The organism is Sphingobacterium sp. LRF_L2, from assembly GCF_965644235.1.
In the GTDB taxonomy this organism is placed as follows: Bacteria; Bacteroidota; Bacteroidia; order Sphingobacteriales; family Sphingobacteriaceae; genus Sphingobacterium.
On sequence record NZ_CBFFRI010000004.1, the window covers coordinates 209,386 to 267,056 of the forward strand.

A 57,671-nucleotide genomic window follows, 5' to 3' on the forward strand; every position below is an offset into this window, starting at 1 on the left:
TTGCACAGGGGAAAGCAATGTTATATTCTTTTCAAGTTCCTCAGGGGTGAGCCTGTAGGACCACTCTCGATAAAGTACGTAGCTTGTTACGATATTGTCCGGATATTTCCCGATAAACTCAGAAATATCGGTAACCCGTTCTTTGCGGTATTCTGTAAATATATCCTGGCTGGGCGACCCGGTCACTAGGGTGCCGGCCCCTCTACCTTCGGTGTCGAACACAATTTTATTGTCCCCCTTATCTAGAAACAGATAGTAAGGCGCCTCTTGTCTATCCACAGAGAATCCGTAAAGATCAGGAAGGATCAGTTTTGTTTTAAAACTGAATTTTCCATTACTGATCTTAGCTGAATCGATAACCGTAAAAATTTTATTTTCGAAACTATGTAAATATGCCCAATGCGATTCGCTGTTCTTAACCTCTCCTTTAAAATTAACAGCTTGCTGCTGTCCCATTAAAGTTGAAGATCCTAGCAAGAGACCACATATGGTAAATAACGTTGGTTTTTTCATGTTTTTTTAGAACTTAATTAAACAATTTATTCGTTGTCAACTCCGTACTGGGAGAAGGAAAAATATAATTTTCAGCGTTTACAGAAACGGATGAAGTTTGGATATTTGAATCTCCTTTTGCCGGAAGATCCTGTAATTTTCTTAAAAGATCAAATCCACGGAATCCTTCGCCCAACAGTTCAATCCGGCGTTCCTTAGCTATTGCTTCCAAGAGATTTGATTCATTTCCCGTTATCGAAGCAGCAAAGGAATAATTCGGATCGGAACGCTGATGAACTGCCTCTAGCAAATTGGCAGCGAGGCTCAGATTTCGACCACCGGTAGCAAGGGCTTCCGCATAATTGAGAAGTACTTCCGCATATCTAATGACAGGAATATAATCTACAAATGGAGATGCTTTAGCATACTTTTTAAGAAATTGCTTTCCAGAGTTTGTATAGAGAAGACTTCTACGTACATCATCTGCCCCCCATTGGGCATCGTTCAATATACCGTTAGGATTAAGATAATATTCTCTGTTCACGTTATAGATATATCCAATCGATGATTGTCCAGATAGCGCATCGTTGGTAGTCATTGGCATACTTAATATGGATTCTTTAGTCACATAACTTGTTCCGAATATTGTCAGTATACTCGCTTGTAAAGCATGGTTAACCCCCTGTTCCGCAGAAAAAGGTGCGACATTCTGCGGAATTAATTTGACAGCTTCTTCGATGACACTATCTAATTCACCGATTGTTAAATATACGCGTGTTTTTAGAGCTCTGGCTGTATTTTTATGCGCCCGAGTGGTATTTAGCAGATCAGTACTATATGTTTCAGGCAAACCCGTTTCTGCATCGTCAAGGTCGGTTAAAATCTGCGCGTACACTTCTGAAACCGTGCTACGTGCGAGATCATTATTATTGGCATCGGTTTCGGCCTGCAGGCGCAGAGGCAATCCAGGAGATAGTCCCCCATTTTTAACATAGGGCTGTGCAAAGACATTAACAAGACTAAAGTAGGAAAGCGCTCGCAAAAATTTAGCTTCTGCAATATAATTCTGTTTCTTTTCCTCGGTTATCTTACCATCTCCCTTTCCTGTGTTCAACCCGTCAATTAAGATATTAGCACGATTAATAGTGGCATAAGCGGCCGACCAGAGGTTATTTACATCGTTAGACCCACTGCTATAGGAATTATTCCAACTTTCGTATGCCGTATAACTGTTCGCTGTGATATTCAAAAAGTCCTCGCCCCGTACATCCTGATAGAGCAGATATCTGCCCCCGTAAAGACTCGCAGACTTTAAACTTTTATACACACCATTCGCCAGCCCTTCTATACGATCCGCCGTATCAAAAACATTTTCGTCTGAGATCTGGGTCGTCGGTACTAAGTTAAGTCCATCTTCCGTACTACATCCACTTGCAAGTAGCAGTCCGGCCATAGCAACTGTACTTATATATTTTTTTCTAAAAGGAAAATTTAATCTGAAGATCATCACTACAAATATTAAAATGAGAAATTAAGTCCTGCGCTCCATGTTCTGCCCTGACCGAGTGAATTTTTTTCGATACCGATCGATGTATTTGAACTACCGTTGGCAGAAGATTCTGGATCTGTCCCGCTGTAACCGGTCAACAGAAATAGATTTGATACCTGGGCATACACTCTAATCGATGAAAAACCTTTAGCGTTTAAGAAGTTATTCCGGAATGTATAACCGAGCACCAATTGCTGCAAACGGAGAAAATCCGCTTTTTCAGCATTCTGATCAATAGCAAACCCATTGGAACCATTAGAAATGACGTCGTTATAAACCAACCGAGGGATATCGGTATTTTGACCGACAGAGGTCCATCGGTCCAATACCTCAACTGAATTGTTGTAGAACCGTTGGTCAAGTAACGTTCCTCTTGTCGCGTTGAAAACTTTGTTTCCGCCAGAAAATGTAAAATTGACTGTACCGTCGAAATTCTTGTAGCGAAAGTTGTTGCTAAATCCGCCGTACCAGACCGGTAACGCATTTCCTAAAATCTGATAATCGTTAACCGAGATCGCAGCAGCCGGTGTACCATCAAGATAGGTCCAATTGTTTCCTGTGGATGTAGCCGCTGTATATTGCACGCGTTCACCATCTTTATTAATAAAAATACGCTGACCATTTTCAGGATTTACGCCATCTGTTATTGCTCCATAAAGGCTTCCAGTAGAATAGCCAACCCTAGTAATATTGTTTGCTTCGGTTGTGGTGTGGGTATAACCTATTATATCTAAATCTCCTGTTGAAAGGGCTGTTACTCTGTTCTTCACATGAGAAATATTGAAAGAGGCATTCCATGTAAAATTTCCATTGTGGATAAGCTCCGAATTTAAGCTTAGCTCTAACCCCTGATTGTACATGCTACCGATATTTGTGGTAATACTGCTCCCTGGAATTCCTTTAGATGGAGATTGTGGTGTATCGAGGATCAGTCCATTTACGTTATTTCTGAAGTAATCGAAATCAACATTGATCTTTCTGTGAAATAAGCTGAAGCTGATGCCTAAGTTTGTCTGTTGCGAGGTTTCCCATGCCAAATCGGCATTTCCGGCCTGCGATATTGCCCAAGTGGGGACGTCACCGTACAGCGACGAACTGTAAAGATTCAGCGATTCATACGCCGACAATGCGCCATTACCAACTTTCCCCCAACTACCTCGGAACTTAAGATCATCGACAACATCCGGCAAAGATGAATTCTTATAAAACGACTCTTCAAATACAGACCAACCTAAAGAAACGCCTCCGAAATCCCCATATTTAGAATTAACTCCCAAAGCAGAGTTTCCATCACGTCTGAAGTTCGCAGTAAGCATATACCGTCGATCATAATTATATGAAGCTCTGAAAAATGAAGAACGGATCAGACGTTCACTTATACTACCTCCGGGAGTAGATGTCTGTGTCCAACTTCCCTGAAAGTTTTCAAAAAATGGATCCGATACATTGGATTGCGAAGCACTCCAACTTTCATTATTGTATTTCTGCATATCGTAACCAGCCAAAAGTGACAATTCATGCTTGGCATTAAATTTTTGATCAAATTGCAGGGTGTTGGTAAATACCCAACTATTGCGGATGTTGTTGGATTTGCTGACGGATCCTTTACTGGAGTATCCGGACGAACCTAGTTTCGGACTAAGAAAGGAATCCGCAGTAGTTTGGTTACGGTCCAAGGAATAGGTAGTATTGAATCTTAGGTTTTTAAGCAACTGAATACTGGCTCCAATATTACCGAGTATATGGTCACTGAAATTTGTGTATTTGGAGTACTCAAAGAGCGCTTCCGGATTATACAACGTATTGGTAAAAAGGTTTGCTCCTGACCCCAATAACCCGGTACTATTGAGATTATAACTACCATCTTCGTTATAAGGAGATACATTCGGAGGCAAAACAAGAGCTAGACGTGCTCCGTTAATAAGCAGCAGCTGACTGCTGGGCAACGATCCCGAGTTCTTTGAATCGTTGAAGGTATGGTTATAGCTGACACCACTATTCACCGTAAACCAGTCGGTCACCTGATGTTCTACTCTGTAGCGAACTCCTTTTCTTTCAAATTTATTCTTGGCAAAGAAACCTTCCTGATCGGAAAAATTTCCAGAGAAGAAGTATTTCGTCTTTGCAGTCCCCCCACTGACTGAGAAATTATGATTGTGACTATATCCGGTCTGATATACATGATCATACCAATTCGTCTCAACCAGATTTCCGTTATCATCATATTGGGGAAAAAACAGTTCACTTGCAACGCCGGAGTTATTTTCATTCCCTGACAGGATTTTACTGTTAAGCACCGCTTCGTTCTTGATTGCAATATACTGTTCAGCATTAAGCAGCTTCGGCAGTCGGGTAACATTCTGTGCAGATCCCCATACCTCGTAGGATACCTTTGGACGGCCTTCTTTACCGTTTTTAGTGGTGATAAGTAAAACTCCATTTGAACCACGCGAACCGTAAATTGCGGTCGATGCAGCATCCTTAAGAACATCGATAGACTCTATATCCGATGGATTGATGTCCGCTAATGGATTATTCGGTACATTTGAACTTCCGATATTGCCTGTTGTTACAGGAATGCCGTCAATCACAATAAGGGGCGATGAGCTGAGTGAAATGGAATTGAGTCCACGCAGACGAATTACCGGAGGATTGTTCAAAAGTCCATTGGGTATAGATACGTTGACCCCTGCAGCCTTGCCCACAAGTGCCTGTTCAAAGCTTTGGATCGGAATATCTTTGAGTGTCGCACTGCTGATCTTTGAAGCTGCCCCTGTAAAATCAGATCTTTTTTGGGTACCATATCCAACGACCACCACCTGGTCCAGTTCGTTTGAACTACTCTGTAACCGTATAGAATCTCCTTGAACTTTGACAATGGCAGTTTGCGAATCATATCCCACATATGAAACCACCACACGCGAAGGAAGGTTCTGTCCCGTGACAAAAGTAAAAACACCTTTCCTGTCGGTATTTACGGCATGTGTCACACCAAACAACTGCACGGTCGCCCCTTCGATGGGCTCTAACGTCTTCGCGTCTACCACAACTCCACTGAAGGACGCATTTACAATAGTCCTGGGGTTCTCCTGGGCAAAAATTCCTGTATGTGGTAACAGCGCTAAGCTGTATCCCACCAAAATGTACTTAAGTAGTCCTGTTTTCATAAATGCTGTTAATCATGATGTTTTATTTATAGTTGTTGTTTAGATTTCATTCAATTAAAAACCCTATTCATTGGAGAGGGATCATTCCTGTGAATATCCAGGATTCTGAACTATAGCACCACTATGTGAATAAGTGATTTCTGTTGCGGGAAGCGGCCAGATAAAACGGTAATCTTCATAGGGTATAGCCGTCAAACCTTTCGTTATGCTTCCATAAGCTGCTTTTCCACTGTATAGCGTACTAAAATTAGAGGTGGATATATTTGAAGCTAAAACTTTTGCTGGAATACCACCGGTAATAGAGCTTGTGCCAACCAACGCATAATTATTGAAATCGGGATCTAGTGCAAGTCTATGGATATCGCCCCATCTTTTGCCCTCCGCAACAAATTCAATCCTGCGTTCTGCCAGAACAGCTTTTATAAAGCTTTTATAATCTGAAAAAGAGCCCAACGTATACTGTTTGTCGACTGTGGTAACCGCTCGGTTTCTGACAGCATTCAGGTAAGAAAGAGCTGTCTGATCCACATCTTGTTTGTTCCTGACGTAAGCTTCTGCAATATTTAAGAGAACTTCCGCATAACGGATCTGCGGGGCATCGTCTCCCCACGAGGGATCATAATATTTTGTCGTGAAAAGCATCGGCTTTTTCCCGGAAGGAGCTTTAGAGGGGTCATTATCGGTAAAATTAGCGGTCACCATGGATCGTCTTAAATCCGTCTCGTCCCATTCGGTGAGATTCCAAAGTATAGGACTAATACCGATCAGACCTCTGGCTCCCACTGTTGCACCGTTGCTTCCGAACATACTTTGCAGTGCTCCACTGACACTGGCTTGGTCAGAAGGCGTATTTTCGATCGAGAAAATATTTTCCAATGAAGTATTGTTGCTAAAAGGGCCATCGGGAGTGGAAGTCAATGTCCAGCCACCAATAGGACTGGTGAAAGAACTTCCTGCGGATTGAACTATTTTTGCTCCCTCAGTTAAAACTTCGGACCATTTGTTCTGATGCAGAAATACCCTAACTTTTAGTGCAATAGCGGCTGCTTTCGTTGCGCGATAATTTGGGTTGTTGGTCAGCGTTTCAGGGAGATAGGTTTCCGCGTAATTGAGGTCATTTTCTATGAATTCGTAACAGTCAGAAACAGAACTTCTTGCCGTAGCATTAGCCTTTTCAATCGTTTCATCATCTTTTATCGCAAAATCACGTATTACAACTCCGAGTTGTCCTCCCTGGCCGTCAGCGTACGGACGGGCAAAACCAATCAGAAGCTGATGCATGGTCAGCGCCCGTAAAAAGCGACACTCAGCAATATAAACACGTCCTTTTTCTTCGGTAATCACGGCATTTTGAATTGCTTCATTCACACCTTCTTCAACGAGATTCGCTTTGTTTATCAACGAATAACAGGTATTCCACATATTGTAGCAGTTCGGTGAAGTGGATGCATATGTCGAATTGTAGGTGATCTGGTAAAATGATTCCATATTGATCACGTCCTCTCCACGCAGATCATCTTGCTGTAAATTGGCTGCACCAAAAGGATATCCCCGAGGAGCTAGTCCCCCCTGGTAGAACCCCGTCTGCGCAGCGTCATAAACACCAATTACGGCCAATTCAACTCTATCTGCATCTGTAAAGATGGTTTCCTCCGTCAACGAAGTATACGGTACGATATCCAGAACGTTACTACAGGAAGTTAGATGAAGGGTGGATGCGAGCAACAGTATATATTTGATTGTTTTATTCATTGTATTTCAACTTAGAAAATGTTAAAAGCTTAAATTAAGACCTAGAGAGAAAGAGCGTATTGTCGGGCTGGATGTGCCAGCGCTGCCTGATTCGGACGCGGTATCAGGATCTACGCCCTTGAAGCTGGTTATCGTAAAAATATTCTGTCCCTGTAAATAAACACGAGCCGACGAAAGAAATTCGCCTAGAGGGCCACGGAAATCACCTTTAGAAAAAGTGTAGGATAAAGTTGCTGTCTGCAGTCGAAAATAATCTCCAGAAGTTATCCAACGGTTACTCGGAGAAAGGTTGATAAAGGACTCCTTTCCATACCATAGCTTTGGCACATCTGTATCTATATTTGTAGGTGTCCATCTATCCAATATTTCGACTCCGTTATTTTTAAACTTTTGGTTCAACAGAGAGCGAGCCTGACTGTCACTGATTTTATTTCCTCCTGAAAAACGGAAGAAAGTCTCTAAGCTCAAACGTCCATAGGAAAACGTATTGTTAAATCCTCCGTACCATGTCGGCGAAGGGTTTCCAAAGATGATTTTATCCTCATCTGTTAATGTCGTCTTCTCGCCCAATGTACCATCCTCTTTAGAAACTGCATAGTAATAGAGCTGATCTTCAATATTTCCCTGTATCAACCGGCCATCTGCCTTGTAGTACATAGGATTTCCGGTTACTTTATTTACGCCAGCATAGTCATAACCGATCATCATATTGAGAGGAAGCCCCACCTGGACTAAGGATGAAGTCCCGCCTAAGTCCTCATCACCATAGAGTTTGGTAACTTCGTTTTTAACTTTGGAAAAATTGGCATTTATATTCCATCGAAAACGGGCGTGTTGAATAATATCTGCAGCGACAGTAAATTCTACGCCTTTATTAAACATGGCACCGACATTTCGGGAAACAGAATTCCCTGGAATACCATAGGAATTGGGATAGGTCACACTCATCACCATATTATCGATTTCGTTGCGAAACCAATCAAAACCAAGAGAAATTCTGTTATTTAATATCCCCGCATCCAGTCCGACATCCAATTTCTTGCTTGTTTCCCATTGCAGCGATGGATTTCCTACACTGGAGACCGAAATTCCGTTTAAAGAACCATAAGGAGCTGCACCGTATGTACTTAGATATGGGAAGCCTGACAATGCATTGCCCACCTTTCCATAACTTGCCCTTAGCTTTAGACTTGGTAATGCACTGGATATTCCGAACTTCGACCAGAATTTTTCATCAGAGACCCTCCAACCTGCAGAAACACCGGGAAATACGCCAAACCTGTTCTCTTCCGCCAGGGAAGAAAGACCATCTTTGCGAATTGTTAAGCCGAAAATATACTTTCCCTGAAAATCATAGTTCAGCCGTGCAAAATAAGATAAGAAAGCGCTTTCTGAATAGCTTCCACTTGAGGTTTGATTGGTATAAGTGCCATTTATTAGGTTCTTTTCCTGAAAAAATGCATTTGAAAAATCGGTGCCTCCAGCTTCAGCACTACTTCGCTTTGTACGCTGTATTTCGTTACCAGCGGTGATAACTATGTTATGTCCAGCAAAGCCACGGCTGTAGGTCAAATAGTTCTGAAAGTTGAGTAAGCTTTGACGAATAAATGTATTTTGAACTAATCCATTATAACTAAATCCATCACCATGGCGCGCATCCAGGGAATAAAAGTCATAACCTAAGTTAATATCTGCACTTACCTGAGAGCGGTATTTTAAACCCGGTAGTATCTGAAAATCTCCAAAGGTGTTATTTAGGATACGATAACTATTTACTTCATATTTATCGTTATTCATGGTGAATAAAATATTTGCAAACGCATCATCAATTGTCTGCAAATTGGAACCTGCTCCCAAAGATTTTCCATCACCTGATAAATTATACCCCGTCTCAGACGTTTGGTCGTAGGGACTGACATTAGGAAGTGCAACCAGGGCTACAGCATTAATCGAAGACAGGCCTGATCCAGTATTAAATCCAATATTTTCAACATTCGAGACTGAGGTATTGGTTCCAATCTTTATATACTTATTAATCTGATGATCGATGTTTGCCCTAAAATTATATCTTGTTGATCTATTTTTCTTAACTACGCCATATTGTTTCAAATAATTTAAAGAGGTATAGTAAGTTGTTTTCTCATTACCTCCGCTCAAATTCAAGGAATGATTCTGGGAAAAGGCATTACTATTGTATACTAATGCTAGCCAATCGGTGTCAGTACCTGCATCATCAAGTCTAGCAGGATCTTCCTCTACACCTGAATTTCTATATTTCTCGTTTGCAATTTCGACAAATTGCTCTGCATTCAACAACTTAGGCAACTTCGTAGGATTGGATATCGTATAATAGCTGTTATAGTTTACACGCGCGGCACTTTTCTCTCCTCGTTTTGTTGTAATTAGTATGACTCCATTTGCTGCTCTCGAACCATATATGGCGGTTGCTGCACCATCTTTTAATACATCAATGGATAGAATATCATCGGGATTGATATCTGCCAGTGCATTTGTTGATGTGCTGGCACCGACATCAGAAGTAGAAATAGGCACTCCATCGACAACCCAAAGTGGGTTTCTGGAATTATTTATCGAATTAATACCTCGTATACGTACGCGTGGTGAAGCATTGGTATTTCCGCTACCAAGAGTGACCTGCACTCCCGCGGCACGCCCCGCGAGCTGTTGATCAAAACTTGTCGTGGAAAGATTTGCTATTGATTCTCCGGTAATTTTGGCGATAGAACCGGTTACTGTTCTTGCTGCCTGGGTACCGTATCCAACGACCAGTACCTCTTCCAAATCGTGGACATTTGACGCAAGATGAACTACTATATCTTGTTCTCCGTTCAATTCAACCGACTTCAACGAAAATCCGACATGAGAAAATAGGATTTCTATTCCATCCAGAGAAGATACAAGCAGATCAAAATTTCCATGGTCATCGGTAATTACTTTCTGATCATTGTCTTGTACCTGTACCAATACGCCATTTAAAGGTTGCTGTGATTGCTGATCAAGTACTTTTCCTCTGAGAACTATTCCATTTGGAGATGAAGTATTTTTAGCTTTCAAAACCTTAACTGGATGTATAACCGCCATATTTTCAATTATGGTAAATTCAAGATTATATGGCTCCAAAATTTTTTTTATGATTACATGGATCCTTTCATTGGCAGCCTTCAAATTTACTTTCTGTTTCGTTTTATTTGCATCAAACTGATAAGCAAATTTTATATCGGTTTGCTTCGATAACTTCTCTAATGCGGCGCCCAATGTGCCATCTTTTATTTCAAAAGTTATCTTTTCTTCCAGGTGTTGATTAATTTTATTCGTTCTTTCTTGTTGTCCGTAAACGGTAAAGAATGTTGAAAATGTAAGAACGGCGATACTCAGCAGTCTAAGTATGCCGGAAACAGGATCTTTATGCATTAAGGTTAACTTCATTTTAAGCGGTTAAATATTTGTTTTTTTTGTTTGTTAAAACTACTGGCTACCACCATAGTTCAAATTAGGGGTCTTATAAGGACGGAGCATACAAGCCATATTCCTCTTTCCCCTTTGTAGAGGTTTTCTTTCATCTTTTTAATATTAATAAAATCTATAGTTTAAGTCGACTTTTATATTAAGACGCAAGAAATACCATTATCCCCCAAAAAAAAATAAAATTTATTCTGCTGTGAATTCGTAGTACCCTTCATGCAACGTAAGTTGCGCAGGAGCCAGCATGGATAAGACTTTCATTATCGTTTCTACAGATTTTTGCTCAAAATCTGCATAGATCTTTTTTTCATATAGAGTAGGGTCTACTTTAATCCTTACATTGAAGCGACGCTGCAACGTATTTGCGACATCCAATAACGAGACATTTTGGAAACTTAATTTTCCTTCCTTCCATGAAGTTATATTTTGGAGGTCTACAGATTGGTCACGTGTTATTTTCTTTATTCCCTTATGATAAATTATTCTATCGGATTTACCTAATATCTCTGTGAATTCAACTTGTCGATCTATATTCTTGGAGACCTGTACTGAGCCACTTATTACAGCGACTGTCGATTCTTCATCTGATGAGTACTCCCGAACAATAAATTGAGTTCCGAGAACTCTTGTTTTAAAATTTTCTGTAGTAATCACAAATGGGCGATTCTCATCACGATAAACATCAAAATATCCTTCTCCACTAAGTGTAACGTTTCTATTCTTCTTCCCGAATTCCAAAGGAAACGTCAAACTGCTCTCATTGTTTAGCCACACCAGGCTACCATCTGGCAAACTAACTTTTCTAATCTCCCCTTTTTTCGTAGTAATTGTATTGGTTTCAGCGGCTGCTTCTATTTTGGGATTCTCAAATAAATAATAAGCCATTGCGCTCAGACATAGGCAACATATAAAAAACGCCGCAATTTGGACAATAGTTCTCATTCGTAAACTGGAGGCAACGTCTTGTTCGTAATTTTCTATGGAGCTATCGATACGTTGCCAGACTTCTCTCTTATTGAAGTGGGGTACATCCTGTTCAGATGCTTGTTGATCACTATTGTCCTCTAATTTTTTTGCTCTAAAAATTTCACCTAATTTATCCGCATTCCCCGATACCGATCGGCGGAAAAAACGTCTTAGAAAGGTAGAAAATTCACCCATAATTCAGAATTAAAATATAAAATTAAACATAAAGATTTCTTAACACAAGCGAGATCCTTTAGGTTAGATTCTGTAAAGCATTCCGGATTTTCCTCAAAGCAATAGTAATCTGATTTTCCACAGTCTTCACGGTAATATTTAAACGGGTTGCAATCTCTTTATGTGGTAGTTGCTCTTCACGACTAAGTATAAAAATTTCCTGACATTTTGGGGGAAGTAGTTTGACATTTCTATTAACGATTGTATTGATTTCATGGACATCAAACATTTTGTCTATGGAAGAACTTTCGACTAGGACCTCTTCCACCTCCTCTATATCTGCAAAATTATAGGACTTTCGCAATACCGAAAGAGCCTGGTTTCTCGCGGAAATCGTCAGATATCCTTCCAATGATTTAATTATCAACTTATTTCTCGATATCCATAAGCGAACAAATATTTCATGTACGATATCTTCGCACAGCTGCTTTTCTGCGATCAGCATATATGCAGTACGGTACATTTTCTCGGAATATCTATTATAAATTAACCCCAGAGCATTTCGATTGCCTGATTTTAATTCGAACAATAATCTTTCGTCAGACACATCTTCTGTAACTTTCACATTCACTAGAAACCTTGTTTATTAATAAAGAAAGAGTTTTATTTAGTACTGAGAGTTGCTTCTATAAAGCAAGTTGGGGAAAACCTTGGCTTTCCCCAGCTATTATTGAGAGAGAAGATCTTTACCACACATTCGATAAGACGAGCTGGCTAGTACAATTCGTAACGGACAATTGTGCAAAACTGAGCTATCTTGAATAAATGTATTTTCCATTATTTTGTTTTTACTAGCTTGGGTTAATTCAAATTATAGAACAATCTAACGACTGTATTGCAAATTTAATAATAATCTACTAATATGGTATACTTTTTTACAAAAACTTATTGATTTAAATTGTTAAACTTATTCTACTGATAGAATATAAAAAAAGAATTAATAGCTAATCACCTATTAACATGTTATACGTATGGAAAAAATCATTCATTATCGTGTACCTGTGTTAAAAACAGATAGCTTAAAGCTAACCTAGAATAACATAAAACATTTGATATACAAAAGTATTATCCTGCCAGAAAATATAAAAGAGAAATAGGTAACATATAGAATAGACCACATGCCCTCAGTGAGACCAAAACCCAAATCTACAATCTTTTTCACCACAAATTTATTTCTAAATTTTACTATAAAATATTTGTATTTTATATATTAAAAAATGTCTGCAAAGAACAATAAAATGATCTGAATGCAACTCTAAGCTCTTGGAAGTCTTAAAAAGAGGAGGCTACGACCCCTCCCCCTTATTAACTAAACTAAACAAAAAATTCAATAACGATCTTGATCAACGCGCACTCTTAAAGGTGTACACTTCGCTAAATTTGCCCCGTCGACCACTTGCTTGCACCAGATAATATGTGACGTGAATTGTCTTTGTATCCGGATCATAGTAGTTGTCTACTGAGCTATCTATTTCACCATACCGCCCACTAGTATTAGTTCCCTGTCCATAATAGTTGGTGACTGCCGTTACTTTATTTGTACTTGAGTCGAAGGTAAAAATCGGGCTCCAATTCCCAAAATATGAAGTAGACCCACCTGCGTTAAAGAAATAGTAATGAGGATAATTTCCGCTGTAAAAACTAACGTAATTCACCTCGCTGGTGCTACCTGTCAACGTTACAAGATTAATTATCTGTGGATAGATCCCCGAGAATGCTGCGTTTACGTAATCCGAGTATGTGCCGTTAACCTCATAAACACCATCATATTTATTCTTGATAGAGACCGCAAAAACGCCCTCTGCATAGTTACCGCTTATTGTACCTTTACTTGAACTTTCTATAGCAACACCTAGAGCGTATGCTTTTGTAAAATCCTCAGCAGAGAATTGAGGTGGATAAATATGGATGTTCAATACAGCTTCATTTTCGCCTTTAGGAATTGTGACTTCGTAACTATCTATCGCATATAATCTATCTGGTAAAACTTCGTAGGCAGACTGCCAGGAATCATTGTACCTATCTAAAATTTCGGCATCGATCTTCAATTTCACTGTAATATCTTCCGAAGCTGCTTCCACACCAGTTAAATGAACCCTAACGGGGAGTGTGATAACGTCCTCCGCTTCAAAAACAGAACTTTTCGCACGAGCAACTGCTGAACTACTAGTTCTTGCTGGCAGATCGAGTTCTACAATTCCAAAATTGCCATTGTCGGCAAATATCCCCTCCTCTTTTACACAGCCACATAAAGTTAGTGTTGCTGCCAGCAGGGTGCTTAATATTAAATTCTTATCTATTTTCATTCTCTATTTAACTATTATAGGGTTAACGATCAATTTAAGTCCCAGAAAATCGGATCCGAGAATGCATTTGTCAGTTTGGGAACATTAGAATTCAGGTTCACTTCCGTTTGGGGGTAAAGATTTCTTACAGGCAACTTATCCGCCCTGGAAGATCCAGATTGGATCGAGACAAAAGTTTCTGTAGCGAGAGTGGATCCATTCACAATAGACGGATAAGCAGTTCTTCTGAATTCGTTCCAAGCTTCATGTCCATGAAAGAAGTTTAGCGCTATATACTTTTGTGTAATGATGGCTTCTAGATGTTGTGCTACATTCTCACCTTTATCGAAGTTCACAAGATAATTCTCTGCATTTTCGTCCTGGTAATCTTGGAGATCAGATTCGGGATCCTGTCCTGATGCAAGTGCATTTGATGCATTTTTTTCCAAGTAGGTAAAGGAAGCCAGAATGCCTTTATTAAAATTCTGCTTTGCAGTGCCATCCAACTCGTGTCCATAAAGCGCTGCTTCCGCTAGAAGAAAATGGGTCTCTGCTGCTAAAAAGATTGGAAATCCGGCGGTTCGTCCTTTCAGTACCCCCAACGCATCTGCACTGCCAGTACCTATGTACCATACATAATCGTCCGAATTCGGGTTGTTTGTTTCATCAGCAAGCTGACCAACCGATGTATTAGGATAATTTTTAAAGGTCAAACTCCCCCTTTTTATGTCGGATATCTTTGTTCCATTATAGAATGAAAACAGATACTTTGATGGAATATAATAGTTTGCCGCTGTCGTAATCGATCCGGCTGTACTACTGTGAAATGCTCCAAACAGGGGATTCTGACTGGCCGTAGCTTGATATCCGGGATCGACCAGTACATCATCCAATAGAAAACCATCATCACTAAACGTGCCAAACGCTGTCTGAACAAAACTGTCAATTGACGTACCACGAGCCCGAACAAGTAATCTTAATTTAATATTATTAGCAAATTTGATCCAATTTTCAAGATCCCCTGCAAAGACAGGATCGGTATCTTCAGACAACGTTTTGTAGGAAACATCATCTATATATGACCTGATATCTGAAATGGCCACGTCGATCTCTGTTACCAGAGCCTCATAAACCGCAGCATCATCGTCAAATGCTGGCGTAAGATTATTATCACCCTGAAGCGCCTCTTTATAAGGCACATCACCATATGCATCTACCAACAACTGATAATTGAATACCTTCAGAATTCGAGCTATATCGCCATAGAATTTAAATTGGGGATCCGAATCCGTGTAATCGATGATAAACTGAAAATCACGGAGATTGCTAAACACGTTATTCCATAAAGAAGTGTTTGTACTTGAGGTAAAGTTATAAGTGTAGGTATCACCATATCCAGAAATTCCACTTCCTGGTAACTGATAGCCTACCAAGAACGCACCATAAGAATGATAAGTCACTACATTACTAGCCGTTGTTGCAATAGCCTGTGTTAAAACGAGATCTGGAGTGATTGTGGATGCTGTTGCAGAATTTGGATTTTCGTTGATATCAAGTTTCGTACAGGACCAAATCATCAACGGGAGAGCTGCCCCGACTAAAGTTTTTATTATAGATATTACTTTCATACTTTCAATTTCTTTAAAATGTTAAGGATACTGTTGCTCCAAAATAACGTGTCGGAGGTGTCTGAGCGGTGGTCGAAACACCTATTGCATTGTTGTCATTGGCACTATAGTCAGGATCCGTGTATTCATTTGATTTCGGCACAAGAAGCAATAGATTTCTTCCCTGCACACTTACAGAAGCTCCTTTCACCCCTCGTAAACGTTCTAAAACATGAGTAGGCAATCGATAGGATAAAGAAGCTTCTCTCCATTTCCAGTAATTCCCAGACACAACATAATTACTGTACACGCCTCTATTGTATGTGCTAGAGGTCCAAAATCCTGAACCTCCGTCAGAAACTGTTATGTCCTTATTAGCTACATATTCACCGGTATTCTCATCGTAGTATGAGGAATTCGGAAAAACAAAACGTTCTCTGTTATAATATGCACTCCGTGCCGAAGCACCACTAAAGTCGAGATTACTACCTAGGCTAATTGCTGCATATTTAAAGCCTCCCCTGTATTCGAACAAAGTAGAGAATGTAAAATCTTTCCATCGCAAGTTTAAGTCAAGCCCCAAACGATGTCTCGGTGTCGTATTACCGATAATTTTGCTTTCGGAAGCTACCGAAGGATATCCCGTATTTACATCTACAATAACTCTCCCCTGATCATCCCGTGCGTAATCCGTTACAATGATCTGATTCAATTCCTTTCCTACCTGCGCATAGATTACACTACTTCCATTGATTGAAACTCGATCTAGCCCCGGATAAAGTTCCTTCAAGAGATTTCGGTTATGGGTATAGTTCCCCCCAAGGGTCAATTCCCAATCGTTAGTTCTTATCGGTGTAACATGTAACGCAGTTTCAATCCCCTTATTAGTTACCAATCCTGTATTAACAAGATAGGTGGAGTATCCCGAAGAAACAGCTATTCCTGCGGGAATCGCTTGTCCTTTTGTACGTGTATAATAAGAGGTAACCGTACCATCTATACGATTATCCCATAGTCTGAAATCAGCACCAAACTCGCTCCCGGTTGTAATCTCCGGCTTAATATCTGTTGAAACCAATTGACTACCTTGTGAAAAATAGGTGCCGTTTCCGTAACCTGTTACAGAAGAAAATGTAGCTTCCAATGAATAGGGGTCAAGATTAACATAACCGATACGCGACACCCCTCCTCTGATCTTTAAAAAGTTGAGCACACTATTATCTTTCAATCCTTCAAAAGCATCTGTGACGATAAAAGAAAGGTCTGCAGACGGATAAAAATAAGAACGGTTTTCTTTCCTAAGCACGGAGGTCCAATCATTACGGCCTGTCAAATGAAGAAATAAATAATTTTTATAACCGGCAAGGAGATCTCCCCAGAAAGCATAGGTCCGCGTAAGTGTATTTATTTCGCTAGCGCCAGCCTCACCAATCCTATTTGAAACATTGTAAAGACCAGGGATTTCTAAACCTGTGGCTGAAACATAAACATTTTTATACCTATTGCTGATTGCAGTTCCTGTTAGTGTTAGGTTAAAAGAGAAGTCATTTAGATCTTTCTTAAGCCCAATCTGCAAATCATGATTGACACGTGATTTACTGTATTCTTCGTCACTTACGCCGCCGACTAAGTTTGTACGACCAATCGTTTCCAGTGAATAATCAGAATAAGTCTGCTTTGGAGATTTGGATTTATTATCATACCAACGGTTTGAAATAGAAGGACGGTAAGTCAACTGTAACCATTCAAATGGCGTATATTTCAGTTCTATTTTAGCGGTAAGGTAGCTATTTTTCGTATCCGAACGATAGTTATCAGCTGTCCAATAAGGATTTAGATACCAAGGATTGTACCACCCGTCAGGTGTTGCAAATGGATTATTTACCCAATCCTTGTAACTCAAGAGTGGAATATTGGCAGGGGTCTGCGTTAACTGCGTATATATAGAACTCGTTGCGGACGTAATATCATACTGGTTTTCCACATAACTTGTTGCGTAATCCAGCGTGAGGTTCGGGTAGAACTTTCTGCTACCGTTAAGCCGGAATGAAACACGATTATATTTATCTCCTGGCGTAGTGCCCGTACCCGTTAAATATTGACCTGCAACATATTGTGAGGAGTTTTCATTTGCCGTAGATAACGAAATATCAGTCTGGTTATTACGACCTACATTCCAAAAGTCATAACGATCATTTAGCGCAGAATATGTTCCATATTGCTGGTCTCCGTTCTCTAACGGAAGCCCAATAGCTACTGTTGATCCATCGAAAGCTGGTCCGAACTGCTGATTTTCTTCAGGACTATAAATCTGAGCATCGGCGGTTGATCCTGCGCCGAACCTATCCTGCAATTTTGGAAAGAAACTGATGTCTTCCAATGTAAATGTATTAGATGCATTGATTACTGTCCTTCCCGGAGCTCCCTTTTTACTTGTAATCAGCAGTACGCCATTTGAACCTTCTGCACCATATGCTGCCGCTCCCGCGGCACCATTGAGTATCTGAACATTTTCAATATCTGCAGGATTTATATTATTCAGGAGATCACTGCTGACAACAGCATTATCCAGTACGATAAGTGCCGTGTTATCTCCTAGAACAGATCGATTGCCACGAAGTACCAGACGATAGTTTGGATTGACACCCGAAGTCGTTTGATTAATCTGAAGCCCCGGGACTTTTCCTTGCAATCCGCCAGCAATAGTCGGAGATTTACCCCTCGTAAGATTTTCTGCACCGATCTGAGTTGTTGCGTACCCCTGTTCCCGTGTTGATCGAAGAATCCCTCCGGCTGAAACAACGACCTCTTCAATAGCCGACTCATCCCTTACTAACGTAACATCAATAGACGACCTGCCTTTAATATCAACAGTTTGCTGGATATAACCTATATAATTAAAGGTCAATTTCCCACCATCTTTTGAATAGATGTTGTATTTTCCATTCTGATCAGTTTGCGTTGCAATAGTATTACCTACTAACCTTACGGATACACCAGACAGTGGAGCTCCATCATTGGCATACACTGTACCGGTAATTTCCTGCTGTGTTTGTCCATTTGCTCTCCAGACAAGTAATGCGGTAAATAAAAAACAAAAAACTATATACTTCATTTTAAACATGAAATTTAGAAGATGAAAGATATATCAACAGAGGCATTAAGCATGGGTATCCCCTTCGACAGACAAAATGCCCTACCGACGATATTTATTAATTAAAATAACATTTTAGTATCCTGCAGTTAACACAAAGAGTTGACTGTATTGAAAGATTGTGAAGTATAATATTGGCACATTCGTCTGATTAAAATCGAATTTTTATCGCTTAAAAACAACACAAATCGCTTTAAATACAGAATAATTAATTTTGACTGCTCAGTTTCTATGAGCTGAAGGTCTGGTACAAGTTCTCGTTTCATATATAATATAGTTTAATCTGATTTTCTATCTAGTCAACAAATTAATCCAGAAAAATAAAATCAAGAGGAAATTAATCTAGTTAACAAGTAGTCTTTAGCAAAAGTAAGCTGCTAAATATTCATTTAAAAGCATTAGGTAGCAAATCGTCGCTAAAATAAATTCCATGAGAAGATTTAATACTTACTTTATCAGTGAGAGAGATTTCAGAATTGACCTCAAAAAAAATTCACTGACTTCTGATGTAAGAACTATAGAATTCTGCTAGACAGATACGACTAAATATTAAGCACACTAATGCAACTACATAAAATATCGTTTTAGTAGAAATGATTCACAGATAGAAATGAGAAATATGCTCATTATTTAGAATCGTAAAGATCAACACGACGCATTGTAACTTTTTTTTTCCTATAGACAAGAATAAAAATATAAAAAAAATAAAATCTATAAAATTACTAGACTTTATTTTTTTTATCTATACATTTGTAAAAACCAAACAATTTCTCTAAAGTTAATATAAGTTACACTAAACAACAATATGAAGCAATTAAGATTTCCCCACATCATCGCGCGCATCAGAGAGCGGCGAAGAGAATTGAAGATTTCGCAAACAGATATTGCCAATCAACTTCACATATCTCTTAAGGCGTATCAAAATCTAGAAAAAGGCAATACAAAAATCGACCTCTATAGATTAGAACAGATCTCTATTATTTTGAAGTCTGATATCGAATTTTTCCTATCGAGTACAAATACAGATATTTACTATCTCAAAATAATAGAAGAGAAGGAAGCGTATATCACACATCTAGAGGAAAATATCAAATACTTTAAAAGAATTATAAGGGAGCATAATTTACTGTAAACACACTTTGTTGACTTTTTTCTAGATTAATGAAGATCAAAAAAGACTTATCGCTATAGGCCTTTGAACAAAGAAATTTACCTTCTTGAAAAAATAGGTAAAATTTAATTTTGAACGACAAATGTGAGCGAAGGACAACACGAAGCCAGTAAAAGAGAGAACAAGTATAATTATTCTCTATTTTGCTGGTTTATACAGCTCTTAATTATCGATACAGACTTTAAAACTCATGCTCTTTGTCGGGTTTGAATTCGATTTGGATTCATTTACTTTGGGTAGTGGCGCTGTAAACTGGCAAATAGATTTGACTCAGAATATGAGTCGATCTGCTGATTCTCTGTGGTATTTGAGATACAAGCTAATTCGACCAAACCACTTGTGGAAATCGTATTCAGGTAGTACAGATTAATTTTCCAAAGGTAATCACACAGCCCAAAACACAGTTATGCGGTTACTACATCACTTGGAGCATTGACGATATTTGCTATACTGAACAAAGTAGAATTTCTTTCCCATCGGCATAGGTTTTACCCCAATCACATAGTTTTTCTAATATAGGAACTAAATCAGCCTCCTTACTTGTAAGGATATATTCGATACCGGCTGGAACAGTTTCAGGAATTTCTCTTTTAACAAGTATTGCATGAGTTTCCAATTCTTTAAGCTGTCTGCCTAAAACCTGTTCCGAAATATTAATCAATTCACTTCTCAACAAATGGAAACGGTTATTCCCCTTAGAAATAGAATAAACAATTTGAGATTTCCAACGTCCGCTAATCATTGCAATCGCTGAATTAAGTTCACAAACCTGAAACAAAAATTGTTCATTGATTGCATTAGTAGAATTTTCTTTTCGCATAACTATCATTTTAAAGGCTAACAAATTTGTTCGTTATTGCAAACAACAAATTGCTTGCTGAATTTTGTACAAAATTACAAAATATGAGCAAGACAATATTTATAATAATTGGCTTATTGACAACATGCCTTTCATTGCGGCCACAGGAAAAATGGATCTTAAAATCGGATTATTTAACGGAACCTGACACTGTTTTGATATTTAAGCCAGACTATTACAGTAGAAATCAAAAATTTCCTTTAGTGTATCTGTTTCACGGTTATAGTGAAAACTATAATCAATGGTCGCACACCATAGATTTACAAAAACTTTCCAATCAATATGGCTTTATCATTGTTACACCTGATGGTTTTACGTCCTACTACATCAACAGTCCGATAAACAAAGGTTCACAGTATGAAGATTTTTTCTTTAAAGAATTAGTTCCAAAAGTGCATCAGTCTTTTGGTATTAACGAAGAGAATATTTTCATAAGTGGGTTGAGTATGGGTGGTTATGGCGCATTGCGGTATTTTATTTTAAAGTCCGACTACTTTAATACAGCAGGTTCTACAAGCGGCGCTTTGGAAATTGATTATCCGAATTTTCAGAAAGTAAGCCAACGGTTTTGGCGGACAGATAGAATGACGAATGATTTAATAAAGAATCTTGGAAATCCAAAAACTGAAAATTGGAATAATTACAGCATATCAACACTTCTAAAACAAAACCCCTGCTTTAAGAAAGCGTTTATCTTTGATTGTGGAAAAGAAGATATTTTATATTCAAACTCTGAAAACTTAAAGATGCTGACTGACAAATTAGAAATTCCAATAACTTTTATAAGTCAACCAGGAGACCATAATACAGAGTATTGGAAAAAGTCTATTGAACACCATTTCATCTATTTTCAACAACGTATTAAGTGATTAAAATTGGGAGTCTTTTTATCCTCCGGTAATTACAGGTTCAGTTTTAACACAGGCCACTCCCTACTTGATCGATTTAAGTGCATAAAATTTTCCTTTATCCTTAAAACTTGTTTCACTTGAGTCGTTGTCGATAGTTAACTGTGTTTTCGTTCTGAACATACATTACTGTATCTGTTTTTTGAAACATCTTTGTCTACTCTGATTATATTTCCTTCAAATAATTCTTTTCTGTTATTTATATTTAATGCATCTAGACAGATGCATTAAATATCTTAATGAATTTAGTGAAACACGATATAACTGAAAAACGGCAGCTATTTTGATTTTTTGTTGCCCGTAAGGATCATCTACATTGAGGTGAATAAATAGTCTTATAATATAGAATTTTTATTTAGGTGGTAACGAATAGAAAATTCGTGTGTCGCATTATTCAGACTTGTTAACCCATTGCTTCGTTGTCCCATTTGATAAGAATAACCGATTCGGAATTTTGCTAGGTAAAATGATGCGAGATATCCGATATCCTTGGTGTTTACATAATTAATACCTAAACCGAAGGTTCTATTTAAATAGGCTTCGAGGGAGAAATTAAACATATTTCGTTCCCCTTGAATAACCGACCACCAAGTAGCGGGCTTCAATTCGAAACTATTATCGAGAGGAATAACGGCTGCTGCATTCATACTGTAGGTTGTCTCCAAGTAAGGTAATCTATCCGTTTTTGAATGGCCAAATCGTGGTAAAGCAAGTCCAATATAATACCTGTCTTTACGAAAATACAGTACAGACAATTTAACACTAGCTACCGATTCATTGATATCCGTACGAAAAGCATAATCTTCGGGAGCTAACCGGCTATAATTTGCACGATAATTTCGAATACCTAAGCCAATGGTGGTACCCAAAAAATCGTTCTCCCCCAGTCTTACTTTAGTTCCGAAATAAGCCGAAGCATCGACACTTTTTTCTGGACCGAGCTCGTCATACACGATATCAAAACTAGCGGCTGACCTTATTTGATGAAGCGGTAATGTAACACCGATATATCCGGTTGAAGGTGCACCTTCAAATCCAACCCACTGTCTTCTTAATAAACTATATGCTTTAACACCTTCGTCAGTCAACCCGTAGGACATATTAATCGGCTCAGGAGTAGTCTGGTAATGGTTGTAAAGTGGAATTGTTTGTTGAGCCAATATCGCCATAGTATCTATGGCTAAGAATGAAATAACCAACAAGGGCATTATGATAAACTTACTCATTTTTAATACTTTAAAGAAAACCATGCTTTTATTGTCTTTTTGCCGAATTCTGTTTGCCATTCCAGTACATAATAGTATGTTCCTTCTGGTAAGCTCTTGCCTCTTTTATCCAATCCCTTAAATGAGGTTCCACTATTATCATATCCTGTAGCCCTATAGATTTCCCATCCGGATCGGTCATAAATAGAAATTGTATTTTCAGGATAACGCTGAATTTCTTCGATAAATAAGATGTCATTCACGCCATCTCCATTCGGAGAAACGGCTTTAGAAACCACAATATCTGGGGCTGCATCAATCAGGACCTGTTGAGCCACTGGATTAGCTGCTGACCAAGAAGCGTTACCTATTTGTAGTGCTGTTATTGTAACAGAGCCCCGCCCCCGAGCAGTGAGGATATTGTCGTCGATAGAAGCGATTGAAACATCGCTAGAAAGGAATGTAACAGGTAATCCTGCCGTCGAGCTCGCACTGAGCACGGTAGCAGCATCGCCAACAGTTGTTCGTTGTACCGTTTCAAATGTTATGGTCTGTATACCTTTTTCAACTTTGAGCGGCTGGACTTTATCAGCAGCGGCATTCCAAAGCAGATTACCGGGTTGAAATGCAGTAATAACAACTTCTCCGGCTTCATTGACGATGAGTCGATTATTGACAACGGAGACAATCGACGGGTCTGAACTTTTGAAAAAGACAGGTAGACTAGAAGAAGAGTATGCAATAGGTTCAATTGGAGGTGATCCCACAGCAGTATTGTCTATCGATTGAAAATCGATTTCTTGATCCTGTTTTGCCGTTTGTTCTAGAATGACATGTGGCTGTTCTATTTCCATACCATTTCCTAAGTAATAACCTGGATGGGGAGGTTGATTGTAGCCGCTATTCTGCCAGGAAATCGCTACGCGATATTGTGGGTCGTGCATTAACGTATACAGCTTATGCGCTGTGATGGTCGTTGTGCTAAATAATAATAATTTTTTACTATCATTTGACCTGAAAATTACCTCTTCGCGCCAATCGCCAAGAATATCGGCACTCAAACCCGGGGTTGCCTTTGTACTGTTGTTGGAGACTGCTCCATAGGACGAAAAGGATCTTAGGCGATTGGAAGTACTGTTGTTGTAATTCCACTTATCGATGTTCACATCGTCTAGCAATTCGCGGGAAAGATCTCCATCCCACCAGATGCCGAAATTGGAAGAAGAAGGCTTTCGGGGAGAGATAAGCTCACCTTTGATATTGTAAAGCCCTCCGACCGGCCCCCACACCTCATAACCGGGGTAACGGGGATCAATGTCTGCTGCCATAGCACGCCCAATATCACGTCCTTCACCATCGACACCAAAAATAATTTCTCCAGTTGCAGCATCACGAAGATTGAGACCATAAATACCGTAGTTGGACGGATCTTCCTGTGGTTGCCAAATCAATTGTCTCTCACGGGATGGATCCATTTTACTGACATGGAGAGCATCTCCATGTCCAAGTTGTGTGGTATGAAGTTTTTTTCCGTTGTCATTTATAACGCTAGCTCCATTTATGATTTCATCCTTTCCATCGTTATCCACGTCCGCCACTGACATCTGATGATTTCCCTGTCCCGCGAAAGTTTCGTTTCCTTTATCATTGCTATCAAATGTCCAGCGGTGAGTCAGCTTTCCATCTCTAAAATCCCAAGCGACTCGTACCAAACGGGTATAATATCCCCTTCCAAAAACCATACTTGGACGTTCACCGTCTAGATAAGCTACCGCAGCTACAAAACGATCTACACGATTGCCATAGTTGTCACCCCAACTTGAAATTGAGCCACGTTCAGGAATATAATCCACCGTCGCCAAGGCCTTGCCTGTTGGGCCATGAAATACGGTCAAATATTCTGGACCTGAAAGGATATATCCACTTTCTTCACGATAATCTGCATCAGCATCTCCAATAACATTCCCAACACCGTCCATTGTGCCATCAGAAGTGCGCAACGCGACCTCTGCCTTTCCGTCGCCATCAAAATCGTACACCAAAAACTGTGTATAATGCGGTCCTGAACGAATATTCTTACCTAAATCAAGACGCCAGAGTTGAGTTCCATTTAATTTATAGGCATCTATATAGACCGATCCCCGTTGACCGGGTAAATTATCGCCACTATTTGATGGGTCCCATTTCACAACAATCTCGTATTCACCATCTCCGTCCAAATCTCCAACGCTAAGATCATTGGCACTATAGTTATAGGTTTCTCCGTTGGGTGTTATTCCATTTGGAGGAATATTCATGTTGATGGCCAAATGACTTTCAGTCCAGACAGACACAGGAGAAGAACTTTCCAATTCTTCCTCTCCTATAACGGTCTTGACTACATAGTGGCCGTCGACGGCTGTCCTATCTACATAATTTGTCGCATCCGTTATCGGTATATCATTGATCTTTAGGTTGTCGCGATAAATATTAAATGCAATACCCTTATCATCAGTTGCCAATAAACGCCAGCTTAGAAATATAGATTCTGGGTCTGATCTTATCGCGATGAGGCCTCTGTCCAGTTTTTCCATACGCTTCGCTTTTGTTACAACTTCATCGGGGATAGACTCTTCTTCTTCTAATTCTGCTTCAGGAATAACAACCTGTAGATGGTACCTATAGTTGTAAAAAACATTATTCTTCAGGTAACTCACATAGGGTTTAAAATCTTGACCAATTGCCAATGACAAATTAGCCGAAGGTTCGTCAATTCCAACAGTAACATCGTCCTTGTTTAATTCGACAAAAGCTTCCTGATCAACATTCTTGCGCCAGATACGTGCAACTGTACGTCCTGATCCATTACTTATCCCATCAATAGCACCTACAGTTACATTCCCCAGTGAATCCGAGGCAATGTTTACATCCGTACTTTGACGATCAGAGAGCACACCTTTAACTGTCCAACCTATAGTTGAAAGCCCTGAAGCTATCACAGTTGTTTTACTCGCTTTTCCAGAACCTCCATCCATGTAAGCTATGTACAGGGTATCTCTGGTTACTGTAAGTGTACTGAACCGAGCACCTGTAGTAATGGCCCCTGTAGAGGGAATCGTACCCGGAATAGCAACGGGGATCCACTGATTGTCATTCCCCAAACTTTTTAAGGTCAATTGCCCTGTACTGGCAGTACCCGGTATATAAAGAACATAGGGCATATTCGTTGATCTATCAATACCTATATCTGGACTAGAGGAACGGACACCATCTATACTGCTCCCCAATTGCGTCCATGATTCGTTTGTGTATCGCTGAGCTATGGGACCATTCGCTGTGAGATAGACAACGTAGGGTGTATGTTCGGTATCGAAGGCCAATGCATGATTACGTGCAGCCGCATTCTGCAAGTTTACAACTGCGGTACTTCCTGAAGCAAAACCTAGAGTTTGCCAGTTTTCTTTATCGAAGTCGAATCGTTGAACGACCAACCTTGCTCCATTGCTGACATCCACATAGCTGATATATACATCTCCCTGATCGTTTTTCCATAATCGCGGATGTGTAATGTTCGTAGAGAAATTATCGGAAACGCTATCCCAATTTTGTCCATTTCTAACTTTAACCTGCAATTTACCATTTAGCGTAAAAGCACTAAATACAATAGTTTTATCATTTTTTATTGTTGCTATCGTCGATGAATAAGCAATACTACCACCAGCAATCTGTCTATCTCCATCGAGGTCTTCCCAACTTCCCAATAGAATATCCTCTCCTAAAATTACGCCCAAACGATTAAGACCTTCGTATACTTCTTCTGCATTTTGCAATGCACCCGCCCTATTCGTATGTGTATGGTCGCCAGATACAAAAAGAGAAGTTACAGCGGAAGCACCCAATTGATCGTATTTATTTGCTACCAGGTTATTTAAATCAATAAAAGCAATACCCTCATTCGATGCAATCTCCCGAGCCCATTTCCCATAATCTTCGTTCGCTCTTACCACCGCACCATTTGAAAAAATATTACGCGGAACTGGTGACAGTACCACAGGAATGGCCCCTTTTTCTTTAGCCTGCCTTACAAACTGTCTAATATACCAGCCATAGGTATGGACAGTCTCTGTCTGATTTGTTTTACTATTTAATACCACTTCTGTATTATTTCCTGTGCCTTTTAAGCTCGCCTTTGGATATACAGCATCATTTATACTTCCGGCATCGTTATGACCAAATTGTATAAGAAACAGATCGCCAGACTGCACCGTTTCGATAACAGCAGCAAGATGCCCTTCCGTATAAAAGGTTCGGCTACTCTGGCCCGCAATTGCCCTATTGATAACTTCTAATGTATTATATTCATCCCAATCCCGAAGAACATTTCCCCATCCCCATGCAGACAGTGGGTCTGTGGAGTTACCCCCACTCACCGTCGAGTCGCCAATCAAAACAATACGTTGCTTTGGCGTGGAAAAAAATGCGGATAACACCATAATTACGGGTAAAGCTATGCCTATAATCAGAATTTTCAACACTCTGATTTTCTTATGTATATAGTATTTCATTTGTTTATTCTATTGAAATGGTAAGTACCAATTTTCTATGTTAAGAAGCTTTTGATAAATTTCGTTTGCTAACGGATTTTCATCTTTTTCTAATTTGTCATAAATGCGACGTGCCAGGAATTCGGGTTGATTACGGCGTTTTGCGATACGGACCAGATCTGCCCATCGGTTACCTTCAAAAGCAAGTTCCAATCCAGCCTCGTTAATAAGAGCATCTTCGAGTGCTTCCATATCATTTTTTAAGTTGCTATTCAAGCTTTTTAGATAAGCCCTATTTCTTATCCCTGTATTCTTATACCATGTCGCACGATAATAAGGCGCTCCTGTCGTTCCGCTATTCCGTGCATCGAAGTCGAATGGTGCAGGCAAAAAGGTTTGCTGCACATTGGTTTTGTCTGACAAGGACGTGTCATCATACTCTGTACCGATCCCATTGTTTAACAATGCATAAGCGAGACGGCCATATCCCACTCTATTTGCAGCCTCTGCAAATCTTAAGTGCAAGGATGCTGCACGTGCAAGATGCCAATTGCCCGACTTATTCAATGGCAATAGAGGGTTGTAACTATAGGTGTATTTTTTAACTACCGGACCTTTCGCCTCAATCGTATAAGAAAACATACCGCGCGCATCAAATGGGAATCCGTTATGCTGTATTTGCGAATTCCACGCCGAGATCGCCTTATTGGATGGTTTTAATTGATACGCTCCACCGGAAGATTCAAATAAAGAAACAAAAGGAAATTCAGGCTCAAAACTGTTGTTAAAAGGTATACTCCACAACCATTCTGAATTCCACAAATCATCCCTACTTCGGCTAAAGATAGAACGCCAACCTTGGCTATTATTATTAATCAATGAATTAAAGTCCTGTTCTCTATAACGTATGTACCCTACAGATAAATCATTGTTTGTTACCACATCAGAGAAAATAATCTTATACAAGTCCGTATTTGTATCTCCGCCTGTCTCCATTACCTTACGATAGTGAACAGCAGCTTCTGTATAGCGAGATGTCCAAAGATAGAGTTCGCCCAATAGCAGATGTTTGTTTACAAAGATCTTATCGGTATAAATGCCATCTATATTGAGTAACAGGGACGATCCAGTACTATATGCTTCAAGTGTAGGAAGATTACTGGTAAAAGTAACTAAGCTATCCAACAGTACATCAAATCCTATTTTGTCCTTTTTGTTTATTGTAGTAAGATCAATCGGATCCTGTACATTTTCTGTAATATAGGGTACTGTTCCATAGTGAATCCCCAACTGTAAATATATCCACGAACGAAGTGCGCCTATATCCGAATAACGCTGCGCAAATTCATTTTGCGACAGTCTGTTTTCTTTTTGCATTTTCCGAAAATGATATAAGGCATCATTACAGGAAAATATTACCTTATAGAAAGTACGCGGATCGGTATAAGAATTCCCAGGTAGGACTGTGTGGTTATTAATCTGTTGGAGCTCGGGTACTGTATTTTCGGTAACGGTCAATAAGTCCGCACGCAATTCATTTAAAATAACATACTGTTTCGCCAAGCTGGCAAATTGGCCATAAATGCCTAGAACAGCTGCATCTGCATCGTTTAAGTCTTGGTACATATTTTCTTCCGCGACAACCTCTCCGGGAGCTAGATCGAACGTATTCTTGCAGGAATGAAATATGACAAGAAACAATAACGCTATGTTGAATATTATTTTCATATTATAAGTCTAGATTATCATAAATTATTGTACTATAGTCCGACCCTAAGACCGAATTGAATGGATTTCGTTATAGGCTCTGTGGGCGTATCTGTACCCTGCGTCCACAACTGTCCGGAGTTGTTGAATTCAGGATCAAATCCATTGTATTTTGTCCATGTAAACAAATTGCTGGCGCTTAAGGTCAAATGCACATAGCGAATAATCTGATGTTTCAGATTCCATTTATAGGTAATACTGATATTTTTTAAACGGAGATAACTCCCGTCCTCAATCCATCGATCGGAAAACCGATCATTTGCCAAGGTTATATCTGATCCTAAACGCGGAAGTTCAGCCTCTTGATCTTCCTGCTGCCACCTGTTGTACTGCAGCGTAGTTTGGTTATATTCCCGGCTACCCGATTCTAAAATAGAACGAGTATAGTTATAAATATCGTTTCCTACCGAAAAGGTTAAAAACGTTTGAAAAGACCAGTTTTTGTAAAAGAAATTATTAGAAAGACCTCCAAAATAATCGGGGTTTGGATTACCTATAACTACTTTATCGGCCTCATCGATAACCCCGTTACCATCTCTGTCATTAAACCAAACATCTCCAGCCTGAAAAGAGCTATACAATCCATTTTCTTGCCGCGCACGCAGACTGAGTTCTTCTGCGTGTGCCTGCGAGCTTATGATTCCATTTGTCTTATAACCATAAAATAGATTAGGAGCAGCACCATTTTGCACGATAAGCTCGGCCCCGGAATAGCTGTGTACAATTTCCTCCGGTAGCTTGTGGATGCGACTTTCGTTGTGGGCGATTGTCAGCCCGGCGTCCCATTTCCATGTACGGTTTATAATACGTCCATGCAGGTCAAGCTCTACTCCATGGTTTTTAATAGATACCCCGTTGACCAGCATATTGTCCAATCCATTGCTATTTTCGAGTTGCTTGTAGTAGATGCCATTTGAACTCTGATGGCTATACCAATCAAAAGCCAACTGAAATCTCTCAGAAAATAACGATGCATCCAATCCCAAATTAAATTTGCGTACTGTTTCCCATTGGAGGGATGGGTTGCCGATATTTCCTCTGACAAGCCCTTGAAATCCCAGGAAATTTTGAGAAACATAATAGTTTTTCGCATTATAATTGCCGATGTCGTCCAGTCCATTCCAACCAAGGGATGCTCTTATCTTCAGTAGATCAATACCATCGCTCTGTGCTAAAAATTTTTCGTTAGAAATTAACCACGATGCTCCGAAAGCCGGTAAAATTGCATAATTATTCCCATTAAATCGTACACCGTCAGTCGACTCTTTGCCAAAACGCGACGATCCATCTCCATTAAAAATCGACTGTACAAAATATTTACCTTTGAAATTGTAATTAAGTTGAACAAAGGTGTTCAACCAATTATTATGTCCGATCCCCCCTCCTACTTCCCTCAGATAAGGGACACCATTTCCAACAGTAACAAGATCGTCAGTTGCCCCGTTAAAATCTTTTACATAATCATCCTCAATTTCGACATTTTGGAACCGAAACCCAGCCTGTAGGTCTAAGAAATGCTGTTGGCGCCATTGGTTGTTGTAAGAAAACTTAGTTTCGTTGAATAGCGCATTGTATCTATTTACACGGGATCCCAAACGGCTCTGTATCACTGCTAGGTTTGTTTCTTCATCGGCAACACCATAATTTGGAATAAATATATTTTCCCGGATCTTGTTATACTGTAAATTGCCTAATGTATGCAAGCTAATTTTGGGATTGATCTTGTAAGTAAAACCAAAATTTCCGTTGAAACGATAATTTTTATCAGACTCATTGGCCTTCTGAATAAGCGCTAATGGATTGCCTACATTAAAAATATCGACATCGGATAAGTTTGGCGAAAATACCCCAGAAGCATTCAGCTCATGTGTTGCAGTAAATGGTGATTTCACTAGTGCCAAAAAAATGGGATTACTCAAGCCATTGGCGCCTTGGTCTTTTAATTGCTGTTCAGTGTACCCCAGTGAGATTCCAATAATTGCACTCAATTTACGTGTTAGATTGAGGTGGGCATTAAACCGCGTTTGATAATTTTTACGTCCAGTTTCTTTTGTTACCCCTTCTTGATCGGTATAACCGAGAGACAGGGAATATCTGGCAATATTATCTCCTCCTGTTACATTCAAATAATGTTGTTGTGCTATTGCATTTCTAAAAATTTGCTTCTGCCAATCGGTCTCGTTAGCATAAGTGTAATACGTAGATGACTCAGGGTCGTTATTTAAATATGGGCGACTGTTAATGTAATCAGCACTGTATCCCTGAGCTTTATAAAGGTCTGCCAGGTAAGTTCTAAATTCAGACGCATTTAAAAGAGGGAATGAAGAAGGCGCGAAATCCAGCGATAGATAAGAAGCATAATCAATTCTTGTACTCAATTCTTTTGCTGCACGTGTTGTGATGCGAATCACCCCATTTCCACCCTTCACGCCATAGGAATTTAGCGCATCTTTGATAACGGCTATCTCCTGGACATCCTTCAGGTCGATATGCTGTAAAGCATTGAACTGATGGCCTGAAATAAGGCTATTACCGTAGGAAAAGTTATCATAAATTGCTCCGTCAACTACTATTAAAGGCTGACGGCTGCCATAAAGAGAATTTGTACCTCGGATATTAAGCATCCCTCCGATTCCTGGACTACCGGACCTTCTGGTTACTTGCAGACCTGAAACTCTCCCCTGAAGAGAACTTTCAAGAGATTCCTTTTGATTAAGCCATCTGTTTTCCAAAACCGGACTTCCTATACTGGATGAAATATCCGCACGACTCTCTTTTTTTAGGATGTTATCCACATGGGCAAACAACGAATGCTGTTCTTCTTTCAGTAACTGCACCACTATTGTATCATCAGCTAAGAACAGTTGTTTCTTTTCATGAAATCCATCGGCGGCGGCGGAGATCAGTAAAGAGGGAGACGTTGTTTTAAAAATAAAGCTTCCATTTTTACCCGTATGAATCTCGCTATCTTCAACGCGTAATCTAGCCCCCTCAATAAGCTGCTTATTATTGGCATCAATAACGATCCCTTTAAATACAACAGAATCTTGCTTATTATTTATCCATACAGCCGGTAAATCGTTGGCTTTCGTTTCTAAACCTCCAATCGTGGTAAGAACGCCCGCAAACAGAATATAACGCCAAACAATATTATTAGATATGTTCATTTTGTCTTTCTTATATTTTAATCGAAAACGGGTATCAAACGTAAATAATCCAGTGATAAAGTGTTCTGTCCTGTCGTTCCCGTATTTGCTGCTATCAAGTAAAAATTAAGGTCTCCGAATCCGGATGTTGTAAACTCCCCGATATATACTTCATCATAATTTTGCAGTCCGACAGACTGGTAAGGAAATACTTCCAGCTCGGGATTTCCTATTCCCAATCGTTGTGTAAAAGATACGGTCTGACTATCATCTATCCCTGCAACAGCCCTCCAATAGACTTTATATTTTGCACGCGGAACATTTTTTAAATGGTAGTGGATGTGAAATTTGGGTATAAGATGACCATATACCATGATATCACTAAAGGTACTTCCATCGGGATTAGCTTTCCTTCTATAGAATGTGGTGGCCGCCTTGTCCGTCCGACTAAAGCCTGTAGGATTTTCCCCTTCTATCTTTATTACAGGAAATTTCTGTTCTAGCAGTATATCGTATGCCGACAAAACATATACGCGTCCGTTACTCAATTGATACGTTTCTGCGACAGCCAAGGGGTCGATCTTGACCTTCGCGCCACTTGTAGCCTCTAGCACACCTGAAAGTTCTGTGAGCGAAATCAATCCTTCTACAGCAAAATCTTTAAGTACACTATATCCTGTTAAGCGGTAAAGCGAATCAGCTGAAATACCACTATAATAAGAAGATAGTTTATTGAAGGAGCTTTGGAACACATTATTCTGAAGGACGAAGTAAGTGAATTGTTTGGATTCATCTTTCAAATTGGCGATACTATCCAAATAGACATTTGCCACTTTTTTCTCGCTATTTTCGTCATAGACTGCTTCTCCCGTATTTGCATCTACTCCAATCTGAAGGGCTGATCGCTCGTCAAAAAGTAAAGTGTCTAAACTTTCTATCCAGTTTTTTTGTAAACTGGCATCGCCATATTGGGATAAAAACTGCCAGATATTATCTTGAGGAAAAACCGGACGATCAACAATATGCAATACACCATTGCGTGCACTTTTGTCAGCCCCAATTATGTTCGCTTCCTCAAATGTCACATTGGATACATTCGCAAACTTTCCATCCAACTGCTGGATACGCAACGTAGCATTCAACTCTGCTGTTTGATAGCGGAGAGTAGAGATATGATGTGCCAAAAGACTTTTGAGCAGGGTATTATTTTCTTTAATTTCCGTAGGCAGAGCGGTTACATGCTCATTATCCAATGCCCATACGGTAACGCTAGCAGCCTGTTTTAACGTATCATCAAGTCCCGTTTGTTTGAGAAGTGTAGCGAATTCACTTAGAGATGGGTCTCTTTCTATCAGATTCCATATTCTTTCACCTTCGCTAGAGCCGGTTGGATATTCATTCCAGGGTTTACATTGGATAAAAAACAAAAGTGTAGAGGCAAATAGAAAAATAGCTGATAACAAAAAATACCGGGGCTTATATTGTTCTTTTGATAATCTATTCATAAAATGGATTCTGCTTTAATGATTTGTCGATTAATAATTCGGATTCGTTCACAGGTAAGTAATGGCTATCTTTATCTTGGTATTTAACCATCGCTGATTGCTGTCGTTCAGGCGGTACAGCAACAGAGACCATATTGATCAAAAGATGCAAATTTCTGTAATTATCTCTTTTTGCATTGCGTAATACATCGTACCATCTTTTCCCCTCAAATGCAAGTTCGCGAGCGCGCTCTTCTAAAATGTACTCGGTTATTTCTTCCGTTTGACTAGCGGCAAGCTCCCGATGTGTAGTCTCCAAAGCCTGTGCTCTGGTACGGATGACCTCTACTATATCAAGGGCTTCCTGTCCTCTATTTACTTGTGCACAAGCTTCCGCTTTAATAAGTAGAAGTTCTGCATAGCGGTATACAGGCCAATGTGCAAAGGACTGGTCGACCGTACGTATACCTGTTTGCGTATCATTGCCAAGATATTTCCAAATGCTGTTATCGGTTGTTCTTACGGCGCTGTATTCCCCTCGGATATCTTTCAATAATGGATCATCATAATTTACGGTATATATTTCCTCCATCACCCGTTCAGAGGCGATCAACTTCCTACGTGTGGTTGTGAAAATGGGATAAAATGTATTTAACTTTTGCTCATCATACTGAAACTCAAATATACTTTCTGCTGAATTTCCATTTGCATACAACGTAGTATACCAACCTGCATTCCCTTCAATCAATCCAAAATTCCCTGAATTGATCACAATATCTGCAGCATTTATACAGTCTTCATAACGCTCGGCCCAGAGGTATACATCCGCTAAAATAGTTTGTACCGCATAATAAGTCAACCTTCCCTTATCAGTGGTCACACCACCATAGGTCTTCATAATATTCAACGATGCATCTTCTAGATCCTTGATAATCTGTGCCAGGACTTCTTCTTTTGTACTTTTTGGGACAGGCTGTATATCCTCGTCAGTGGTTGTGGCCGTTAGTTTTAAAGGCACTTCCCCAAACGTACGAAGCAAATAAAAATAAAGTAGCCCACGAAGAGCCTTTGTTTCAGCAAGATAAGCTTTTAGGCTACTTTCCGTGAATGTATTATCACTTTGTAAGGCATCTGGAGCGAAATCGATTACAGTATTACAGTAATTAATTGATCTGTATACCGCCCCCCACTTTGTTAAACTATTTGCTGCCAGAATATTTACGTTCACTATTTCCTGCTCATCGGTAGAAATACCGATCCCAGGACTTACCATATCGGCACGTAGTTCGCCCCATAAAAAAAAGTATTCCGAAAGAGGCCTGTCAGAAACACCGGCTGGAGCCCCTAGCAACGAGGCATAACATCCTAAAACAGCTGCATGGACCTGTTCTTTGGTTTGCCAAAATTCTTCTTTAATTACTGCATTCTCGGGTGACAGATCCAACCATTTCGTACAGGATAAGAATCCTGCACTCAAAAAAAAGCAGATAACTATTTTCATTTTATTCATAGATCTCTTATTATTCATTTTTAAAATCTAACGTTTGCTCCAAAAGTGATAGAAACAGGAGTAGGAGTCATCGATTCGTCTACTCCAATGGAAAACGGTCCTGTAATACGCGTACTGATTTCAGGATCTTGTCCTGTATATCTGGTGAAGAGCAATAGGTTCTCGCCCGTAAGGTATAGACCTACACCTTTTAGGTTTGCTTTCTTCAACCATTCCTTTTTTAGATCATATCGGACGGTAAGTTGGCGCAAACGTAGAAACGTACCATCTTGCACGTATCTGCTAGATCCTAACCAATTATAGCCTGTATTATAGACAGCTCTTGGGATATCTGTTACATCGCCTTCCTTTCTCCATCTCCTAAGTACGGCCGTACTTTGGTTGTCGAAATTGTACATATTTGTTGTCTCCATCTCGGTAGCATTGATGACATCGAACTTATACCTAAAGTTGAAAAAGGTGATCAGTTTCCAGTTTTTATAAGTCAAGGTAGTACCGAAACCGCCAGACAGTCTGGGATTGGTATTCCCCAAATAAACGATATCTCTATAGTCGATCGTGCCGTCGTGGTTAACATCCTCGTATTTTGCATCTCCCGGCTGAAAAATATAATCAGTCGCCGGGTAATTAAAACGCATGTAGATAGGGTCTCCATTTAAGCCGATGATACGATTGCCATTCTTATCTCTTGCCAGTGTTGCTTCTTCATCAGCATAAACGCCCTGATAACGGAAACCATAAAAGGAACCGAAAGGATTGTTTTCCTGCAGTACAGCTTTAAATATTCCATTGGTAGTAATTTCTTTTACATTCTCTCTGGGATATAAATCAGAAATAGAGCGTATTATATTTTCATTATGCGAGAGGTTGAAGTTGACATCCAACTGCCAATCTTTATTTTTCCAGGGCGTTGTGAATACCGATATTTCCCATCCCTGATTATCCATCGTTCCCACATTCATATCAACATTATTATATCCGGAATAGGTCATTAACGCCAACTCTGGGAAAAACAGATCGCTGGTCCTGTTGCGATAAAGCTCTGCATCGACATTTAACTTATTATTGAACATCACTAAATTAAAACCCACATTCTGACCTGTAACGGTTTCCCACTTGAGGTTACGAAGTTCAAGGTTTCGTGCATATACGGCAGCTTCCCCTTGATACGTCCAATCAAAATTAGTATAGGTGCTAAAGTAAGTGTAGTCGCTCTTTGGCGCATTTCCTGCTTGTGCGTAACTTAACCGAAAACTAAGATCATCCAGAAAAGACAGGCCTTTCAAGAAAGATTCGCCAGAGGCGCGCCAGCGCAGGGAAATTGCCGGAAAGAGCCCGAATCTATTTTCGGGACCAAATTTGGAATTGCCATCAACCCTTAACGCAGCATTAACCAAATAGCGATCATCATATCCATATTGTGCATTCCACAAACCCGCAATAGATCGCGCCTGTATCTTTTGCGAATAAATTGTCAAATCTTCATTTGCCGTACGTGACGGACTACTGGGATCGGGTAAAAAAACTGATGCCGTATTAGATGTAAGTGCATATTGGTTATAATACGTATAGTCTGAGGTCTGAAAAGAAAGCAAAGCCTGAAGTTGATGCCGCGGATCTCTAAAACTTGGCGTATAGACTAAATTCGTTTTCGAATCTACTTTATAGGTATCATAATCCTCGTCAGAGGCCCGGTTAACGACAGTTTCAACAATAGGTCGACCTGTTGCTGTCTGCGGCAGAAAAGTATTTGTCTTGCTACTGTTCACATCAAAAAGTATATCTGATGTGGCAACCAGCACTTGCGGAATTAAGTCGTAACGCACATTAAACTTGGGTGTTATACGTTCGCTCAGCACACGGTTTGTAGCTGTATTAGCAAAGGCGACTGGATTGTACGTGCGCGGATATGTTCCTTGAATATTCTCTATCGGGGAGAAATAATTAGGTGTCTGGTTTCCCTGTTCGTCAAATTCGTAAACCGCCATATTGGGCATTTTCTTGTAAGCGACATTCAAGACATTTTTAGCATATAACTTAGCATTATCTACGCGGGTGTATGCAATATCTGTACGAAACGACAGCTTGTCAGAAACGCTATAATCTAAATTGACACGGCTGTTGATGCGTTTTAAACCAGTACCCAAGGTAGTTCCCTTTTGATCAAAATACCCAATAGAGGCGAAATATTTTGTTCGCTCTCCTCCTCCTGAAAGGGATAAATTATTATCAAGGACATAGCCTAACTGCGTTACCTCCTTTACCCAGTTTGTGTTGTTACTGTAATTGTAATAGTTATAGGGGTCCCTGATATCGTAGGCGAATTCTTTGTATGTCTCTGTGTTCAATGCAGAACCGTTTCTATTCATATACATTTCGGGGATAAGCTGCGAGTACTGATCGCCGCTAAGCATGGACAGTGGCTCCCGATTGGTATTAAGCACGGTTCTTAAACTGTAGTTGAGCGACGGAGTGCCCTCTTCTCCCCTTTTTGTATTGATGATCAAAACGCCATTGGCGGCCCGGGACCCCCATACTGCTGTAGCGGCGGCATCTTTCAACACTGTTATATCCAAAATATCGGAAGGTGCTATATTTAGCAGTTGGGCATATCCTTGTTCATTTGCTGTACCGAAAGAGAAATCTGAGGGAACGGTGGTTTCGTAAGGCATTCCATCTACAACGATCAGTGGATCAGAACCTGAGTTGATAGAAGAAGTACCTCTAATCCGTATCTGCATACCTGCGCCGGGATCTCCGGAACTCGATATAATGTCTACTCCTGATAACCTCCCTTGTAAAGCCTGATCTATACTTACAGACGGCAATTCTTCCAAGTCCTTTGCATTGATCGTTACAACGGAGGTCGTAAGGTTTCTTTTATCGATATTCAATCCCGTTCCATTATTTATAGGCTTCCCTCTTTTGCTGCTTATGGTTATCTCATCAATCTGCTTACTGGATTCTTTCAGCACGGTTACATTACCTACTTTATCTATCGAAGTATGTAGCGTATTGTACCCTATATATGAAAAAACGATATTATTTTTTTGATCGGAAACAGGCAGTACGTACAATCCATTTTGATCGGTTGAAGTAGCGTTAACTGTACGGTTCGAAAGATCCGCTTCGACTACAGACACCCCAACAAGTGGTACGCCGTCTGCCCTGGTCACCTTTCCTCGCTGCATGAGTGTCTGTTGAGAAAAAATAGGCATAGCGGCAAACATGGCACAAAGTGTTAAGATTAGCCTGTTAAACCTCCAGCTAGTTATGGTATTAAAAGAGTATTGCATTTTTAACAGATTAATAGATATATTTAAGATAGCTGTCGATTTGATGTATAACAGTCCGATTAGATAAAACATTACTGTGTTCAAGTATAAGTCGAGCTGTCGTTTCCGCAGATAATTTATCCGTTAACAACAGCTGTTGTCCCGTATTTTGAATAGCAACTGTAACGGTCTCACCATAATTATCCTTTAACAATGTGGCAAACGTCCCATCCTTCTTCCCGTCGGGTACTATTGAATTATTGATAACAATATGATATCGAAGAAAACGTAGAATCTGTTCTTTTTCTTGTTCGGTCGTCGGTGTAAAATTAGGCACTACAGTATTACCATTCACCGTTCCGGGAAGCCAGCCATTTTTTATCGCTTCTTGAATGGCCTGGTTTGAAGGAATGAAAACAGTATAAGCTACACCGGTATTAAATCCTTCTATTTTCCACTCGTCCTGGTCATAGATAGAAGAATTCTTTAAATATTGATAATACAGATAATATGGGTCATCAGCGTCCTGGGCATATTGGTAAATATGTTTACCAACCTGATTATCAGTAAAGAGCAATGCTCCTGTAATCTTGAATGTTTCGCCATTTATGGTTTCTTCCTGATCTGATAAAACGAGTGTACGTAAATTGGCATTCAAATTCTCCAGACTTCCCGCCGAAGACAGCCGCCAGTTATCGTAGTTGATATACTCTCCGCCGATTGTTTCAAGGCTTCCTTTTCCCGAAAGATCAAGCGCCGTATTTCCTGTTATATCCACGATGTGCGTAGCAACTAGGCGTCGTATTCTACTGAGTGCATCTCCCCCTGTCACCGTCGAACCACCTACCGGTGTATATTGAAAAGTGTTATTCACCTCACTCCATTCAAATCCAGCACGCTGCAATTCCTGATCGGGTATTAGAAAAACGAGATAATTTAGCTGGTCTATCAATAGATTCTGCTTAAGTTCCAGATTCAGTGCTTTGGTAAACAGGCTATATGTAGGATTCAGATAGGCGTTTGCATATACGGTGCTGAATATATTCGCTTCCTGAACCTTGTTGGTGCCATAAAAGAAACCGTTACTTAAAATAGCTTTATCAACCACGTCGGTATTTACATTGAAACGAGCAGGTTCGCTGTAGCTATTCAAAGAGCTTGAAAATTTAGAAGGCCATACCGTATTTTGCCAAAAATGCACATTAACAAAATCTTTGATAATACTTATGGGAAGTAGTTCTATATTTTTATCCGTATAGTATTTTAGCAATTTTGTCTGCAGAAAAGATTCTACAGCAGCATTGTTTGGCGCAAACAAAGTGTACCCCGAAGTCTGTCCATCATTATCCTGGGATTTGATATAATTTTCGTTATTTGGCGAAAAAGCCAAATCTTCGTGATATTTCTTTATATAGATATCTTCATTTTCCCCTGTGATAGCCTGAAACTTCTGAGTTGCCTGATCATCTACTTCGTAGGATACATAGTATTTATTTAAGATTTCTTGAAAGCGGCTGTATTCGTCATGAGCGCTGAGATATTGATCAATACTCTGTGGAGGCTCAATCACTTTGTTCACAGTATGTATTCTTCCATTTTCTGCTATGATATCGGCCTGTTCAACATTTCCGTTAAATAAATTGAAATCACTGAATTCGGTATCGGGGTAAAAATAGTTATAGTCGAAAGCAGTAAGTCCTTTTGCAGCAAAATAACGTGATGTGAAATAGCTAAGGTATTTATTATTGTTATCTGTTGACGAATAAGCGCCATTTCGATTTGCATCCAGTACTTTTATGTTCCTGCCGTTCCAGGTTACATTGTATACATCATTATAAAATGTGCTACGCCTGCGGAAAGACTCGTTAACGACCCAGCCATTATTAGATTGATAGTCATTCAGCTGTTCTTGCGAAAACGCATTATAAACAAGCGAATATGCCACGATCTGCTTTAATTTATCTTCTCCTATTTCGTCAATATGACTATATCCCTGCTCTTGAAGATATTTGTTAAAAGCATCATCCGAAGGCACAAAGGCAGTCCAATACCCCTGTCCCTGCAATATGGATTTGTATCCTGCTTTTTCAGCGGCCTTAAGATAGTCGGAATAACCGCCCTTTTCTTCAAGCACATAATAAATTGCGGGTTCCAGATTGTCAGGTCGTCCGTAAAATGCTTCCAAACTATCCTTTCTACAGGAACTTAGTTCGGAAGCGAGCACAGCTAGCGCTATGAAATAGAAATATTTTCTTTTCATTATCCTAAAAGAATGAAGTGAATGTTGTTAAGATTAATTAAGGTGCATCTGTTTTTCCTTGGGCAGTTCCATCCCGCCTAAAACGGGGCCACTGTTGATCTTGATCCACCGGAATGAAATGTATCATATCTAAATTAAATAGATTTTGGGCCCCAGATTCATTGGTGAGAGAGACAAATTTCAACTTATGCTGTTCTGTTGTCTCTACATCAATAATGCCAACAAGTCTTCCGATCATACTACGCTTAATTGTGGAAGTTGTGCCGGTCGTTACGGTCGTATATCGTTTATAACCTTCTGATTCAGCAATATTTTCATCTGTATAATCGTAGTAAGGGCTGACATCTATTAATTTGGGATTAGTAAGCAATTTATTATTAAATAAAACCTGGATCGTTTGTGCCCTTGCTCTACGGAATCCAACCCAAACTTTATATCGTCCTTTAACTAATAATGGTGTTTTTAATTCTATCCATTGGGTTTCGGCCCCCGTGCGTAAGTACATGCTGAGGAAATCTTCATTTACATAGTTTTCTGCGGCTGTGCTAACAGTAGTATTGTAACGGATAGCTCCTCCCTGCCACTTAATACCGGAAAAAACGGTTGTATCTGTAAAGGATACTAAATCACCCTTGCCTCTGCGGAAAATAGAAGTCAACTTTCTCAGTTCGGGTTGATCAGTGACGTCCCAATAAACTGCAAATGGTTGCCGTACTTTTATCTGGACATTCCCTAATAGTTGATGAACAACACCATTAATAGCCTGAATATCGCTCTGGCTGCGACTAATTTCGACACCAGGCTCTATCTCTCCGTTAAATGTATCTTCATTGATAAGGATAGTTGTATTCTGTAATTTAGTGGTCAAAATCTCTAGAGGAGCCAATGTTTTCAACGTCTGTGTTGAAATTACATCAGCTAGGTAATCGAGCTGGTCTACGATGTGGTAAGCTGCATAGAGATTAAGACTGTCCTTCACATTTTGGGGGTTGCCTGTATTTGAATAGAATTCCTCAAGTGATTGATAATCCTGAAATCCCAGGGTTCGATATGTCTCATCATTCTGCGCAAAAACCGTATACCAGGTAGAATCTGTACCTAGAGGCGTATTCAATCGATCGTAGTATCCGGTCTTTCTCAAAAGCTCTGTAAATATGGTATAATCGGGGTCGTTCGCTATTACTTCGGCGACAGTTTCAGTTGCTGGCTGAATGGTCCGATCAAGCACATGTACGATTCCGTTTCCTGTCCTAATATTCGCTTGGCTCACATTAGCTGTCCTGTTTATCGTATATCTGGCCTGCCCCGATTGATTCGAGACACCAGTCAATAAGAATTGTCCAAATTCAGTAATAGCGGCAAGTTTTCCATCTGTAAACATGGAGGTACTGATCGTATCCCTTATCAAGTGCAATTTCACAAAATCCTTCCAAACGCTAGGCTCGATGTCCTGGATACGGGTTTTTCCTCTTTGCTCTATATAGCTATCTATCGCATCATTTGTTGGTGCAAAAAAAGTATAGGTTCCATAAGCATTCAGATAGCCATAAGCTTCAGAAAGCTCTAATATTTGAATCAAATTAGAAAAACGATCGCTATTATTTTCAAGATATCCAACGATGTTTACGTCACCTGTAGTCTGGGCTTCAAAGAGTTGCTTTCTACACCCGATTAATGAGCAGCATGAAAGCAGTAGGTATATAGAATAATTACGAAAATACATTAACATTACTTCACAAATTTTAGTTAATACACAAATAAAAAAGTAGATATAAATACTACTAATTAGGTCGACTTTACAAAAGTAGATAACTTTTTATAATTTTCGATATAATTTTACGCAATCGTTTCCGAAAACAAAAACCACACATAATCAATATTAAAAAGGGTTAAAAGGTGTTTTGTAATATAAAAACATCCAAAACAAGTATGAAATCTATGTAAATATCATACATAGACGATTTAATAACTGTATAAACTCTCATCTCAGATAATTTTTAAAAAATTTCCTTAAACGAAAACAAACTGTTGAGAAAAAAAATATATCCAACAACGGTTAATTAAAAAAAATAAGACTTTACTACCCCTTTGACCTTGTTGTAGTTCTTCTTGGAAAAAAGATAATTGGACGTGATACGCTGTTGATCAGAATGCACAAATATTCTATGTTTTTTCAAAAGGAATGTAGAATAACATTCGTGATAACAAGTGCCAACGCCAATTGATAACCTGTCCTTAGCTATAAAAACTAAACTTCCATCGAAGCTATAGTAAAATTAAAAAGATATTATTACAGATTTAACTTGCAAAAAGTGTATAAATTTTGTGTTCTTTGATTCATATTCATTTTTGTGTTGTAGATCATTAAAATTAAAGTACAACAATCAAAAAATCTTACTAGAAGACTCCATGATTCCGAATTAGACGGTTTGTTGCGTTTGGTTGATTTGTTTTCAAATATACAAAAAGAATATATAATCTACATAATAAGTATACAAATTAATATTTTGTTTTTTCTGAATTTTAAGAAATAGCTGCAATAGTTCAAATCCCACCTCTCCCGCCACTATTTATTAACTACTTTCAGATTTCCACCCTCAAAAAAAAGATCTGACAATTCCATACTGTTTTTTACAGATTCAATCTCCAAAAGATCAATCCGCCAAGCTGCCGAAAATTCTCCATCCTTTCTAGGCGTTATCAACCCTTCCCTTATCCAATGTTCGACATTCTTCCTGCGATATTTCTTAAATGCCTCCGATTTTTTTAGATAAGGTTTAAATTGCTGGGATAATGCAGTAGCAGAAAGCTTCTTCAAAACGCTGAAATCCGAGCAGATTTACGGTAATAAGTTGATTACCAAGGATCAGATGAGAACGGAGCTGTTCGAATACATAGAAATCTGGTATAATAGAGAACGTCGTCACTCAACATTGGGAAATATTACTATCGAGCAATTTAATAACAAAGAGCAAAAAATTAAAAAAGCTGCTTAACTACTACTGCCGATTTTATTTGCAAGTCCACTCTAATATTTCTTTTTTAGCCACTTGTATACAAGTCGCCAAGTTAAGAAAAATACAAAAAGCTGAATTAGAAGAACCCACAGCCAATTTCCCGGACTGCTAAACATCAAACCAAAACTTATAAAGTTGACAGGAATAGTAAGCAAGGCCACCAACAATACCCAATCTGCATAATATGGGGGATACAAGCACAAAACTGAGATTGTTCCCAGCCCTACATACAGTATAGAGATCACCAATGAATTATTGTAGGCTTTTTTTGATATTTTATTCATAATTTGTTTTATTTAGACGGAGCGTTAGCCCCCCTATTTCCAATAGAATTCCACATAAGGATGTAATTCAAACCTTGCGTACTATGCATAAGTGTTGCTAATGTTTTCGGTAAAGACGCTAATCCCAATCCAATTCCTAAAGTTGCGGCTTGTAAACGCGTTTTGCTATCGAACGGCATTGAGGCAATAGTAAGCTCCTCACTCACAAATTTCCAGTCAGCCCCAATCGTCCTATTATCTAAAAATAACCCTGAAGCACCAGTGGCACCGAGATTATCAAACCTTCTATCATGCCCAATTGCAGAGATTAAATCATTTTCAAAAGCTTTATAACTTTTTCCTATCAGATTAGTTTCAATATATAAGAATAATCCCACCTTCTACTTATTGAATTGGTCATTATACGCTTTCACATGATGCGGAAACTCTTCTTCGAAGAATGGATACGATACACCTAACAGGGTAATCTCAAATTCGCCATCCATTCCGCTTATCTGATTTCCAACGCCTGTTACTTCAATGCCATTCTCGTTCATAACCTTTAAATTCGGTATAGCTCGGGTCGTTAGCAATTTATCCTTAGGATAGTCGTATACTAGCTCAATTGTGTTTGCGGCGCAATAATTCTTGAAAAAATCATAGCCGTACATAATGTCGATGAAATTTAGCAGTCCAAATACAACTCCCATAGGAGGGTCTGCTTTTTCAAATATGGTTGTTCCTATAAGTTTGTCACCTAGGAACACCTTATAAACCTTTGTGTTCATAATGTCTGCAGCTTTCTAATCTCATTTTTTGTCGGTTTTTGTACCTAGTATCTTCATGTCAAATTCACAAACGCCAAATTCTTCATAATTTTTTCGTGCCTGAATCAAATAAACGCTGTTTGGTCCTCCTTCATCGGTTGGATTTTTAGTGTGATAAGTTCCATTAGGAAATTCGACTAAAGTGTTATAACCACTATAGTGTCAGTTTTTAGCTACGTTATCTGTCTTAACATTTTTAGGAACTGACATTTACTTATTTCCTAAGCACTAACACTAATCTCGTATTAACAGCTGGTTGTCCCTGCTCAATAATCTTCGCCGTAATATACAATATAATATCATCAGTCTCCTCGATTTTACCGATAGTACATTTAAATAAAGTCGCGTCGAAAGGTTCCGAGAAATCTAAGTCTTCTAATTTCTCTACCGGGACATCTTGATATTCCCAAGAGTAACCATGCCAAGCATTTGAAAACTTACTATTCGTTTCGTTGACCAATAAATGAGTCCTAAATGCCAAAGCATCATCATCGATATAGATCTGGCGATCTATTTTGTCAATATATAGGTAATCTAGTAATGACTGTTCGTCGTTTTCAGTTTCTCCAAACCTTATTATATTATCCTCATGAATAATACGTACGCTTGTCGAATCTACTTTTATCAATCTTTCCGAATCCAAAGTCGTTAAGATCGAGCGGTACTCTTCTTCATCAATGCCTAAATTTTCATGGTAAGGGAACGGCTCACCAAGTGCTAAATGCAGGAGCATTTCTTTTACCCACTCTGGATTGCCTGCGAGGCTTGCTTGCATTTTTTGCCAGATTATTTGCTGTTCAGGACTTACAGGAGGGGTGTCTAGGATATCTGCTTGATATGTTCCCTCTTTAAGCAGGTCTACTGCAAAGGAATAAGCCTTTTCTTCGATGGGTACTGCCTTCGATTGACAGGTTCCTTCATATATAAACGAGGAAAGGACAATGAAAAATACTAGCGATTTTATGTTCATGTTTTTTGTGTTGATTAGTTTAGTACATGACAAAACTTTCAAAGAATTATGAATCAGTAATTTATCTTGTTTTATATTTGAATACGTGACTAAAATTCAGCATATTAAAGGATTATTCTTTAGGTAATGTCTTTAAAAAAGATCGTCAGTCACAGGTATAAAGATACAGATCTTTTAGTGGCATTTACAGCGCATCTGGCAGGAGATCTTCATTTGGCAAGGATCCGCCTCATCTGCCTTTTTATTACGGCTCTGTGCAAAGTAAAGTCGATCAACTTTGTCAAGGTGTCGACAGGATTTGACATGAGCAGCCTTCCATCAAGCTGTTTGCACGGTATTCAACGTGTCATTGCCAATATCGAACTGCCCATGAAACCCATAAGTTCATTGATATTCAATATTTTGTCGGTAAAAAAATGTATTTTTAAATCAAATATATCCTTGGATTCCTTTCAGATAGATTATGGCCTTTCTAAAATGTTTAGTTATTGGAATAGCATATCATACCTTGATCAATCTGAACATTTGATAAAATATGATTAATACCATATCCCGACACACAGTTTTCTTTTAAAGTATTTTGTTTTTGAAAATTATAATATTGATACGGTTATTCGTTTGTGCACGTATATAATATTTTAAAACATAAGTCAATTACGGGAAACCGTATTAATAAGCTATTAAACTAAATATTTTATCTAAATCAGAAACAATCGGACTTGCGTAGCGAGATTTTTATACTGCAGTTACCGGAACAACTATTCCTCTAAATTTCTTGAACAAAGACTGGAAAATATTTTAAAAATACCCCAAATGGGGTATTTGCCTGTTTGCTTAAAATGGAGAACTTAGTGTTGCTGTATTAACTAACAAAGTAACGATGATGAATGTGCTATATTTCTTGGCACTCTTCATCTCTACACTGTGATGGATGTGTTATTGTGCCGGGCTTATGTATGAACTGTAAAGCATTTTAGCAAATTAAATACCTAGATTATGAAAATACGTTTATTAACCCTACTCCTATTTGGTTATATTGGGATCGCCTGTGGGCAAGGATCTTTTAATTTATCGTTTGTTAAAGATAGTATTGTGGCCTCCAAAAGTAAGGATAGTGAGGTGATCGTTGCTATTCCCTTTTCATACTATATTGCAAAGGGAGACACTTCGACAAAGAAATTTAGCCTTTCATTTTTGGTTAAAGAGTCTTCTTTACCTAATTCGGACTATTCTATGGATTTAAGGCCGCGTTTGTTTTCTTCATTACAGGAAAATGAAACCCTGTATGTTAGGTTAAAAAAGGATATCCTGACAGATAGGGAGCGAAGACTGGAGTTACAGATTAATGCGAAGAATGGGGATAAAGAGATTAACGATAATAATCTGGGCAGTAAAAGGAATTTTGTCCTCATAGTGAAGCCCTCTGTTGATGTTTCTGAGGACTATACTCTGCTATCCTATTTGGGAACGAATTTCGATATGGCTGATGGAAAAACGAAAGCAAAGAATCTATTTTTTGCAACAAATGTTTTTGTCCCACCGATAGAGGGTAAAAATAAATTTGGATTTTATCTGAGCCTGTATGGGAATAGAACGATGAGTAATATAGATACGGCTAAATATAGCAATCGGGCTATTAGGGTTCAGCGTGTTAATGATTCTCTTTATTTTCGAGAAAGAGCTTCTGGTTCGGTTACGATATCTACAGTATCGGATAATATTGGTGCTTATTTTAGTCCGCTTCTCAAATTAAGCAGAAGAAGTTCGCACCATTTTAACCTCTATTACTCGCCTTCGGTAGAGTTTGTGTGGCGGAGAATAAATCGCCAAACAGTTTACGGTACTCCGACTTTGTTGGATACACTTGAAAGTCAAGGATCTATTCCATCTTCTTTTGAGCTTTCAACATTGCAAGGTGGCACGATTCAACAGAGTGAATTTGATTTGAAAATTGGGGCTGCGAGTGTATTTCTCGTGTACGAAACGAAAGCTGTGAGCGTCAGAGCGACAAGTTCTATTGGATTTTTGACAACTTTTTCGCCTAGTAGAAGCAGCCGATCTAATACTAGTTTGACCGGTGATTTGTATCCGCCGATGACAAAAAAATATGATGCCTTTTATACAGGAAAGGTATGGATTACGGAACCGGTTACGGGAATTACTTTACAGGCGGAAATTGCGAATCAATTGAAATCTCCTAGGCCTTTCTATGGGGTAACGCTATCAAAGGCTTTCAAAATTAAGGATATTGGGTCTGTTTTATCTCCTTTAGTTAACAAATAGGAAAACTAAAAGGCATTTTTGGGGAGATTGCAATGGGTATTGATGGTAGATCTATGGATTAAACTAGTAAAGCGGGCAAGTCATCGATCCCGCTTTACGCCCAATTAATTTACTTGAGTCAATCGTGGCCTTCAGTTTTTACAATCTTATTGTAAACACCGAACAAAAGAAAGGGTGCTACCCACTGGCCTATAAATAATGCAGTATGTTTACGCCCTAGGCATTTTAAAATCGCCGCCCCTGCCATTGCCGCTATTGATGCACACAGGTACACCTTTGAAGGAAGTTGAGCCGTTTTGCTCTCGATCTCCTTTGTTAGTTTGCCCTCTTGGGCACCTTTTTTTTCTAGATTTTCCATAGCCTTTACTTTAATGTTTCATACTTGCAACAGTCCTTTTGACCTTGCCAATTGTTTTCCCAAACAGCCCGTCGATCAACTGTGTAATTCATTATCTCGTGCTCTTATACTTACTGGGGTGAGTCCACAGTCGTTAATCGAATGAATTCCTGGCAGTAAAGTTCACTAATAAAGCAATACAGGTATTTATTACCATCTTATTGTATTTATGTCAGTTATCGCTTCCTTCGAGTTACCTCTTTTTTACTTTGGCTACGTATAACGAAAAAAATGCAGATGGCAACAAATAGAATCCCGAATATTATTGGTAGTATCATAGCTATAAATATTTTTGTTTACGAACGCAGATCCATCGAAATAGTTCGCTCAAAAGGTCTGTTTTCAACAAAATAGCTGTTGCAATATCCAACCTAACAAATTTTTTCTCGCTGATTTATGCTGCATAATAAGCTTAGGTGTGTTGCTGTTACCGCCCTTCTGATAAAATGTCTGGGGATCTTCGATTGTATCAAAACTACATAGTGCCTAATTGAGAAACGATGGATTAAAACTATTTTTTTAAACCGCCGTTAGATAGTTAAAACGTATACCGGATGTTCGGTTGTAGAAGTAAGTAGCTTGCATTTCACGTTGCACAAGCCTATCCGATCGAGAGAGTAACATCATCAAAAAATAAAGCTATGGAAATGGACTATGAAACCGCAAACTACAAAGAGGCAGTCTCCCGTTGCAGCAAACTACTTGCCGAGCGGAACCTTACCATCGCCTTTGCAGAAAGTGCTACGGCAGGTAAGCTCGCTTATGAGTTTTCGCTGACGACCTACTCTGGTGCTATTCTCACAGGTGGAATTGTATGCTATAATGCCTGCGTCAAGGAAGACATGCTGGGTATTGCAAAAGAAACCATCGCAAAATATACACCCGAATCGGCAGAGGTGACCAAGGAGATGTGCCGTTCGTTACAGCGCAAAATGCCAGCCGAAGTAAGGGTTGCTGTCACTGGCTTAACGGCTCCCGGAGGAAGCGAAAGTCCGCAGAAACCAGTGGGAACGATGTTTTACTGTATCATGTACAAACAAATCGTGCATGAACAGCGTGTTCTTTTGGAAGGCAACCCTTCGGAAATAGTAAACCAATCCATCGCAGCCATCTCTCTGGCGATATGGTCTATGTTGACTTCCAAAAGGTAGTCTAGAGCAAAATAGACGATATAAAAGACATCCTACACTTACATCTATAGAAAGCTGTTGTATACCCCTTGTGATGTTTATTTATACGCTATAACGCGAAAGAGATCTCTATTGTAGCCAAATAAATACGGTTTAGCACAGCTGAGCAAACTGAATCAACGATTTATCGTTCGACCTACGGAACCCACAGACGAATTGGATATCCATAAAACAGATTCAACAAAATATTTAATACATATGTACTATGAAAAGCATATTAAAAATCTTACCTAGTAGACCGATAGCAGCGGGATGGTCAACCTATCTTTTTTTCTTTTGTTTCACCTGTATATCCTGCGTCGACTTATCAAAACAGCGAGACGAAGATCAGGGCAATATCGGAACAGCGCAAACAGAACAGGCTTCTACGGAAGCTGCAGGAGATGAGGAGTCGAATACTGATGAATCCTTAAATCCCACGGATTTTCATGGAACCTATGAGGGTACGATACCGTGTGATGATTGCGAAGGTATAAAAACGATACTGGTCATAAACAATAACGAAACGTTTAACATTAGTACGGAGCAACTAGGAAGCCAGCAATCAACTAGTGACAACGGACGTTATACATTAGAGGAGAACGGAGGTATATTGCATTTGCGAGCCAAAGACACCGATCTAAAACTAAAGATCGCCAAAGACAAGCTATTTCATCTGGATAAGGATGGGAAGATTATCGAAGGAAAGCTGGCCGATCAATACATTTACAAAAACGTAAAATAGTAAATGTTCGGTTCTAAAATAGCATGCTTACAAAGAGTGATCAATACGAAGCGAATGAAAAATAATATATACGATACAATCATCGTTGGGGGAAGCTATGCCGGCCTATCGGCAGGACTGGCCTTAGCGAGGTTCCGACGAAGGATATTAATTATAGACGATGGGAATCCCTGCAACAAAAACACAAAAGAATCGCATAATTTCGTGGGCCACGATGGCGAATCGCCAAAATCCATAATAGCGACTGTCAGAAGCCAGCTGAAAAACTATGGTACAGTAGATTTCGTACATGGTTCTGTGATGAAAGCGCGAGCTGCACCGGACTATTGTGCAGCTGTGCTAAGTGATAACAGGATCATCCATACAAAAAAGCTTTTGCTTGCCGGTGGTATACAAGATCTCTTACCACGCATTGAAGGCTTCGGAGCTTGTTGGGGAATATCGATTATAGACTGTCCATATTGTCATGGCTATGAATTCCGAGACAAAAAGGCCATGGTATTTGCCGTGTTGAAAAAAGCCACAAAGATTGTCAGTTTGCTCGGGTCGTTGCATGCTGAAATCAGCATAATCGAACCGTCCCCTCCGTTTAGACATGGGGAAAAGGAATCTAATATATGGGATGAATTGAAAATCGTTAATTCATATCCCGCCATCAAAAGTATCCTACATGAAAAGGGAATGGTACATTCTATACTATTTGAGAACGGTGAATCGGAACTTGTCGATCTCATCTATGCTCCACTTCCGTTTAAGCTGTCTGGAGATCTTCATCTCCAACTGGGGTGTAAAGAGACGAAGTACGGCTACATACGGGTAAATAAAAAACAACAAACCAGTGTTCGGCACGTCTATGCGTGCGGAGACAACTCAAATCTATTACGCTCCATATCGAGCGCTGTCTATTCTGGAACAAAAGCTGGGATGATGATCAACAAAGCGCTTGCAATGGAAAGTGACAACAGTAAAATCTAGTTGATTTTTACCGCTGAAGGTCAAGAAAACCAAAAACCTTGTGGGACTGTGAAATTGCATCTATCTCATTGATCTGTAGCATTTATCGGAAATGAAATTTCAATGAATGGAATCTGCACAGCAAACACTTTCTGATTTCTTCGGAAAAGCGAATAAAAATACCTGATCCATATAGCGTATTTATCATCGCACCGCGTCAACGCGCCTCTACAAAATGCGACGAGAAGCCTATTTTGAGGCATATAGAAGGATGATTTTAAATACGTACTCAGGAAGTAGTTACACATGTGTCAAAACGGGTTTTATTTCCTCGAGTTATTTTAAAATATGGCGCACCGTTTTTGCGGGCATGGTAGTACATCAAATGATAGATATTATGACAAATGCGCAATTATCATCAATCATCCGAGAAAATCAGCCAGTCCTTCAAGGGCTAGCTTACAAATTTACAAGGGATTGGGACGAAGTACAGGAACTTGTGCAGGAAACTTTTGCTTCCTCATTAAAATTTGAGCATAACTATGATAACAATCCTCGTTTAGTGGCCTGGCTTTATGTTATCATGAAAAATGTGTATATCAATGGTTATCGCAAGCGTCTAAAGCAGATACGGTATGAACAGGACCGGGCAAGCGGGTTTAAAAGTGAAGGCTGCATGGAACCATACGTTCAAAACGCTGCTGATCACACCTTCTTAAGAAAAGATGTGAAAAAGTTGCTTTCTAAATACCCCGATTGTTATTCTGCTCTTTTTACTAGTTATACCCAAGGATACAAATATAAAGAACTTGCAGAAATGTATGCATTGCCGGAAGGAACAGTCAAAACAAGAATCCACCATATGCGTAAGTATCTGCAGAACCAATTGTCCCGTTACCATACAGGTGCGTAGAATGAGACACGAGCATTAATATACTGCACGGTAGTGCGAATTTATGTCCAGCAAAAAACAATCGGGGCAACGTCCAGGCTTAAAACTAGGACATAATGCGAAAACAAATTCGCCTTAAAAAAACGTCTAATTGTCGATTTAGCGGACTATATGTTTTATTTAAAAATACGAGATATGTTCAGTAAAACAGAAATTAAGATTATAAATTTTTTACGGAAAACAGATAGCGGCATGCCGTTCTCCTCGGCGTTACTTCGAAATTGTCAGGACTTTCAGGCATGTCTCTGTCTTCTTGAGGAAAAAGGAATAATAACTATTGATTCTCCAATTGATAAAAATGAGATATTAGGGCATGTTACCCTCACGGATTTCGGATACACCTACCCTATGTAAAAACTATACCCCTTTATATTATGCGTGCCGACATCACCAAACAGCAACGTAAAACTAAAAAGCGAGCTAATTTTTAAACATTTTACAAATAGATTTGTTAAAACTAAGTTGAAGCAAAACTAACGTAGCTTGTGAAGAACATATCTATCCAGTCGTTCGGTCATCTTCTCGTTTCAGATGAAAGCGGGACTATAGTGGCAGCTAGTGAAAATGTGAGCTGCTTTGAGATTAATAGCGCGACGACATTAATTGGCACGCCGCTCCAATCGAGTATTGTTGAGATCTTTGGTGAGCAGGATCAAATCTTCGAAGCGATAAGCGAAGTGTTTTCCGGAAAAACGGCTAGGCAGGTTATCCTTATAACCTTGGCCAAGGTTCCCTATTACATGGATCTTTATGTACAAGGCTCGCTACTTTACATCGAATGGGAAAAGCAAACTTGCCGACATTTGCTCACTTCGCAAATGCATACTGAGGGATTGCTGAACGATCTGCCGATGGATGATATCATGCGTTCGCTCTGCCGATCGATAAAAAGCCTGTTGGAGTACGACCGTATCGCCGTATTACAGATTACGGAAATGGGACATACACGTATAGTAGCCGAAGCAAAGGATCTAGAGCTAAAGCCCATGATCGATGTTCGCTACTCTTCATCATTTATCAATGGGGAAGATTTAAGTTGTTTTCAGGGACGTGCTTACAGCTACTTCCCGGCACTAGCAAGCGAACAGCAACAATTACATAGCCAGCGGATCAACATCGATCTATCCGCTAGCACGTTAACGCCAATCGCTGAGAAATTTCAATTTTACTTACAGGAAATCGGCGCATCATCTGCGATCTTTTTTAAACTCTCGATAGCTGGCAGAATATGGGGCATACTGGCAGCAAGCAATAGCTCGGTGCGCACAATCGATGTACAAAAGAGAAAGCTTTGCCAATTAATTGTACAGAATGCCGCTAACCGCCTGGAATCTCAGCTTCGAGAAGCGCAATTTAAATCAATGAAACTTCTAAAGGGAGCAGAGAATTTCTACAAGACAGCCTTAATTGACAGCTCTACACTAAACAAAGCTCTTTTGGAGAACTTACCGGCCATCCAACAAACTCCAAGGGCTGCCGGTGTCGCCATTTATTTCCACGGGCAGATCTCTAGCCAGGGGCTCTGTCCGAGCGACGATACAATTGAGAAAATAGTGCAGTATTTGTCGGTAGCCACTGGAAAATCTATTTTTAAGGATAGTAATTTTAGACTGCGCCACCAAGGTAGATTTGAAGAAGAGCTAAATTTTGCGGGCCTGGCTGCATTAGAAATCGCAAAGGATAATGAGCACTACCTTTTGTGGTTCCGCGAGGAAACGAGCACGAAGGAAATAAAAATCGAGGAAAATAAAACTCTCTATCAACAAGACGAGTCAATCTCTAGCAAGTATAGGATCATTGATGAGGCTATATTTGATACCGCTACAGCGTGGGACGGCAATGACCTTGCCTTTATGAAAGCTTTGGATAAAACGATCAATGAAGCCGTACTGTCCCGAAATAAAGAACAGAACAGATCTCTGGAAGAGCTAACGCTTCTGAACAATGAACTGGAAATGCTAACTTCCACCTTATCGCACGATCTAAAAAATCCTTTGGCTATCGTAAAAATGGGCGTTCAATACCTACGGGCGAAGGAGCAGTTAACTCGTGAGGCACAGTTAAAATGGCTTGACACGATCTCTACTGGTGTTTTGGATCTAGAAAGCTTGATAGAAAATACGGTGAAGATCGGAAAAGAGCGAAATCGTATTTATGCAAAAGATAGCGTTGCTATGTCAGCTCTCATCAAAAAACTGGCAAATGACGCAAAGTTACTGTATGGCAATCCGCAATGTAAATTCACTTTCGGGGAACTCCACAGCATTTGCGGAGATAAGGGGATACTCCACCAGATATTTATGAATCTGATCGGCAATGCTGTAAAATATAGCCTAAAGAGCGCATCTCCTACTGTTAGTATTAGTAGCTGCAGGCAGCTAGAACATGTAATCTATATCATAAAAGATAACGGTATAGGGATACCAAAAAAGGATCTCCCACAGATTTTTAAAATCTACAGACGAGCTTCCAATGCGCATGAATTTATTGGCTCAGGCATCGGTATAAGTTTGGTCAAGAGACTCTTAGAGAGTTTAAGCGGAACAATCCAGGTCGTTAGCATCGAAGGAGAAAGCACCGAATTTACATTAAAATTTCCTATTAATTGTCCATAGATCAACCGCTATCAGTATCCATTTCGAACCTACACAACGCGATTAGCTGTCGATCTTTTGAGGAACGTTGGCACGCGTGCCATACTTTATGAAAAAAATTTAATCGTTATCAGATGTGATATTACCAATTTTAGCTTTCCCTAGGGCAAGCCACTGCTCGAATGCCCGTATAGCTTCGCTTGCACAAAGACGCTCAAAGGTTATATCTTGTTCATTATTACCCTTTTTCAATTGGTCTAATATATATTCGTCTTCAAAACCAGCCCTCTGCGCATCGCTCCTAGTGTTTCCATAAAATACCGACTTGATATTAGACCAATATATGGCGCTAAGGCACATGGGACATGGTTCACTACTCGTGTATAGCACGCAACCCGACAAATCTTTACTGGCAATTTTTTTTGCTGCTTTACGTATTGCATTCATTTCAGCGTGTGCGGTTGGATCACAGTCGCGATTCACGGTATTGGCTTCGGCGCTGATCAGCTCGCCATCCTTAACGATCACGCAACCAAAAGGACCACCATCCGGCGATTGCAAGTTGCCCTCTGCGAGCAAGATTGCGCTCTTCATATATGTTAAATCTGTATCCACAGTTTTTAAATGATTAAGGGAAATAATATGTTTTACACATCAAAAAAATGATTAATGTCGTTTCGCACATTCAACAGTAAACTTTAAGTGCGAGATAAAGAGGGTTCGAAACTTTCAAACCCTCCTGCAAATTTGGGACACTCAAACAATTGGTAACTAGATTGTTGCTCTTCCGCCTGTCGCTGGAATCGTGGCACCTGCTACATATGAAGCTGCATCAGAGGCTAGAAATACATATATCGGTGCCATTTCTGCTGGTTGACCGGGACGGCCCATAGGTGTATTTTCGCCGAACTTTTCGTGCTCTGGTATCGTGCTTGGAATGAGCGGTGTCCATACAGGTCCTGGTGCAACCGCATTAACTCGGATACCAGAGCCGTCTTCGAGAAAAAGCTGTGCTAGGCTGGACGTAAAATTTTGAATAGCGCCCTTTGTTGCAGCGTAGGGTATTAGTGTAGGATTGGGATTGTAGGCATTAACAGAGGTTGTATTAATGATAGACGAGCCCGGGGCCATATGCGGTTTGGCATATTTGACGAAATAGAACATTGCGCTCATATTAGTCTCAAAGGTTTTGTTCCATTCCTCCGATGTAATCTCGGTTATATCTTTGAAGGTCATCTGATAAGCAGCATTGTTTACCAAAACATCAATCTTTCCAAATGTCGCGACCGTCTCCTCAACAATCTTTTTGCAGAGGTCTTCGCTGCGGATATCTCCTCTAAAAAGTAGTACTTTGCGACCTGTCTTTTCGATCCACCTTTTGGTATCTTCTGCATCTTCATCCTCTATCTCCTCAGCATATGAAATAACGATATCCGCGCCTTCCCTAGCCATTGCGATTGCTGTCGCCTTGCCAATACCTGAGTCTCCTCCAGTAATTATAGCTACTTTATCCAGTAAAATATCGCTGCCAATATAACTCTCTTCACCGTGATCTGGAACAGGTGTCATTTTGCTATTTAAGCCGGGTGTATGCTGATCTTGTGATGGAAAAGGTGGAATTGGATAAATGTCTCTGGGATTTCCTTTTTTAGTTGTCTTCATAGTAAAATTATTATGTACGCATTCGACTATAGAACGAGGAGACAATGAATTAGTTTGTTGAGCGAAAGATACTTGCTCTTAAGGCGCCTCGGCCCATTGAATCTTGTCACCTGTGAGAACAACCTTTTTCCGCAAGCTCCCCTCATCGCTTTACAAAAAATAGTTCGCACTAGGGGTAAGGTATATCTATCCGCTGCATTTCAGCTGAACCTCTTCGAATCAGCGAATATTAGCGTAAATGTTGATCAATAATTTTGATAAAAAACTAACCTATTTCGGTTCGAAATGCGGATCTCATTAACTCTTGTTCTATTCTTGCAATACGTATTTCTTTTTTCATTCGGGTATCATCATAGACACCTAATAGAAAATCGATATCATATAAGGTCTTAACTTTCGCTTCATTTACTTTAGCAAGTTGAGATTCTCTACGTTTCATCAAAGTACGTCACCATGTATCAGGCGTACTATCCGGAAAAACACCGAAATTCTACTTGTTATTGGGGGATTGTTGTCCCAAGTAGAATTCAATATCAGAATCGATTAATCGTTCCGCATTTGTGTTTAACCATTGTTATCGTATTCAAAACATAGACCATTATGATAATTTAAGTTCTTGTTATTTAAAAAAATGGTATCTCCTTTTTGAATATAATTGCATTCTATATTGATAATCCTGTATTTCTCTTCAATAGCAGAACAATGAAAAGTGTTTGTTAAAACACAAGTAACTCTACCGATGAATTTCAATTCCAACGTTCTTTGCTTGCTTTTATAATTAATTCCTGATTATAAAGCTCGAATTCAAAAAATAACTTCCTCATTTCTGTATCTTCTTTAATCGTATTTAACGTGAACATGGAGGCTGTCTAATGTATCACCGTATTGTTTTGTAATGCTATCCATGATCTGCGATCTGTCGGGATTGGCTCTTGGCCAGAAACTTAGTGCATCAAGCATCTTATTTCTCGCTTTTGTTTTATTATCAAAAAAGAAAAATAGTTTAAAATCTCGATCATAATTGGAAATTAGGATTGTCGA

Annotated in this window: 40 protein-coding genes and 1 pseudogene (2 of these 41 only partly in view); 10 read left to right on the forward strand and 31 right to left on the reverse strand. The window is 39.4% G+C overall.

Going from position 1 to position 57,671, the window contains the following annotated elements:
• From ACSZOX_RS09710 to ACSZOX_RS09755, 10 genes are all read right to left on the reverse strand, one after another.
• Positions 1-513, reverse strand: the 5' end (the start) of a protein-coding gene (locus tag ACSZOX_RS09710; protein ID WP_437919689.1) for a M14 family zinc carboxypeptidase. 1,683 nt of this gene lie to the left of the window's left edge; 513 of the gene's 2,196 nt are visible here — the first part of the coding sequence; its start codon is at positions 511-513; its stop codon lies off the left edge, out of view.
• Positions 514-526: 13 nt separating this feature from the next.
• A complete protein-coding gene (locus ACSZOX_RS09715) occupies positions 527-1,945 on the reverse strand; it encodes a RagB/SusD family nutrient uptake outer membrane protein (RefSeq protein ID WP_437919690.1) in 1,419 nt (472 codons plus the stop codon).
• Between the two features lie 65 nt (positions 1,946-2,010).
• A complete protein-coding gene (locus ACSZOX_RS09720; RefSeq protein ID WP_437919691.1) occupies positions 2,011-5,208 on the reverse strand; it encodes a SusC/RagA family TonB-linked outer membrane protein in 3,198 nt (1,065 codons plus the stop codon).
• A gap of 81 nt (positions 5,209-5,289) precedes the next feature.
• Entirely contained in the window at positions 5,290-6,960 is a 1,671-nt protein-coding gene (locus ACSZOX_RS09725; RefSeq protein WP_437919692.1) for a RagB/SusD family nutrient uptake outer membrane protein, read from the reverse strand.
• A 21-nt stretch (positions 6,961-6,981) separates the two neighbouring features.
• Positions 6,982-10,407 carry a SusC/RagA family TonB-linked outer membrane protein gene (locus ACSZOX_RS09730; RefSeq protein WP_437919693.1) on the reverse strand — a complete coding sequence of 1,142 codons (3,426 nt, stop codon included), beginning with the start codon at positions 10,405-10,407 and terminating at the stop codon, positions 6,982-6,984.
• Between the two features lie 222 nt (positions 10,408-10,629).
• A complete protein-coding gene (locus ACSZOX_RS09735; RefSeq protein ID WP_437919694.1) occupies positions 10,630-11,604 on the reverse strand; it encodes a FecR family protein in 975 nt (324 codons plus the stop codon).
• 58 nt (positions 11,605-11,662) lie between these two features.
• Positions 11,663-12,208: an RNA polymerase sigma-70 factor gene (locus ACSZOX_RS09740; protein ID WP_437919695.1), complete on the reverse strand. Its 546-nt coding sequence runs from the start codon at positions 12,206-12,208 to the stop codon at positions 11,663-11,665.
• Between the two features lie 778 nt (positions 12,209-12,986).
• Complete coding sequence (locus ACSZOX_RS09745; RefSeq protein WP_437919696.1) at positions 12,987-13,949, reverse strand: DUF1735 domain-containing protein; 963 nt, start codon at positions 13,947-13,949, stop codon at positions 12,987-12,989.
• 29 nt (positions 13,950-13,978) lie between these two features.
• Positions 13,979-15,556 (reverse strand): SusD/RagB family nutrient-binding outer membrane lipoprotein, encoded by a 1,578-nt coding sequence (locus tag ACSZOX_RS09750; protein ID WP_437919697.1) that lies wholly within the window; start codon positions 15,554-15,556, stop codon positions 13,979-13,981.
• Positions 15,557-15,569: 13 nt separating this feature from the next.
• Positions 15,570-18,650: a SusC/RagA family TonB-linked outer membrane protein gene (locus tag ACSZOX_RS09755; RefSeq protein WP_437919698.1), complete on the reverse strand. Its 3,081-nt coding sequence runs from the start codon at positions 18,648-18,650 to the stop codon at positions 15,570-15,572.
• 844 nt (positions 18,651-19,494) lie between these two features.
• Between ACSZOX_RS09755 and ACSZOX_RS09760 the strand changes: the two genes are divergently transcribed.
• Positions 19,495-19,821, forward strand: coding sequence for a helix-turn-helix domain-containing protein (locus ACSZOX_RS09760; RefSeq protein WP_437919699.1), 327 nt, complete (start codon positions 19,495-19,497; stop codon positions 19,819-19,821).
• A 484-nt stretch (positions 19,822-20,305) separates the two neighbouring features.
• Here the strand turns inward: ACSZOX_RS09760 and ACSZOX_RS09765 are convergent, their stop codons facing one another.
• The gene (locus tag ACSZOX_RS09765; RefSeq protein ID WP_437919700.1) at positions 20,306-20,680 is read right to left on the reverse strand and encodes a winged helix-turn-helix transcriptional regulator; all 375 of its coding nucleotides are present in this window, start codon (positions 20,678-20,680) and stop codon (positions 20,306-20,308) included.
• 83 nt (positions 20,681-20,763) lie between these two features.
• Here ACSZOX_RS09765 and ACSZOX_RS09770 point away from each other — a divergent pair, with 83 nt between their 5' ends.
• A complete protein-coding gene (locus ACSZOX_RS09770) occupies positions 20,764-21,588 on the forward strand; it encodes an alpha/beta hydrolase (protein WP_437919701.1) in 825 nt (274 codons plus the stop codon).
• 374 nt (positions 21,589-21,962) lie between these two features.
• Here ACSZOX_RS09770 and ACSZOX_RS09775 read toward each other — a convergent pair whose 3' ends face one another.
• The 10 genes from ACSZOX_RS09775 to ACSZOX_RS09820 all read right to left on the reverse strand — a co-directional run bounded on the left by ACSZOX_RS09775 (position 21,963) and on the right by ACSZOX_RS09820 (position 43,615).
• Positions 21,963-22,853: a PorP/SprF family type IX secretion system membrane protein gene (locus tag ACSZOX_RS09775; protein ID WP_437919702.1), complete on the reverse strand. Its 891-nt coding sequence runs from the start codon at positions 22,851-22,853 to the stop codon at positions 21,963-21,965.
• A gap of 2 nt (positions 22,854-22,855) precedes the next feature.
• Positions 22,856-27,376, reverse strand: a complete 4,521-nt coding sequence (locus ACSZOX_RS09780) for a gliding motility-associated C-terminal domain-containing protein (RefSeq protein WP_437919703.1) — start codon at positions 27,374-27,376, stop codon at positions 22,856-22,858.
• A gap of 9 nt (positions 27,377-27,385) precedes the next feature.
• Positions 27,386-29,083, reverse strand: coding sequence for a RagB/SusD family nutrient uptake outer membrane protein (locus tag ACSZOX_RS09785; protein WP_437919704.1), 1,698 nt, complete (start codon positions 29,081-29,083; stop codon positions 27,386-27,388).
• 32 nt (positions 29,084-29,115) lie between these two features.
• Positions 29,116-32,289: a SusC/RagA family TonB-linked outer membrane protein gene (locus ACSZOX_RS09790; protein ID WP_437919705.1), complete on the reverse strand. Its 3,174-nt coding sequence runs from the start codon at positions 32,287-32,289 to the stop codon at positions 29,116-29,118.
• A gap of 17 nt (positions 32,290-32,306) precedes the next feature.
• Positions 32,307-33,773: a fasciclin domain-containing protein gene (locus ACSZOX_RS09795; protein ID WP_437919706.1), complete on the reverse strand. Its 1,467-nt coding sequence runs from the start codon at positions 33,771-33,773 to the stop codon at positions 32,307-32,309.
• Positions 33,766-35,280 carry a RagB/SusD family nutrient uptake outer membrane protein gene (locus ACSZOX_RS09800; protein WP_437919707.1) on the reverse strand — a complete coding sequence of 505 codons (1,515 nt, stop codon included), beginning with the start codon at positions 35,278-35,280 and terminating at the stop codon, positions 33,766-33,768. Before ACSZOX_RS09800 ends, ACSZOX_RS09795 begins: the two co-directional genes overlap by 8 nt.
• Positions 35,281-35,282: 2 nt before the next feature.
• Positions 35,283-38,558: a SusC/RagA family TonB-linked outer membrane protein gene (locus tag ACSZOX_RS09805; RefSeq protein ID WP_437919708.1), complete on the reverse strand. Its 3,276-nt coding sequence runs from the start codon at positions 38,556-38,558 to the stop codon at positions 35,283-35,285.
• A 10-nt stretch (positions 38,559-38,568) separates the two neighbouring features.
• Positions 38,569-40,797, reverse strand: coding sequence for a fasciclin domain-containing protein (locus tag ACSZOX_RS09810; protein WP_437919709.1), 2,229 nt, complete (start codon positions 40,795-40,797; stop codon positions 38,569-38,571).
• A 37-nt stretch (positions 40,798-40,834) separates the two neighbouring features.
• Positions 40,835-42,526 (reverse strand): fasciclin domain-containing protein, encoded by a 1,692-nt coding sequence (locus ACSZOX_RS09815; protein WP_437919710.1) that lies wholly within the window; start codon positions 42,524-42,526, stop codon positions 40,835-40,837.
• 837 nt (positions 42,527-43,363) lie between these two features.
• Positions 43,364-43,615, reverse strand: coding sequence for a hypothetical protein (locus tag ACSZOX_RS09820; RefSeq protein WP_437919711.1), 252 nt, complete (start codon positions 43,613-43,615; stop codon positions 43,364-43,366).
• Between the two features lie 19 nt (positions 43,616-43,634).
• Between ACSZOX_RS09820 and ACSZOX_RS09825 the strand changes: the two genes are divergently transcribed.
• Entirely contained in the window at positions 43,635-43,793 is a 159-nt protein-coding gene (locus tag ACSZOX_RS09825) for an IS3 family transposase (RefSeq protein WP_437920105.1), read from the forward strand.
• Positions 43,794-43,825: 32 nt separating this feature from the next.
• Here ACSZOX_RS09825 and ACSZOX_RS09830 read toward each other — a convergent pair whose 3' ends face one another.
• The 5 genes and pseudogenes from ACSZOX_RS09830 to ACSZOX_RS09850 form a co-directional block, all read right to left on the reverse strand.
• The gene (locus ACSZOX_RS09830) at positions 43,826-44,098 is read right to left on the reverse strand and encodes a hypothetical protein (RefSeq protein WP_437919712.1); all 273 of its coding nucleotides are present in this window, start codon (positions 44,096-44,098) and stop codon (positions 43,826-43,828) included.
• Between the two features lie 8 nt (positions 44,099-44,106).
• Positions 44,107-44,475 carry a hypothetical protein gene (locus ACSZOX_RS09835; protein ID WP_437919713.1) on the reverse strand — a complete coding sequence of 123 codons (369 nt, stop codon included), beginning with the start codon at positions 44,473-44,475 and terminating at the stop codon, positions 44,107-44,109.
• A gap of 3 nt (positions 44,476-44,478) precedes the next feature.
• Positions 44,479-44,865: a hypothetical protein gene (locus ACSZOX_RS09840; RefSeq protein ID WP_437919714.1), complete on the reverse strand. Its 387-nt coding sequence runs from the start codon at positions 44,863-44,865 to the stop codon at positions 44,479-44,481.
• A 21-nt stretch (positions 44,866-44,886) separates the two neighbouring features.
• Positions 44,887-45,009: pseudogene (locus tag ACSZOX_RS09845) on the reverse strand (CPCC family cysteine-rich protein); the annotation flags it as partial.
• A gap of 109 nt (positions 45,010-45,118) precedes the next feature.
• A complete protein-coding gene (locus ACSZOX_RS09850) occupies positions 45,119-45,874 on the reverse strand; it encodes a hypothetical protein (RefSeq protein WP_437919715.1) in 756 nt (251 codons plus the stop codon).
• A gap of 126 nt (positions 45,875-46,000) precedes the next feature.
• On the opposite strand from ACSZOX_RS09850, the gene ACSZOX_RS09855 reads away from it, so the two are divergent.
• Positions 46,001-46,417, forward strand: a complete 417-nt coding sequence (locus tag ACSZOX_RS09855; protein ID WP_437919716.1) for a hypothetical protein — start codon at positions 46,001-46,003, stop codon at positions 46,415-46,417.
• A 453-nt stretch (positions 46,418-46,870) separates the two neighbouring features.
• On the forward strand, positions 46,871-48,157 hold the full coding sequence (locus tag ACSZOX_RS09860) for a hypothetical protein (RefSeq protein ID WP_437919717.1): 1,287 nt from the start codon (positions 46,871-46,873) through the stop codon (positions 48,155-48,157).
• Between the two features lie 118 nt (positions 48,158-48,275).
• Here the strand turns inward: ACSZOX_RS09860 and ACSZOX_RS09865 are convergent, their stop codons facing one another.
• Positions 48,276-48,515 carry a hypothetical protein gene (locus tag ACSZOX_RS09865; RefSeq protein ID WP_437919718.1) on the reverse strand — a complete coding sequence of 80 codons (240 nt, stop codon included), beginning with the start codon at positions 48,513-48,515 and terminating at the stop codon, positions 48,276-48,278.
• A gap of 686 nt (positions 48,516-49,201) precedes the next feature.
• Between ACSZOX_RS09865 and ACSZOX_RS09870 the strand changes: the two genes are divergently transcribed.
• The 5 genes from ACSZOX_RS09870 to ACSZOX_RS09890 all read left to right on the forward strand — a co-directional run bounded on the left by ACSZOX_RS09870 (position 49,202) and on the right by ACSZOX_RS09890 (position 54,989).
• Entirely contained in the window at positions 49,202-49,705 is a 504-nt protein-coding gene (locus ACSZOX_RS09870) for a CinA family protein (RefSeq protein ID WP_437919719.1), read from the forward strand.
• Positions 49,706-49,949: 244 nt separating this feature from the next.
• The gene (locus ACSZOX_RS09875) at positions 49,950-50,468 is read left to right on the forward strand and encodes a copper resistance protein NlpE (RefSeq protein WP_437919720.1); all 519 of its coding nucleotides are present in this window, start codon (positions 49,950-49,952) and stop codon (positions 50,466-50,468) included.
• A gap of 54 nt (positions 50,469-50,522) precedes the next feature.
• Positions 50,523-51,443 (forward strand): NAD(P)/FAD-dependent oxidoreductase, encoded by a 921-nt coding sequence (locus ACSZOX_RS09880; RefSeq protein ID WP_437919721.1) that lies wholly within the window; start codon positions 50,523-50,525, stop codon positions 51,441-51,443.
• Between the two features lie 376 nt (positions 51,444-51,819).
• Complete coding sequence (locus tag ACSZOX_RS09885; protein WP_437919722.1) at positions 51,820-52,335, forward strand: RNA polymerase sigma factor; 516 nt, start codon at positions 51,820-51,822, stop codon at positions 52,333-52,335.
• Between the two features lie 524 nt (positions 52,336-52,859).
• Complete coding sequence (locus ACSZOX_RS09890; protein ID WP_437919723.1) at positions 52,860-54,989, forward strand: sensor histidine kinase; 2,130 nt, start codon at positions 52,860-52,862, stop codon at positions 54,987-54,989.
• Between the two features lie 99 nt (positions 54,990-55,088).
• Here the strand turns inward: ACSZOX_RS09890 and ACSZOX_RS09895 are convergent, their stop codons facing one another.
• The 4 genes from ACSZOX_RS09895 to ACSZOX_RS09910 form a co-directional block, all read right to left on the reverse strand.
• Positions 55,089-55,583, reverse strand: coding sequence for a nucleoside deaminase (locus ACSZOX_RS09895; protein WP_437919724.1), 495 nt, complete (start codon positions 55,581-55,583; stop codon positions 55,089-55,091).
• Between the two features lie 156 nt (positions 55,584-55,739).
• Complete coding sequence (locus tag ACSZOX_RS09900) at positions 55,740-56,630, reverse strand: SDR family oxidoreductase (protein WP_437919725.1); 891 nt, start codon at positions 56,628-56,630, stop codon at positions 55,740-55,742.
• Positions 56,631-56,895: 265 nt separating this feature from the next.
• Positions 56,896-57,069 (reverse strand): hypothetical protein, encoded by a 174-nt coding sequence (locus ACSZOX_RS09905; protein WP_437919726.1) that lies wholly within the window; start codon positions 57,067-57,069, stop codon positions 56,896-56,898.
• Between the two features lie 398 nt (positions 57,070-57,467).
• Positions 57,468-57,671 carry the 3' portion of a hypothetical protein gene (locus tag ACSZOX_RS09910; protein ID WP_437919727.1) on the reverse strand. The gene runs 258 nt beyond the window's last position, so 204 of the gene's 462 nt are visible here — the last part of the coding sequence; the start codon falls outside the window, past its right edge; it ends in the stop codon at positions 57,468-57,470.

Excerpts from the sequence above, each read along its gene's own strand:
- ACSZOX_RS09905 (WP_437919726.1), bottom strand. The coding sequence starts at position 57,069 with ATGAAACGTAGAGAATCTCAACTTGCTAAAGTAAATGAAGCGAAAGTT.
- ACSZOX_RS09810 (WP_437919709.1), bottom strand. The coding sequence starts at position 40,797 with ATGAAAAGAAAATATTTCTATTTCATAGCGCTAGCTGTGCTCGCTTCC.
- ACSZOX_RS09730 (WP_437919693.1), bottom strand. The coding sequence starts at position 10,407 with ATGAAGTTAACCTTAATGCATAAAGATCCTGTTTCCGGCATACTTAGA.
- ACSZOX_RS09800 (WP_437919707.1), bottom strand. The coding sequence starts at position 35,280 with ATGAATAATAAGAGATCTATGAATAAAATGAAAATAGTTATCTGCTTT.
- ACSZOX_RS09830 (WP_437919712.1), bottom strand. The coding sequence starts at position 44,098 with ATGAATAAAATATCAAAAAAAGCCTACAATAATTCATTGGTGATCTCT.
- ACSZOX_RS09780 (WP_437919703.1), bottom strand. The coding sequence starts at position 27,376 with ATGAAATACTATATACATAAGAAAATCAGAGTGTTGAAAATTCTGATT.
- ACSZOX_RS09725 (WP_437919692.1), bottom strand. The coding sequence starts at position 6,960 with ATGAATAAAACAATCAAATATATACTGTTGCTCGCATCCACCCTTCAT.
- ACSZOX_RS09815 (WP_437919710.1), bottom strand. The coding sequence starts at position 42,526 with ATGTTAATGTATTTTCGTAATTATTCTATATACCTACTGCTTTCATGC.
- ACSZOX_RS09885 (WP_437919722.1), top strand. The coding sequence starts at position 51,820 with ATGACAAATGCGCAATTATCATCAATCATCCGAGAAAATCAGCCAGTC.
- ACSZOX_RS09715 (WP_437919690.1), bottom strand. The coding sequence starts at position 1,945 with ATGGCCGGACTGCTACTTGCAAGTGGATGTAGTACGGAAGATGGACTT.
- ACSZOX_RS09785 (WP_437919704.1), bottom strand. The coding sequence starts at position 29,083 with ATGAAAATAATATTCAACATAGCGTTATTGTTTCTTGTCATATTTCAT.
- ACSZOX_RS09875 (WP_437919720.1), top strand. The coding sequence starts at position 49,950 with ATGAAAAGCATATTAAAAATCTTACCTAGTAGACCGATAGCAGCGGGA.
- ACSZOX_RS09805 (WP_437919708.1), bottom strand. The coding sequence starts at position 38,558 with ATGCAATACTCTTTTAATACCATAACTAGCTGGAGGTTTAACAGGCTA.
- ACSZOX_RS09880 (WP_437919721.1), top strand. The coding sequence starts at position 50,523 with ATGAAAAATAATATATACGATACAATCATCGTTGGGGGAAGCTATGCC.
- ACSZOX_RS09760 (WP_437919699.1), top strand. The coding sequence starts at position 19,495 with ATGAAGCAATTAAGATTTCCCCACATCATCGCGCGCATCAGAGAGCGG.
- ACSZOX_RS09840 (WP_437919714.1), bottom strand. The coding sequence starts at position 44,865 with ATGAACACAAAGGTTTATAAGGTGTTCCTAGGTGACAAACTTATAGGA.
- ACSZOX_RS09850 (WP_437919715.1), bottom strand. The coding sequence starts at position 45,874 with ATGAACATAAAATCGCTAGTATTTTTCATTGTCCTTTCCTCGTTTATA.
- ACSZOX_RS09720 (WP_437919691.1), bottom strand. The coding sequence starts at position 5,208 with ATGAAAACAGGACTACTTAAGTACATTTTGGTGGGATACAGCTTAGCG.
- ACSZOX_RS09870 (WP_437919719.1), top strand. The coding sequence starts at position 49,202 with ATGGACTATGAAACCGCAAACTACAAAGAGGCAGTCTCCCGTTGCAGC.
- ACSZOX_RS09795 (WP_437919706.1), bottom strand. The coding sequence starts at position 33,773 with ATGAATAGATTATCAAAAGAACAATATAAGCCCCGGTATTTTTTGTTA.
- ACSZOX_RS09855 (WP_437919716.1), top strand. The coding sequence starts at position 46,001 with ATGTCTTTAAAAAAGATCGTCAGTCACAGGTATAAAGATACAGATCTT.
- ACSZOX_RS09865 (WP_437919718.1), bottom strand. The coding sequence starts at position 48,515 with ATGGAAAATCTAGAAAAAAAAGGTGCCCAAGAGGGCAAACTAACAAAG.
- ACSZOX_RS09790 (WP_437919705.1), bottom strand. The coding sequence starts at position 32,289 with ATGAACATATCTAATAATATTGTTTGGCGTTATATTCTGTTTGCGGGC.
- ACSZOX_RS09755 (WP_437919698.1), bottom strand. The coding sequence starts at position 18,650 with ATGAAGTATATAGTTTTTTGTTTTTTATTTACCGCATTACTTGTCTGG.
- ACSZOX_RS09745 (WP_437919696.1), bottom strand. The coding sequence starts at position 13,949 with ATGAAAATAGATAAGAATTTAATATTAAGCACCCTGCTGGCAGCAACA.
- ACSZOX_RS09860 (WP_437919717.1), top strand. The coding sequence starts at position 46,871 with ATGAAAATACGTTTATTAACCCTACTCCTATTTGGTTATATTGGGATC.
- ACSZOX_RS09770 (WP_437919701.1), top strand. The coding sequence starts at position 20,764 with ATGAGCAAGACAATATTTATAATAATTGGCTTATTGACAACATGCCTT.
- ACSZOX_RS09775 (WP_437919702.1), bottom strand. The coding sequence starts at position 22,853 with ATGAGTAAGTTTATCATAATGCCCTTGTTGGTTATTTCATTCTTAGCC.
- ACSZOX_RS09900 (WP_437919725.1), bottom strand. The coding sequence starts at position 56,630 with ATGAAGACAACTAAAAAAGGAAATCCCAGAGACATTTATCCAATTCCA.
- ACSZOX_RS09765 (WP_437919700.1), bottom strand. The coding sequence starts at position 20,680 with ATGCGAAAAGAAAATTCTACTAATGCAATCAATGAACAATTTTTGTTT.
- ACSZOX_RS09750 (WP_437919697.1), bottom strand. The coding sequence starts at position 15,556 with ATGAAAGTAATATCTATAATAAAAACTTTAGTCGGGGCAGCTCTCCCG.
- ACSZOX_RS09735 (WP_437919694.1), bottom strand. The coding sequence starts at position 11,604 with ATGGGTGAATTTTCTACCTTTCTAAGACGTTTTTTCCGCCGATCGGTA.